40 protein-coding genes, 5 tRNA genes, 2 pseudogenes and 1 riboswitch (1 of these 48 cut by a window edge) are annotated in these 48,861 nt (G+C 63.5%); of the genes and pseudogenes, 25 read left to right on the forward strand and 22 right to left on the reverse strand.

Going from position 1 to position 48,861, the window contains the following annotated elements; translation table 11 throughout:
• Positions 1–1,821: the 5' portion of a DUF748 domain-containing protein gene (locus tag ACK4FZ_RS11655; protein WP_409821073.1), read on the reverse strand. 1,464 nt of this gene lie to the left of the window's left edge; 1,821 of the gene's 3,285 nt are visible here — the first part of the coding sequence; it begins with the start codon at positions 1,819–1,821; its stop codon lies off the left edge, out of view.
• A 187-nt stretch (positions 1,822–2,008) separates the two neighbouring features.
• Here ACK4FZ_RS11655 and ACK4FZ_RS11660 point away from each other — a divergent pair, with 187 nt between their 5' ends.
• On the forward strand, positions 2,009–3,349 hold the full coding sequence (locus ACK4FZ_RS11660; protein ID WP_409821075.1) for a glutamine synthetase family protein: 1,341 nt from the start codon (positions 2,009–2,011) through the stop codon (positions 3,347–3,349).
• 65 nt (positions 3,350–3,414) lie between these two features.
• On the opposite strand, the gene ACK4FZ_RS11665 is transcribed toward ACK4FZ_RS11660, so the two are convergent.
• Genes ACK4FZ_RS11665 through ACK4FZ_RS11680 form a run of 4 tightly spaced genes read right to left on the reverse strand, consistent with a single transcriptional unit; the run spans position 3,415 to position 6,746 of the window.
• The gene (locus ACK4FZ_RS11665) at positions 3,415–5,229 is read right to left on the reverse strand and encodes a hypothetical protein (protein ID WP_409821078.1); all 1,815 of its coding nucleotides are present in this window, start codon (positions 5,227–5,229) and stop codon (positions 3,415–3,417) included.
• A gap of 11 nt (positions 5,230–5,240) precedes the next feature.
• Positions 5,241–5,675: a hypothetical protein gene (locus tag ACK4FZ_RS11670; RefSeq protein WP_409821080.1), complete on the reverse strand. Its 435-nt coding sequence runs from the start codon at positions 5,673–5,675 to the stop codon at positions 5,241–5,243.
• Between the two features lie 19 nt (positions 5,676–5,694).
• A complete protein-coding gene (locus ACK4FZ_RS11675; protein ID WP_409821083.1) occupies positions 5,695–6,477 on the reverse strand; it encodes a hypothetical protein in 783 nt (260 codons plus the stop codon).
• A complete protein-coding gene (locus ACK4FZ_RS11680) occupies positions 6,474–6,746 on the reverse strand; it encodes a hypothetical protein (RefSeq protein ID WP_409821086.1) in 273 nt (90 codons plus the stop codon). The genes ACK4FZ_RS11675 and ACK4FZ_RS11680 overlap by 4 nt, the downstream gene beginning before the upstream one ends.
• A gap of 89 nt (positions 6,747–6,835) precedes the next feature.
• On the opposite strand from ACK4FZ_RS11680, the gene ACK4FZ_RS11685 reads away from it, so the two are divergent.
• Both ACK4FZ_RS11685 and ACK4FZ_RS11690 read left to right on the forward strand, forming a co-directional pair.
• The gene (locus ACK4FZ_RS11685) at positions 6,836–8,434 is read left to right on the forward strand and encodes a sensor histidine kinase (protein ID WP_409821088.1); all 1,599 of its coding nucleotides are present in this window, start codon (positions 6,836–6,838) and stop codon (positions 8,432–8,434) included.
• On the forward strand, positions 8,422–9,069 hold the full coding sequence (locus ACK4FZ_RS11690; RefSeq protein WP_409821090.1) for a response regulator: 648 nt from the start codon (positions 8,422–8,424) through the stop codon (positions 9,067–9,069). Before ACK4FZ_RS11685 ends, ACK4FZ_RS11690 begins: the two co-directional genes overlap by 13 nt.
• A 229-nt stretch (positions 9,070–9,298) precedes the next feature.
• Here ACK4FZ_RS11690 and ACK4FZ_RS11695 read toward each other — a convergent pair whose 3' ends face one another.
• Entirely contained in the window at positions 9,299–10,234 is a 936-nt protein-coding gene (locus ACK4FZ_RS11695; RefSeq protein ID WP_409821093.1) for a transporter, read from the reverse strand.
• Between the two features lie 235 nt (positions 10,235–10,469).
• Here ACK4FZ_RS11695 and earP point away from each other — a divergent pair, with 235 nt between their 5' ends.
• The 3 genes from earP to ACK4FZ_RS11710 all read left to right on the forward strand — a co-directional run bounded on the left by earP (position 10,470) and on the right by ACK4FZ_RS11710 (position 13,048).
• The gene (gene earP / locus ACK4FZ_RS11700; protein WP_409821096.1) at positions 10,470–11,612 is read left to right on the forward strand and encodes an elongation factor P maturation arginine rhamnosyltransferase EarP; all 1,143 of its coding nucleotides are present in this window, start codon (positions 10,470–10,472) and stop codon (positions 11,610–11,612) included.
• 56 nt (positions 11,613–11,668) lie between these two features.
• Positions 11,669–12,232 (forward strand): elongation factor P, encoded by a 564-nt coding sequence (gene efp / locus ACK4FZ_RS11705; RefSeq protein WP_144372431.1) that lies wholly within the window; start codon positions 11,669–11,671, stop codon positions 12,230–12,232.
• A gap of 85 nt (positions 12,233–12,317) precedes the next feature.
• Positions 12,318–12,483, forward strand: a riboswitch (yybP-ykoY riboswitch).
• A gap of 4 nt (positions 12,484–12,487) precedes the next feature.
• Complete coding sequence (locus tag ACK4FZ_RS11710; RefSeq protein WP_409821099.1) at positions 12,488–13,048, forward strand: TMEM165/GDT1 family protein; 561 nt, start codon at positions 12,488–12,490, stop codon at positions 13,046–13,048.
• Positions 13,049–13,115: 67 nt separating this feature from the next.
• Here ACK4FZ_RS11710 and rnr read toward each other — a convergent pair whose 3' ends face one another.
• Entirely contained in the window at positions 13,116–15,998 is a 2,883-nt protein-coding gene (gene rnr / locus ACK4FZ_RS11715) for a ribonuclease R (protein ID WP_409821102.1), read from the reverse strand.
• A gap of 89 nt (positions 15,999–16,087) precedes the next feature.
• Between rnr and ACK4FZ_RS11720 the strand changes: the two genes are divergently transcribed.
• From ACK4FZ_RS11720 to ACK4FZ_RS11740, 5 genes are all read left to right on the forward strand, one after another.
• Positions 16,088–16,174: transfer RNA gene (locus ACK4FZ_RS11720), tRNA-Leu, on the forward strand.
• A 40-nt stretch (positions 16,175–16,214) separates the two neighbouring features.
• Positions 16,215–16,301 (forward strand) — tRNA-Leu (locus ACK4FZ_RS11725).
• A gap of 39 nt (positions 16,302–16,340) precedes the next feature.
• A tRNA-Leu gene (locus tag ACK4FZ_RS11730) sits at positions 16,341–16,427 on the forward strand.
• 46 nt (positions 16,428–16,473) lie between these two features.
• Positions 16,474–16,560, forward strand: a tRNA-Leu gene (locus ACK4FZ_RS11735).
• A gap of 45 nt (positions 16,561–16,605) precedes the next feature.
• Positions 16,606–16,692, forward strand: a tRNA-Leu gene (locus ACK4FZ_RS11740).
• 124 nt (positions 16,693–16,816) lie between these two features.
• Here ACK4FZ_RS11740 and dtd read toward each other — a convergent pair.
• Complete coding sequence (gene dtd, locus ACK4FZ_RS11745) at positions 16,817–17,269, reverse strand: D-aminoacyl-tRNA deacylase (protein WP_144372436.1); 453 nt, start codon at positions 17,267–17,269, stop codon at positions 16,817–16,819.
• A gap of 82 nt (positions 17,270–17,351) precedes the next feature.
• Between dtd and yaaA the strand changes: the two genes are divergently transcribed.
• Positions 17,352–18,131, forward strand: coding sequence for a peroxide stress protein YaaA (yaaA, locus tag ACK4FZ_RS11750; protein WP_409821105.1), 780 nt, complete (start codon positions 17,352–17,354; stop codon positions 18,129–18,131).
• Between the two features lie 230 nt (positions 18,132–18,361).
• On the opposite strand, the gene ACK4FZ_RS11755 is transcribed toward yaaA, so the two are convergent.
• Positions 18,362–19,360: a 2-hydroxyacid dehydrogenase gene (locus ACK4FZ_RS11755; protein ID WP_409821107.1), complete on the reverse strand. Its 999-nt coding sequence runs from the start codon at positions 19,358–19,360 to the stop codon at positions 18,362–18,364.
• A gap of 280 nt (positions 19,361–19,640) precedes the next feature.
• On the opposite strand from ACK4FZ_RS11755, the gene ACK4FZ_RS11760 reads away from it, so the two are divergent.
• The 4 genes from ACK4FZ_RS11760 (at position 19,641) to ACK4FZ_RS11775 (ending at position 23,937) form a co-directional block, all read left to right on the forward strand.
• A complete protein-coding gene (locus tag ACK4FZ_RS11760) occupies positions 19,641–20,159 on the forward strand; it encodes a hypothetical protein (RefSeq protein ID WP_409821109.1) in 519 nt (172 codons plus the stop codon).
• A 160-nt stretch (positions 20,160–20,319) separates the two neighbouring features.
• Complete coding sequence (locus ACK4FZ_RS11765) at positions 20,320–21,204, forward strand: MurR/RpiR family transcriptional regulator (protein ID WP_409821111.1); 885 nt, start codon at positions 20,320–20,322, stop codon at positions 21,202–21,204.
• 198 nt (positions 21,205–21,402) lie between these two features.
• Positions 21,403–23,160, forward strand: coding sequence for a cyanophycinase (locus ACK4FZ_RS11770; RefSeq protein ID WP_409821114.1), 1,758 nt, complete (start codon positions 21,403–21,405; stop codon positions 23,158–23,160).
• Positions 23,161–23,442: 282 nt separating this feature from the next.
• Positions 23,443–23,937, forward strand: coding sequence for a Dps family protein (locus ACK4FZ_RS11775; RefSeq protein WP_409821116.1), 495 nt, complete (start codon positions 23,443–23,445; stop codon positions 23,935–23,937).
• A gap of 449 nt (positions 23,938–24,386) precedes the next feature.
• Here ACK4FZ_RS11775 and ACK4FZ_RS11780 read toward each other — a convergent pair whose 3' ends face one another.
• Positions 24,387–24,905, reverse strand: a complete 519-nt coding sequence (locus ACK4FZ_RS11780) for a lipocalin family protein (protein ID WP_409821118.1) — start codon at positions 24,903–24,905, stop codon at positions 24,387–24,389.
• 354 nt (positions 24,906–25,259) lie between these two features.
• Between ACK4FZ_RS11780 and ACK4FZ_RS11785 the strand changes: the two genes are divergently transcribed.
• The 5 genes from ACK4FZ_RS11785 (at position 25,260) to ACK4FZ_RS11805 (ending at position 29,914) form a co-directional block, all read left to right on the forward strand.
• Positions 25,260–26,093, forward strand: a complete 834-nt coding sequence (locus ACK4FZ_RS11785) for an HDOD domain-containing protein (protein ID WP_409821121.1) — start codon at positions 25,260–25,262, stop codon at positions 26,091–26,093.
• 263 nt (positions 26,094–26,356) lie between these two features.
• On the forward strand, positions 26,357–27,043 hold the full coding sequence (locus ACK4FZ_RS11790; protein WP_409821124.1) for a class I SAM-dependent methyltransferase: 687 nt from the start codon (positions 26,357–26,359) through the stop codon (positions 27,041–27,043).
• Positions 27,044–27,193: 150 nt separating this feature from the next.
• On the forward strand, positions 27,194–27,457 hold the full coding sequence (gene infA, locus ACK4FZ_RS11795; RefSeq protein ID WP_409821126.1) for a translation initiation factor IF-1: 264 nt from the start codon (positions 27,194–27,196) through the stop codon (positions 27,455–27,457).
• An 866-nt stretch (positions 27,458–28,323) separates the two neighbouring features.
• Positions 28,324–28,575, forward strand: a complete 252-nt coding sequence (locus ACK4FZ_RS11800; RefSeq protein WP_409821128.1) for a helix-turn-helix domain-containing protein — start codon at positions 28,324–28,326, stop codon at positions 28,573–28,575.
• A gap of 1 nt (position 28,576) precedes the next feature.
• The gene (locus ACK4FZ_RS11805; RefSeq protein ID WP_409821131.1) at positions 28,577–29,914 is read left to right on the forward strand and encodes a type II toxin-antitoxin system HipA family toxin; all 1,338 of its coding nucleotides are present in this window, start codon (positions 28,577–28,579) and stop codon (positions 29,912–29,914) included.
• A gap of 114 nt (positions 29,915–30,028) precedes the next feature.
• Here ACK4FZ_RS11805 and ACK4FZ_RS11810 read toward each other — a convergent pair whose 3' ends face one another.
• From ACK4FZ_RS11810 to ACK4FZ_RS11850, 9 genes are all read right to left on the reverse strand, one after another.
• Positions 30,029–31,579, reverse strand: a complete 1,551-nt coding sequence (locus ACK4FZ_RS11810; RefSeq protein ID WP_409821133.1) for a subtype B tannase — start codon at positions 31,577–31,579, stop codon at positions 30,029–30,031.
• 46 nt (positions 31,580–31,625) lie between these two features.
• On the reverse strand, positions 31,626–33,059 hold the full coding sequence (locus ACK4FZ_RS11815; protein WP_409821135.1) for an efflux transporter outer membrane subunit: 1,434 nt from the start codon (positions 33,057–33,059) through the stop codon (positions 31,626–31,628).
• Positions 33,056–36,193 carry an efflux RND transporter permease subunit gene (locus ACK4FZ_RS11820; RefSeq protein ID WP_409821137.1) on the reverse strand — a complete coding sequence of 1,046 codons (3,138 nt, stop codon included), beginning with the start codon at positions 36,191–36,193 and terminating at the stop codon, positions 33,056–33,058. Before ACK4FZ_RS11820 ends, ACK4FZ_RS11815 begins: the two co-directional genes overlap by 4 nt.
• Before the next feature lie 9 nt (positions 36,194–36,202).
• Positions 36,203–37,375 (reverse strand): efflux RND transporter periplasmic adaptor subunit, encoded by a 1,173-nt coding sequence (locus ACK4FZ_RS11825; protein WP_409821139.1) that lies wholly within the window; start codon positions 37,373–37,375, stop codon positions 36,203–36,205.
• A 308-nt stretch (positions 37,376–37,683) separates the two neighbouring features.
• The gene (ligK, locus tag ACK4FZ_RS11830) at positions 37,684–38,376 is read right to left on the reverse strand and encodes a 4-carboxy-4-hydroxy-2-oxoadipate aldolase/oxaloacetate decarboxylase (protein WP_409821141.1); all 693 of its coding nucleotides are present in this window, start codon (positions 38,374–38,376) and stop codon (positions 37,684–37,686) included.
• A 10-nt stretch (positions 38,377–38,386) separates the two neighbouring features.
• A complete protein-coding gene (locus ACK4FZ_RS11835; protein ID WP_409821143.1) occupies positions 38,387–39,412 on the reverse strand; it encodes an amidohydrolase family protein in 1,026 nt (341 codons plus the stop codon).
• A gap of 16 nt (positions 39,413–39,428) precedes the next feature.
• Positions 39,429–40,721, reverse strand: a complete 1,293-nt coding sequence (locus ACK4FZ_RS11840) for a gallate dioxygenase (protein ID WP_409821145.1) — start codon at positions 40,719–40,721, stop codon at positions 39,429–39,431.
• Between the two features lie 60 nt (positions 40,722–40,781).
• A complete protein-coding gene (locus ACK4FZ_RS11845) occupies positions 40,782–42,104 on the reverse strand; it encodes an MFS transporter (RefSeq protein WP_409821147.1) in 1,323 nt (440 codons plus the stop codon).
• An 87-nt stretch (positions 42,105–42,191) separates the two neighbouring features.
• Positions 42,192–43,265, reverse strand: a complete 1,074-nt coding sequence (locus ACK4FZ_RS11850) for a 4-oxalomesaconate tautomerase (RefSeq protein ID WP_409821149.1) — start codon at positions 43,263–43,265, stop codon at positions 42,192–42,194.
• A gap of 176 nt (positions 43,266–43,441) precedes the next feature.
• Here ACK4FZ_RS11850 and ACK4FZ_RS11855 point away from each other — a divergent pair, with 176 nt between their 5' ends.
• Positions 43,442–44,704: a LysR family transcriptional regulator gene (locus ACK4FZ_RS11855; RefSeq protein ID WP_409821152.1), complete on the forward strand. Its 1,263-nt coding sequence runs from the start codon at positions 43,442–43,444 to the stop codon at positions 44,702–44,704.
• A 93-nt stretch (positions 44,705–44,797) separates the two neighbouring features.
• Here the strand turns inward: ACK4FZ_RS11855 and ACK4FZ_RS11860 are convergent, their stop codons facing one another.
• Together ACK4FZ_RS11860 and ACK4FZ_RS11865 are read right to left on the reverse strand one after the other, a co-directional pair.
• Complete coding sequence (locus ACK4FZ_RS11860; protein ID WP_409821153.1) at positions 44,798–45,664, reverse strand: NAD(P)-dependent oxidoreductase; 867 nt, start codon at positions 45,662–45,664, stop codon at positions 44,798–44,800.
• Positions 45,665–45,675: 11 nt separating this feature from the next.
• Positions 45,676–46,197 (reverse strand): SRPBCC domain-containing protein, encoded by a 522-nt coding sequence (locus ACK4FZ_RS11865; protein WP_409821155.1) that lies wholly within the window; start codon positions 46,195–46,197, stop codon positions 45,676–45,678.
• A gap of 111 nt (positions 46,198–46,308) precedes the next feature.
• Between ACK4FZ_RS11865 and ACK4FZ_RS11870 the strand changes: the two genes are divergently transcribed.
• Positions 46,309–47,223, forward strand: a complete 915-nt coding sequence (locus ACK4FZ_RS11870; RefSeq protein ID WP_409821158.1) for a LysR family transcriptional regulator — start codon at positions 46,309–46,311, stop codon at positions 47,221–47,223.
• A 131-nt stretch (positions 47,224–47,354) separates the two neighbouring features.
• On the opposite strand, the gene ACK4FZ_RS11875 is transcribed toward ACK4FZ_RS11870, so the two are convergent.
• Positions 47,355–47,534 carry an SIP domain-containing protein gene (locus ACK4FZ_RS11875; protein ID WP_409821161.1) on the reverse strand — a complete coding sequence of 60 codons (180 nt, stop codon included), beginning with the start codon at positions 47,532–47,534 and terminating at the stop codon, positions 47,355–47,357.
• 71 nt (positions 47,535–47,605) lie between these two features.
• On the opposite strand from ACK4FZ_RS11875, the pseudogene ACK4FZ_RS11880 reads away from it, so the two are divergent.
• Positions 47,606–48,717 (forward strand): annotated as a pseudogene (locus tag ACK4FZ_RS11880) (IS3 family transposase).
• A gap of 23 nt (positions 48,718–48,740) precedes the next feature.
• Positions 48,741–48,861: pseudogene (locus tag ACK4FZ_RS11885) on the forward strand (DDE-type integrase/transposase/recombinase); the annotation flags it as partial.

Genomic DNA, 48,861 nt, shown 5'->3' on the forward strand with positions numbered 1-48,861 from the left:
CACTTTTGCCGACAGCTCGCCGCCGCCAAAGCGCAGCGTGGTGGCGTCCAGCGCGTACGGTGCCACGCCTTGTAGCGGCAGGTTGCGGGCGTCCAGCGTGGCGGTGACGTCTTGCAGGTTGGCCGCCAGCCGCGCCTGCAGCGCCAGTTGGCCGCGGCCCAGCCGCGACTGCCAGTCCAGCGCAAAACCCTGCTGCGGGTTGCCTTGCAGCGTGGCCTGGTCGATTGCCAGTTGCAGCGCCACCGGCTGCGCGGTGGTGGCGTCGCGCCAGCGCAGCTGGCTGTCACTCAGCGTCAGTTGCGGGTACTGCAGTTGCCAGGCCGGTGCCGGCGCACTATCCGCGCTGCCGGTTACGGCCACGGCTGCCGGCTGCGGGTGGCGACGTAGCAGGCGTTGCCAGTCCAGCTCGCCCTGCTTGTTACGCGCGGCGGCCAGCTGCAAGCCGCGCAGCTGGATGTCGCCGACGACCAACTGGCGCCGGGCCACATCGGCACTGCTGGCGGCCACGTCCAGCGCTGCCAGGCGGGCCTGGGCCGGTTGGCGGCCGCTGGCCAGCGCCAGATCGCGCAGCGCCAGCGTGGCTTTATCCAGTTTGACGCCGCCAGCGGCGTCGATAGCCAGCGATGCCTGCAAGCGTTGCAACGTCAGGCTGGCGCTAAGCGGGCTGACAAAGCGTTGGTCGGTAGCTTTCAATTGCCAGTTCTGCAGGGTGATGGCCGGCAGCTGCAGCTGCCAGCCGGGGCCGGCGGCAGGCTTGACGGCCGGCTTGGCAGCAGCGCTGGCCGGGGCGGCGGGCGGCAAGGCGGCCAGCCAATCGGCGCGACCGTGGCGGTCCAGCACCGTGGCCAGCTCGGCACCGCTGAGCGTCAGCTGGCGAAGGGCCAGCCGGCGCGAAGCCAGGTCGAACTGGCCGCCGTCCAGCGTCAGGCTGGCCAGTTTCAGCGGGCTGCCGCTACCCGGCGCCTGTAGCGCCAGCCCTTGCAGCTTTGCCGCAAAACCGTGGCTGGCCAGTTGCAGCGTCTTGCCCTTGAGGTCAAAGCGGTACGGCACGCGCAGGCCCAGCCTGCCGGCCGGCGCGGCCAACTTCAGGTGCGGCTGCACATACGGCCACAGGCCGGCCAGCGTCAGGTCGCGCACGGTCAGCACGCCGTCGGACTGCAGCGGTTGCAGTTGCAGGCTGCCCTGCCAGTCCAGCTGCGTGCCGTCGTCCAGCGCGGCCGCCAGCCGGTAACGGCCGTCGCTGCCGGGCAAGGTGGACAGGTCTTTCAGCTGCAGATCCAGCGGCAGTACCTGGCGGTGCAGGCCGCCGGCCAGCGCGTCCTGCAACTGCACCTGGCCACGCAGGATGGCCAGGCGGGCGATCAGCAGCTTCACTGGCTCGCTGTCTTTGGGCTCGGCCTTGGCCGGGCCGGCAGCGTCGGCGGAAAAGCGCGCCCAGTTCCACAGCCCGGCTGCATCGCGACGGGCCAGCAGCTGCGGCGCCTCCAGTGTCAGTTCGGCCAGCGACACCCGCCCCAGCAACAGCGGCAGCGCATCGGCGTCTACCACCAGCCGTTTGGCGGCCAGCAAGACGCTGCCGTCGCGGTCGGCCAGGCGGATGTCGCGCAGTGTCAGCCGCAGCGCCCACGGCTCGAAGCGCACCTCGCCCAGCGTAAGCTGGCGGCCGATACCCTGCGCCCACTGGGCAGCGTAGTGCTGCACCAGTTTAGGGACGGCGGCCCAGCTGGCCACAGCCAGCACGGCAACGCTGGCGGTGCTCCACAGCAGGCGGCGCGGCCAGGGCGAGGAAGGGGCAGAGGTGGGCGGCGTGGTTTCGGTCATCGGGTAGCAGGCAGAAAAAAAGCGGATGGGGCGTCATAAGGCATGGCCCCGATCTTGCTGAAAGGGCAATGCGTACAAGCGTTTGCCTCATTCTATAACTTTTCCCGGCTGGAATTGTGTCGGAAGCGTAAGCCCAAACCATAAAGGCTTGCCTCGACGCGGTCCGTCCCCTTGCAGGAGCCCGCCCATGAATGATGCCCAAACCATCCAGCGCTGGCTGGACGAACACCACATCACCGAAGTGGAATGCCTGATACCGGACATGACCGGCCTGGCGCGCGGCAAGATCGTGCCACGCCACAAGTACAACGCCGCCGAAGGCCTGCGCCTGCCGGAGGCGGTACTGATGATGACGGTCACCGGTGACTACCCGGAGCAGGACTTTACCGCCCCCGCCGACCCCGACATGCGGCTGATCCCCGACGCCAGCACGCTGCGCCCGGTGCCGTGGGCCAAGGAACCCACCGCCCAGATCATCCACGACTGCGTCAATTTCGACGGCACGCCGGCAGCGCTGTCGCCGCGGAACGTGCTCAAACGCATTCTCAAGCTGTACGAACAACAAGGCTGGAAGCCGATTGTGGCGCCGGAAATGGAGTTTTACCTGGTGCAGCTGGAGCCGGACGAGGACATGCCGCTCAAGCCGCCGGTGGGCCGCACGCGCCGCACCGAAGCCGGCATGCAGAGCTTCAGCATCGACGCGGTGAACGAATACGACGACATCTTCGACGTGATGTACGACTGGTGCCAGGCGCAGGGGCTGGCGCTGGACACGCTGATCCACGAGATGGGCACCGCGCAGATGGAAATCAACCTGGACCACGGCGACCCGCTGGCGCTGGCCGACCAGGTGTTCCTGTTCAAGCGCACCGTACGCGAGGTGGCCATCCGCAACAATATGTACGCCACCTTCATGGCCAAGCCGATGCAGGGCCAGCCCGGCAGCGCCATGCACATCCACCAGAGCGTGGTAGCGCTGGACGGCGGCCACAATATCTTCAGCCAGCCCGACGGCAACCCGTCGCCGGCGTTTTTCCACTTCATCGGCGGGCTGCAAACCTATCTGCCGGCGGCCATGCCGTTCTTCGCCCCCTACGTCAACAGCTACCGCCGGCTGTCGCGCTTTACCTCGGCGCCGATCAACCTGAGCTGGGGCTACGACAACCGCACCTGCAGCCTGCGCGTGCCGCACAGCGGCCCGGAAGCACGGCGCGTGGAAAACCGCCTGGCCGGCGTGGACGTCAACCCCTACCTGGCACTGGCCGCCAGCCTGGCCTGCGGCTATCTGGGCATGACGCAAGGTCTGCAGCCGGACGCGCCGCTGGCCGGCAGCGCCTACGACCAGCCGCACCAGCTGCCGCGTCACCTCGACGACGCCATCGACCTGCTGATGAACTGCCAGCCGCTGGCCGAGCTGTTCGGCGAGCATTTCATCCAGGCTTACAGCGCCATCAAGGAAGCCGAGTACGGCGAGTACTTCAACGTGATCAGCCCGTGGGAGCGGCGCTTTTTGCTGCTGCACGTGTAGCACGGGCAACGACCCTGCGGCCAACCTTGCTGCAAGGTTGGCCGCAGGGCTTGACCTATCACGCGTCAGGCCGGGCACTGCAAGCTGGCAGTGGTCTGTCCGGACAAGTCCAACACGGCCGGCGTCAGTATGTCGCCTTGTACATTCACCGTCTGCAGCGGGTAGTACTGCAAGTGCTGCTGGCCGCCCACCATCTCTTCGGACTGCAGCAGGAACAGTAACTGGCTACCCGTGGCCTTGGGCAACAGGATGTTGCCGTTGACGATCTGGGCTTCCTCGCTGCTGTGCACCAGCGTGGCACAATCTGGCGTACTACCCGCAGGCAGGCGGAATACGCTCACCAGGTTGCCGCCACGATACGCCAAGGGCAGCGTGGTATCTGCCACAAAGCCGCGCAGCGTACCCGCCAGTTGCTGGCGATAGACGGCATACGCCACGCCGCCGAACAGCTCGCTGGCAACCGCATGGCGGAAGGTGTCCGGCTGCTCGGCCAGCGGCTTGCCTGACACTGCCTGCAGCACCTTGCGCACCTTCTGCTCGAAGTTAACCGGCCCGCCATTGGCATGCTGCAGCTGCCTCATGATCATGCGGTACATCGGGTAGTACCCCATGTCGCTACCCAAGCGGCCATTGACCATGCCCTGGGTGCTGACGTCCATCGGGTGCAGCGGGTGGCCTTGGGTGTCAGCAAACCAGTTGTCACTGTCCAGCAGCCAGCCGTCCTGGCCAGCAAAGTGCAGCGCTAGCCCTTCGTTAAACCAGGTCTCCACCATGCGCGGACCGCCAGCGTAGAGCGCCGACGTATTACCAGTGGCAGCGTTTACAACGGCATGGATGATCTCGTGCTGCAGCGTACGGCGCCATTCGGCGGGGCCGTCGCTACCGACACCGCTGACGTACACATAGTGACCGGCCCATGCCAGGCCATTGCCGCTGGTACCTGCCTGCTTGCTGCTGTCCACACATACCTGCATGCGCGGCTGGCTGGCCGCCTCCAACCCGAAACGCGCCAGCTCTTTGGCACGGTAGGCTGCTGCCAGCATGGCCGTTTCGCGCAGCAGTGCTTCACTACTGGCCTGGCCGTAAACATCCACATCACCGGCACGGTATACCTTGCTGCTGAGAGCACCCTTGCAATAGGTGGCAAAACTGACATCAGGCTGAAACAAGGCCGGTGCATCAGCCAGATTGAGTGTGGTAAGCGGTGCCTGCAGCAGCTGACCCGCGCTGCTGATGCCCTGAGTATTCACCGCCAGCGTGGTGTAAGGGTGCGCGTCCAGCACCGCGTCCCAGCCGGTGCCATCGGCACGAAAAGCCAGGTCGGTGCGCAGCGTGCTGCTGTTACTGCCTACACCGGCAGCCAGCCCCAACAAACGCATGTCTTCATCAAAGCTGGCCGCAGTCAGCACGGCCAAGCTCACCTGCCCTGCGGATAGCGGGATACCCAACGGCTGGGTCTGTACCGCACTGCGGCAAGCGTCGCTACCACACTGTTGCTGCAACAGCTGTCGCAGCTGGGCGCTGGTGAGCTGGTTGGCGTTGACATGGCTATCACCGGCAAACACAGGTGCATACACGCGGATATCATTACTGACGGCCTCCAGCAGCATCGGCGGCTGCAAGCCCTGACGGTCCAGACTGAAGTGACCGTCGGCATCGGTACCGCCACTGCGCTCCACCCCGACCGCGTCACGCAGCGTAACGCGGGCGCCGGCCAGCGGTTTGCCAATGGCTACCACGCCAGTCAGCCACTGCGGCGCTACCGTGCTGCCCCCCCCTTCCGCTGTGGCTGCAGCCCCCGAGCCGCCGCCGGAGCAGGCCGCCAATATAGTGGCCAGACACAACGACAATGCCCATCTTACGCTATGAAACGTCTTCATCAGGCCGCTCCTCAATGCTGGCCGTATTGGTAAATGCAGCCGCAACGGTGACACAACCAGCTGGCCTGCCACTGTCGATAAAGAGGTGGAAACACGTCGCGGTTGTAGGTAGCAGCCCGTTGCAGCAGCTGGAAACCACCGGCCAGCGCTACGCCCCCCAGCAGCAACAGCCAGCCGCTGTTACCGACGCCCATCCAGCCAAGCAAGATGCCCAGCAGCAGCAGACACACGCCTCCCACCTTCGACTTGCGTTGCGGCGGGGCTGCGCGGCTGGCCAGCTTGGTTTGCTGGATACCGCTGGTGGTCGTGGTAGCCGTGCCCGCACCAAAGTTGCCGTTACCCGCCGCGCCTACCGAGGTGCTCTGGGTGCGGATGGTGGTGGTGCCCTGTTCGTAGATCACTTCCAGACGCTGGGTCTGTTCCGACCCGCATTGTGTGCACTGCATGTTTGTCTCCCTGGGTTTATCAATCTTTGCGGTAGCAGCCGTCGGTACCGATCTGGCTCAACACGCAAGGCGGCATCGGGGTGGGTAATACGTACGCAGGCTGCTGCCATTGCTGGCGGTCCGGGATGGACACCACCCAGAAACGGTGTTCGTCCGGGTGCTTCTCGATATCCAGCCCCACGCTGGACATAAATGCATTGAGCAGCTGCATGATCAGCATGTCGTCGATCACCACCACGTTTTTGCCTTGCGGGTAGTTGTGCTGCGGAGGCGTGGGGCCGTTGGTACGCTGCAGGCCACTGTGGCGCAGGTCCAGCGTGCTCATCGTGCGCCAGCGCATGTACTGGTAATTGGCGCGGATCGCCTTGCCGTCCTGAGCGTCGCTAAAGCAATACACCAGGTCGGGGTAGCGCTTGCTGCGCTTATCGTCCTGCCACAGCACGGCATCCATACGCATGCAGTAGTGCGGCGATACCGTAACTTGCCCGCGCACGTACCAGTAATAGGCCTCTTGCGGTAGCGCCTTGATGGTAATCGCCAGCCGCGGCCACTGCGGCCGGCTGGCCATATCGGTGGCATCGAACACGCCACGCAAGCCGCTTTGCTGGAAAGTGGACACCGGGTACCGGCTGTCGCTACTGACTGCCGGTGCCCCCGGCAGCGTACCCACCGTGCCGGCCACCACCTTGCCGAGCGCCTCGCGCCAGGCGGTATCTACCTCCTGTAACAGCGGCTGCTGGCTGGCACAGCCACTCAGCAGGGCCACCATGCTCAGCAGCATCGTGCTGCGTCGGCTACTCATCGTGCACTTTCCACAAACGACGCTTGGTAGCTGGCCGCATCCAGCAGCCAGCCGTCGGCCTTGGCCGCACGCCAGCGCTGCAGAAAGGCGTGGTACTGCGCATGGCCATTCACCACGTGCTGTCGGCGCTGGTAGTCGCGCAAGAACGCCGCCTCGCTAGGCGGCTCTATGGCCGGGTTAGCTGCCAGACGGCGCGCAGCTGGCGGATCGGCCCAAGCTGCGGTGCTGGCCAGCGCCAGCAACAGGGTAAGGAGGTGGCAAGTTTTCATGTCAGGCTCCGCTTCATATCAAACGCATGAACATGACGAAAGTTTATGCAGCATGAAATAATGACGGTATCACTTACCGGTTGATCCCCATGCCCCGCCCTCACTCACGCTTTCGTCTGGCCGACTGGCTGATCCTGACCACTGTTACGCTGCTGGCCCTGCTGACGATACTGGTGCAAACGTGGTCGGAGTGGAACGCGGTGGTGATGGAAAGCAGCCGCCGCTTCCGCGACCACAAAGACCTGTTCTACCGCAGCTTCGAGCAGCAACTCACCCAGGCGCGTAGCGACGCCGGCCAGCTGCGCTGGGCGCTGGACGAGGCGGGCCGGCTGCAAACGGCACAATGGCAGGCTATTTGCCGCCAGCTCGACGACGGCCGCTGGCAACAGCTGACCCTGGTGCTGCCGCAAGGGCCGCAAGCGGGTCGCTATACCTGCGGCCAAGCTGCTAGGCCACTGGACGCCGCCAGCATCGCGCTGGCCGGTCAACTGCAAGCACACCACGCTCCGGTACTGGGCGACGACAGCAGCCGCAAAGCGGTAACGGGGCAGCCACCGGTGCTGTCGTGGCTGTACCCGCTGCACCACGATAGCCGCCTGGCCGGCTACATCCACGCCCGTTACCTGCTGCAAGCAGCGCTGGACGCCAGCGTCCGTGCCCAGCCGGACCACGCGGCCTACGCGCTTGACGAAGGCAACCCGCTGGATGACCCGGAAAACGGTAGCTACCCGCCAGCACCGATGCTGCAAAGCAAAGACTGGCAGCCGGGGCAATTTTTCTATGGCCGCCCGATCTACGATGACCCCACTATTCCGCAGTGGCTTACCCACTGGGACAACCTGGACTGGCAAACCCTCAGCGGCCAACCCTACCGGCTAACGCTGTTCGACCGCAGCCCGTTCCGTAAGTGGTACGAGTTCTACTGGGAAGACCAGCTCACCATCGCGCTGACATCCCTGTTGGCCCTGCTGATCATCGTCACTACGGTGGCAGTGCTGCGCACCCGCCAGCGCCTGCGCCGTGCTGCCGACAGCCGACGCCGCCGGCTGGCACGCCGTGCACGTGAGCTGAAGCAAGCCCAAGAAGAACAGCAGCTGCTGGAAGCCGCGCTGCTGGACACCAGCGAACGCGAAAGGCAGCGCCTGGGCAGCGAGCTGCACGACGGCGCCGGCCAGTCGCTGACCGCAGCGCGCCTGCTGGCAGACAGCCTGGCCAGCAGCTTGCAGCCGCTACCACCGGCACTGGGCGCGCTGCAAAGCTGCCTGCAGCAAGCGGTAAACGAAGTGCGGCTGGGCGCACGCGGCCTGACGCCGGCACCATTACTGGAAGAAGGGCTGGAGCCGGCACTGCAGGCGCTGGCTAGCCAGCACGACGGTAGCGGCGTCAGCGTGGCGCTACAGGTGCACGACACGCCGCCCCGGCTCGACCCCGAAGCGCGGCTGCACGTGTACCGCATCGCACAAGAGGCGCTCAGTAACGCCATCCGCCACGGCCGGGCCAGTCAGGTCATACTCGCGCTGGGCAATGCACCATTGCTGACAGTGCAGGACAACGGCTGCGGCTTCGATACGGCCACCGTCAGCCACGGCATCGGCCTGCGCTCGCAGCAACTGCGTGCCGGCCTGCTGGGCCGCAGCCTGCAGCTGCAGACCGACCCCGGAAGAGGCACCACCGTATGTCTGGCCTGACACTGCAACACGCGCTATTGGTGGACGACCACCCTATCGTGCGGCTGGGCTTGGCGGCGCTGCTGGGCAGCCATTGCCCCGGCATCAGCATTGCCGAGGCCGGTAGCGTCACCGAAGCGCGCGCCGCGCTGGCCGCCAGGGTGCCGCAACTGACACTGCTGGACATCAACCTTGGCCGCGGCAACGGCCTGCAGCTGTTGCCCGAGTTACTGACCGCCGGTAGCCGCGTGCTGGTGCTGTCGATCCGCGACGAGGCCAGCGTCATCGAACAGGCGCTGACAGCCGGCGCCCACGGCTACCTGATCAAGGACGCAGCCGGCAAAGAGCTGGCGCAGGCATTGGCCGCGCTGGCACAAGGCCAGCGCTACCTGCCGCCCAATGTGGCGGTACGGCTGGCTGGCCGTCAGGGGCAGCAAGCACCACAAGGCGTGGACAGCCTGAGCGCGCGCGAGCTGGAAGTGTTCTTGCTAGTGGCGCAAGGGCTGGGTAAGGGCGAGATGGCGGCACGGCTTGGCATCAGCGCCAATACGGTGGAAACCCACCGCCAGAAGCTGAAGCAGAAGCTGGGCGCCGACAGCCAGCACGCGCTACTCAAGCTGGCGCTGGCGCACACCGGCCGCGCACTGCCGGAGTAGCATCGCGCCAGTGCCCAGTCATGCGCCGGGTAGCGCCAGGCGGCGACGGGCGCTTGCCGCTTCATATTTTGACGCTATGGCACGGGCGCGCACCCCAGAAGGTAATCAGATCGGCAACGTGGGCCGGATTGGCTGCCAGCAGCACGCTGAGCTGCACAGGCGAAGGGGAAGGCCATCGTTTGCTACGCAAGGCCAGATAGCAACATTACAGCGCAGCGTCAGGCGAATGTCAGAACCGCTCGCGCCAGCGCAGAGCCCAGCGCACGGCCAGCAGGGTGACAGCCGCCACCAGTAACAACAATAGCCAGAAGCCGTGCGGGTTGGCCGCAAACGGAATACCGCCGACGTTCATACCAAAAAAGCCTGCGATCATATTGATGGGCAGTGCCAGTACGGTCACCAGCGTCAGGGTGAACAGCGTGCGACTGGTCTGTTCGTTCAGCATGGCGGCCAACTCTTCTTGCAGCAGTTTGATGCGTTCCACCAGCGATACCAGATCGCCCACTACGGCAGAAAAGGCTTCGGTCGCTTCACGCAGATCTTGCAAATCGCCGTCGCGCACCCATGGCGGCGGCTTGTTCAGCAAGCGGAACAAAGCGCCCGGTTCTGGCGCCAGCAGGCGCTGCAGTCGCACCAGCGTGCGGCGCATGGCGGCCAGCTCGGCGCGGCGGTCGCCTAAACGATGGGCCAGTAACTGGTCTTCCAGTTCATCCACATTCGCAGCGGTGTCACGCACGATACGCGCCAGGATATCAGCCTGATCCTGCAGCAAATGCACCAGCAGGCCCAGCGGCGAGGCAAACACTGCGCCACGCTTGACCGAAGCGCGCAGCTGGTCAATGGCACGCAAGGGCTTGAGACGGACGGTCACCAGTACCTGCGGCGTAGCACAGGCCCAAAGCGAGGCCACATCGTGAACGCCGCCATCAAACTCGAAGGTGACATCATTGATCACCGCCAACAGCGACTCGTCAACGTGCTCCAAGCGGGTAGCGCCACTGGCCAACCCCAGCTGCTCGTGAAATGCCGGCGACAGCGCGGGCAAGCAGGCGCGCAGCCAACGCTGACAGCCACTATGCGACAAATTGAGGTGCAGCCAGATAAAGTGGCCGGGTGGCAGGCCGGCAGCCAACTGCTGCTGTATACCGGCAACGTCCATAGCCATACCCGGCTGCTGCGGCGCAAAGCAGTAGCCGCAAATAAGGCCAACCTGTTCCGTGTCGAAACGTGTTGCTGCACTGAACTCACGCATACCGCAGGCCCTCACATGGCTGGCACCGCGACGGCCGCGGCTGGCTTTAGCCTATCAGCTGGCTGTGACAGCGCGGTGACGCCGCCCTTGCGCACGCCAAGCGCGCCGCCCGCTATACTGGCGCCCTGTCATCCCGCCGGTATCTGCCATGCATTGCTCCCTGTTCTGTCGCGTCATCGATAACTACGGCGATATCGGCGTCTGCTGGCGGCTGGCGCGCCAGCTGGTGCACGAACACGGCTGGCAGCTGACGCTGTGGGTGGACGACCTGACCAGCTTTGCCCGCATTGCGCCGGCGCTGGACGTAGCGCGGGCCCGCCAGTGGCTGGACGGCATCGAGGTGCGGCACTGGGCGGACACCCTGCCGCCAGACGCCGCTGTCGGCGAGGTGGTGATCGAAGCCTTTGCCTGCGAGCTGCCGGACGGTTATCAGCACGCGATGGCGGCACAGGCCAAGCCGCCGCTATGGCTGAACCTGGAATACCTGTCGGCCGAAGACTGGGTGGAAGGCTGCCACGGCCTGCCGTCGCCGCACCCGCGCCTGCCGCTGCAAAAGTACTTTTTCTTCCCCGGCTTTACCCCGCGCACCGGCGGCCTGCTGTGCGAGCAAGCCTTGCTGGCCGAGCGCGACGCGTGGCAGGCCGACATCGCGGCACAGCACGCCTACTGGCAAGCGCACGGCGTACCGCCCTGCCCGCCCGGCGGCGTGCGCTACAGCCTGTTTGCCTACGACAGCCCGGCGGCGGCGCAGTGGGTGCAGCAGTTGGCCGCCGGCAGCCAGCCGGTGCAGCTGCTGCTGCCGATGGGCAAGGTGGTGCCGGACGTGCTGCAGGCGCTGGGCCTGCCAGCAGACGCCGCCGCCGGCCAGCACTATCAGTGCGGCCAACTGGCGCTCTACCTGCAGCCGATGAGCGACCAGCGCGGCTACGACAGCCTGCTGTGGAGCTGCGATTTCAACGTAGTACGCGGCGAAGACAGCTTCCTGCGCGCGCAATGGGCCGGCCGGCCATTTGCCTGGCACATCTACCGCCAGGACGACGACGCCCACCTGGACAAGTTGGCCGCCTTCCTGCAGCACTATTGCCGCGCCATGCCGCCTGCGCTGAGCGAGGCGGTGCAGGCCTTCATGCAGCAATGGAACCGCAACCGGCTGGCCATCGACGCCTGGCCTGCCTTGCAGGCGCAGTGGCCGGCATGGCAGCAGCATGCCAGGGCCTGGCCAGGGCAAATTCTGACCGGCGGCAGCCTGGCGCAGCGGCTGGTGCAATTTGCCGAATTCAGGCTACAATAGCGGGTTTTCTGGAAATCCGTTTCCATTCCAATTCAAGACATTAGGACTTTATAAGCATGAAAACCGCACAGGAACTCCGCGCTGGTAACGTATTCATGGTTGGCAACGACCCGATGGTGGTGCAGAAAGCCGAATTCTCCAAATCCGGCCGTAACGCTTCCGTTGTGAAGATGAAAATGAAGAACCTGCTGACCGGCGCCGGTACCGAAACCGTCTACAAAGCCGACGACAAGTTCGACGTTGTAGTTCTGGAAAAACGCGAGTGTACCTACTCCTACTTCGCTGACCCGATGTACGTGTTCATGGACACCGAGTTCAACCAGTACGAAGTTGAAGCGGAAAACATGGAAGACGTGATTCCGTTCATCATCGACGGCATGGAAGACCAGTGCGAAGTGACCTTCTACAACGGCAAGGCCATCTCCGTTGAGCTGCCGACCACCGTGGTACGCGAAGTGGAATACACCGAGCCGGCCGTTCGTGGCGACACCTCCGGCAAGGTACTGAAACCGGCCCGCATCAAAGGCACCACCCTGGAAATCCCGGTACCGGCCTTCGTTGAAATCGGCGACCTGATCGAAATCGACACCCGCACCAACGAATTCAAGAAGCGCGCCTAAGCATTCGCGCCTTCCCGCAAACGGCAGCCCTCGGGCTGCCGTTTTTGCTTGTCGGCGCCGTGCGCTGCCGGTATCATGCCGGCTTCCTGAGGGAGTAGCCGCCCTGCGAGACAGCAGGGGCTTGCGTCAACACACTTGGCCGTTCGGCCATGGCGCCAGCGACATTCGGTTTGGCAAGACTCATGATTCGCCATGCACAGCGGGGGCTGCGCCATGGTGGGTCATGACGTATGCGCAGCCCCCTTGGAGTCTTTGATGGAAGCCTTCTTCCTGTCCACCGGCATTGTTTCCCTGGCCGAAATCGGCGATAAAACCCAGCTTCTGGCCCTGCTGCTGGCCGCCCGCTTCAAGAAACCCGTTCCCATCATCCTGGGCATCTTTGTCGCCACCGTGCTGAACCATGCTGCTGCCGCCTGGCTGGGCCACATTGCCACCGGTTTTATCGACATGACCATCCTGCGCTGGGTACTGGGCGTGTCGTTCATCGCCATGGCGGTGTGGATGCTGATTCCCGACAAGCTGGACGACGAAACCAACCTGTTCGAACACTTTGGTGTGTTCGGCGCCACCTGTATCGCCTTTTTCCTGGCCGAGATGGGCGACAAGACCCAGATCGCCACCGTGGCGCTGTCGGCACGCTACATGGACGCCACCATTGGTGTGGTGATGGGTACCACGCTGGGCATGATGATCGCTAACGTACCGGCGGTATTGCTGGGCGAAGTGGCGGCGCGCAAGCTGCCGGTAGCACTGGTACACAAGATCGCCGCCGGCATTTTTGCCGTGGTGGGCGTACTGACGCTGGTGAGCTTCTAGTCTCCGATTCGCCAAATGAAAAACCGCAGCACCAGGCTGCGGTTTTGTTTTGCGTGCTACGCCGGGCTTAACGGCGCGGGCTGCGGCGGCTACGCGGCTTGGGCGCAGCGCCATCGGCCGCTGGCGCGGCAGGTGCCGCACTGGCCGGCGCCTCACTGGCTGGCGCAGGGTTGGCCACAGCAGTGGCCGCCGGCTTGCGACGGCGCGGCGCTTTGGCGGGGGCGGCATCAGCTGCCGGAGCGGCAGTTTGCGGTGCCGGCTGGCTAGCAGCCTGTTGAGGCTGGGCTGGCTCGGCCTGGCTAGCCGGCGCCTTGGCGGCGGCGGCTTTGCGCGGTGCACGCGGCGGCTTGGCCGTGACCGGCGCCTCAGCCACGGCCGGCTTGGTCTCGACCTGCTTTGGTGCGACCGGCTTGGTTTCAACCTGCTTCAGCTCAACCGGCTTGGTTTCGACCTGCTTAGGCGCTACCGGCTTGGCTGCAACCGGCTTGGTCTCCACAGGTTTGGCAGCCGCTGCCTCTACCGGCTTGTTGGCCGCATTGCCCTTGCCACGGTGACGCTTGCGCGACGACGGCTTGGCTGCCGGCGCCGGCTCGCTGGCAACTGGCAATACGGCCGGCACCAGTTTGACGCTGACCTCGGCTGCCGGCTTGGCCGGGGCCTTCTGCGGCGGCTCGAAACCACCCTGACGACGCTTGTCGCGACGGTTTTTCTGATGACGCGAGCCGCGATCGTGGTCGCGACCGCCATCCCTGCCACCGTCACGCCCGCCATCGCCCTTGCTGCGGCCAACATCAACCAGCGCAAAGTCTACCTGCGCGGTTTCCAGGTCGGCGCGCATCACCTTGACGGTAACGGCATCGCCCAGCTGGTAACGCAGGCCGCTCTTTTCGCCGATGATGGCTTGCAGGTCCTTGTGGAAGTGAAAGTAGTCCTTGCCCAGCTCGGAAATGTGGATCAGGCCTTCTACGTACAGCTCGTCCAGCAGCACGAAAATGCCGAAACCGGCCACCGCGCTGATCTTGCCGGTGTAGACCTCACCGACTTTGTCGCGCATGTAGTAGGTTTTGAGCCAGGACTGCACATCGCGGCTGGCGTCGTCGGCGCGGCGCTCGGCCATCGAGCAGTGCTCGCCGATGGCTTCCCATTTGCCCGGCTTGTACTTTTTGTCAGCCAGGATGGCCTTGATGGTACGGTGTACCAGCAGGTCGGGGTAGCGACGGATCGGCGAGGTAAAGTGGGTGTACGCCTCGTACGACAGGCCGAAATGGCCCAGGTTTTCCGGCTGGTACACCGCCTGCTGCATGGAGCGCAGCAGCATGGTCTGGATCATGCTGGCGTCCGGGCGCTCGCGCACGCGTTCGGCCAGCTCGGCGTAGTCTTTGGTGGTGGGCTTGTCGCCACCGCCCAGCGTGAGGCCGCTGACGTTCAGGAAACGGCGCAGGTTTTCCAGCTTCTCGGGCGTGGGGCCTTCGTGCACTCGGAACAGGCACTTGTGCGCGTGCTTCTGGATAAACTCGGCCGCGCAAACGTTGGCCGCCAGCATGCATTCCTCGATCAGGCGGTGGGCGTCGTTGCGCACCACCGGCACGATCTTGTCGATCTTGCCCTGCTCGTTGAACAGCATCTGTGTTTCGATGGTGTCGAAATCCACCGCGCCGCGCTTGTGGCGTTGCGCCAGCAGCTGCTGGTACAGCGCGTATAGCGTTTCCAACTGCGGGCGCAGCTTGTGCTCGCCGCCTTCGGACAGCAGCTGCCATACCTGGGTATAGGTAAAGCGGTTCTGCGAGCGCATCACGGCCGGGTAGAACTGGTATTTCTTCACTTTGCCGCGCGCCGATACCTGCATGTCGCACACCATGCACAGGCGGTCGACGTCGGGGTTCAGCGAGCAGATACCGTTGGACAGCTCTTCCGGCAGCATGGGGATGACGCGGCGCGGGAAGTACACCGAGGTGCTGCGGGTGCGCGCATCCACGTCCAGCGCGTCGCCGGGGCGTACGTAGTGGCTGACGTCGGCAATGGCCACGATCAGACGGAAGCCTTTACCGCTCTTCTCGGCATAAACCGCATCGTCAAAGTCGCGGGCGGTTTCGCCGTCGATGGTCACCAGCGGCAGGTCGCGCAGGTCAACGCGGCCCTTGATGTCTTTCTTGCCCACCTTCTGCGAGGTGGCCACGGCCTGGGCCACGGCCTCGTCGCTGAACACGTGCGGCAGGTCGTGCTTGCGCAGCGCGATTTCGATTTCCATGCCCGGATCGGCGTAGTCGCCCAGCACTTCGCTGACCTTCACGATGGCCTGACGGTGCGCGTCGGGGTAATCGACGATATCCACCATCACCACCTGGCCGTGCTTGGCGCCGCCGTCACCGCCGGCTTCCACCAGCATTTCCTGGCGCACGCGGCGGTCTTCGGATACCGCGTACCACACGCCGCGCTCGCTATAGATGCGGGCGATCAGGCGGGTGGTGGCGCGTTCCAGCACCTCGACGATGCGGCCTTCGGTACGGCCACGGCGGTCGGTTCCGCCCGGACGCACCATGACACGGTCGCCGTGCATCACCTTGTGCATTTCGCGTTCGGACAGGTAAATGTCGTCGCCTTCGCCGCTCTCGCGCACGGCGAAACCGTAACCGTCACGGTGGCCGGAGATGCGGCAGGCAACCAGGTCGAGTTTCTCTGCCACGCAGAGCTCGCCCTTGCGGTTGATCAGGATCTGGCCGGCACGCTCCATCGCGCGCAGGCGTCGCTCGAACAGGTCCAGTTCGTGCTCGTAAATCGGGAAAGCGGCCGCCAGCTCCTCTGCGTGCATCGGCACGCCATTTTTTTCGAGGAGTTCAAGGATGAATTCGCGGCTAGGTAAGGGATTGTCGTACTTGGTTTTTTCGCGACTGAGGAACGGGTCCTGCAGACGCAACGCGGTTTTATTGCTGTTTTTTCTATTGGAGGCCATTGACACTTCCAGAATCGTCATTATAATGCGTGCTTCTTCGATGCACTGATCGAAACAAGTCAGCGTCATCGATGATACAGCAAAGCAGCGCCCAGGTGGCGGAATTGGTAGACGCACTAGGTTCAGGTCCTAGCGCCCGCAAGGGTGTGGAAGTTCGAGTCTTCTCTTGGGCACCAAGCATCATGCTCGTTGTTTTGTTGTAGCAAAATCCGGTTGGCCCAGGTGGCGGAATTGGTAGACGCACTAGGTTCAGGTCCTAGCGCCCGCAAGGGTGTGGAAGTTCGAGTCTTCTCTTGGGCACCAGCAGTAATGCTGATGTTCAACCGGTAAAAAATTTGTCGTGCCCAGGTGGCGGAATTGGTAGACGCACTAGGTTCAGGTCCTAGCGCCCGCAAGGGTGTGGAAGTTCGAGTCTTCTCTTGGGCACCAGCAAGTTTCCTTGCTGTTGACACGACAACTGACAATCAAGGTTTTGGCCCAGGTGGCGGAATTGGTAGACGCACTAGGTTCAGGTCCTAGCGCCCGCAAGGGTGTGGAAGTTCGAGTCTTCTCTTGGGCACCATCACTTTTCGTCAGATAGCAGTCAGCAGTACACAATCAGGTTTAAGCCCAGGTGGCGGAATTGGTAGACGCACTAGGTTCAGGTCCTAGCGCCCGCAAGGGTGTGGAAGTTCGAGTCTTCTCTTGGGCACCAGTTAAAAAAGCCGTTGACACAGTCAACGGCTTTTTTGCTTTGCAGCGCTGGTTTGGCGCAACCCCTCCCCGCCTCGCCACCCGCACAAGGCCGGCCGCCGTGCGGCCAACCCTGTACTACCGGCTTATTCCGGCGCCTTGCTGTCCAGCCAGATGGTGACCGGGCCATCGTTCACCAGCGCCACCTGCATGTCGGCACCAAACACGCCGGTAGGCACCGGCTTGCCCAGCGCGGTTGCCATTGCCTGCACAAAGCGATCGAACATCGGCTGCGAGATTTCGCCACGCGCGGCGCGGCTGTAGCCGGGTCGGTTGCCCTTCTTGCAGCTGGCAAACAACGTGAACTGGCTGACAGCCAGCACCTCGCCCCCCGCGTCCAGCACCGAGCGGTTCATCACCCCCGCGTCGTCATTGAAAATGCGCAGCTGGCTTACCTTGCGCACCAGCCAGTCGATATCGGCGGCGCCATCCGCCTCTTCCACCCCCACCAGCAGCAGCAAGCCGGCGCCGATCTGCCCCGTGATGCTGCCGTCTACCGTTACCGACGCCTGGGTAACGCGCTGTACCAATACCCGCATGCCTGCCTTTCCTGCCCGCCCCGTTCACCGCGGGCGGCGCCATGCATTAGAATGGCCGCCGCCTACCGCCAAAGGACGTGACATGTTGATGGTTATTTCGCCAGCCAAAACGCTGGACTACGACACCCCTGCCCACACCGCCCGCCATACGCAGCCCGACTTCCTGTCCCACAGCGCCGAGCTGATCGCCACGCTGCGCCAGCTTAGCCCGGCCGACATCGGCCAGCTGATGAGCATCAGCGATGCCCTGGCCACGCTAAACGCCGGACGGTTTCACGACTGGGGCGGTGAATTTACACCAGAAAACGCCAAGCAGGCAGTGCTGGCCTTCATGGGCGATGTCTACGAAGGGCTGGACGCCGCCAGCCTGAGCGAGCCGCAACTGGACTGGCTGCAACAGCACCTGCGCATTTTGTCCGGCCTGTACGGCCTGCTGCGCCCGCTGGACCTGATGCAGGCCTACCGCCTGGAAATGGGCACCCGCCTGACCAACCCGCGCGGCGCCAACCTGTACCAGTTCTGGGGCGATATCATCACCGACGCGCTGAACGCCGAACTGGCCAAACAGCCGCTGCCGCAACTGGTGAACTTGGCCTCGGACGAGTACTTCAAATCGGTGAAGCCGAAAAAACTACAGGCCACCGTGATCACGCCGGTGTTCCAGGACCTGAAAAACGGCCACTACAAGATCATCAGCTTTTACGCCAAACGCGCTCGCGGCCTGATGGCGCGCTGGGCAGTGCAACACGCAGTAAGCGATGCCGAGGCACTGAAGGGCTTTAACAGCGAGGGCTACGCTTTCGATGCCAACGCCTCGGACGCCACGCACTGGGTATTCCGTCGCGACCCGCTGGCGCAATAAACCCGTCAGTCGCAAACAAAAAGGTTGGCCGCGGCCAACCTTGCAGGCTGCGGGCCAGTTACCGACTCAGGCACTACCGGGCCTGGCAAAGCCGGGCCGCTCCACACAAGCACCGGCTCCCGCAGCCCTCCCATTGACAAGACACCCCTTGTTTGCCCAGCAAACAGGGGGTGTCTGCAAGAAAAAAAGGTTGGCCGCGGCCAACCTTTTTTCGTGCGCAACGCCAAGCGCTACTGCGGCAATACCTCGTTGGCCAGCGCTTCGCCGGCGGCAAAGGCCGTGGCGTTGCCCAGCGTGGTATCGGCGATATTGGCCAGCGCCTCGCGCGTCAAAAAACCCTGATGCGAGGTGACCAGCACATTGGGGAAGGTCAGCAGCCGCGCCAGCTGGTCGTCCTGCAGGCCGGTATCGGACAAGTCTTCGAAGAACACGCCCTCCTCCATTTCGTACACGTCCAGCCCCACCCCCGCCAGTTGACCGCGCTTTAGCGCGTCGATGACGGCTGGCGTATCCACCAGCGCACCACGGCTGGTATTGATCAGGATGGCGCCGGGTTTCATCGCCGCTAACGCCGCCGCGTCGATGATGTGACGCGTGGCCGGCAGCAGCGGCACGTGCAGGCTCAGCACGTCGCTGTGCGCCAGCACCTCGGCCAGCGGCGCGTAGTCGAAGCCCAGCTGCGCCGCCAGCGCCGCATCCTGCTGCGGGTCGCAGGCCAGCACGCGCATGCCGAAACCGCGGGCAATGCCGATGGCCGCCTCGCCGATGCGGCCGGTACCGATCACGCCGAAGGTCTTGCCATAGAGGTCAAACCCCACCAGCCCGTCCAGCGAAAAGTCCATCTCGCGCACGCGCACATAAGCCTTGTGGATGCGGCGGTTCACCGCCAGCAGCAGCGCAAACGCGTGCTCGGCCACCGCGTGCGGCGAGTAAGCCGGCACCCGCGCCACGCGGATGCCGTGCTGGCGGCAGGCGGCCAGGTCCACCCCGTTAAAGCCGGCGCAGCGCAATACCACCAGCTTGACGCCCAACGCGGCCAACCTGGCCACCACGGCGGCGTCCAGCCGGTCGTTGACGAAGGGGCAAACGGCGTCAAAGCCCGCCGCCAGCTCTACGGTATCGGCGTTCAGCCGCGGCTCGAAAAAGGCCAGCTCGTGGCCGAAGCGGGCATTCGCCAGCGTCAGCGCCTGGCGGTCGTAGTGTTTGGTGTCGAATACGGCAATGTTCATGCAGGCTCCCGCGTGTCATCCGGCAAAGTGGCATCATGCCGCAGCGGCTGGCCGCTGGCTAGCCGCCAACCCTTGCTGCAAGGCCATGTGTCACGCGGCATCGGTCACGCCATCGCCGTCCGGCTCTCAGTCACGGCTGATCCGCGTGTAAAGAGTAAGTGGCCACCCCGCGCCTGGTTACCGTTGGTACTGTGTACCGCCACCGATACAGCCACGACAAGCTGCCGACAAGCGCACGCCGCATGATGGCACCATTGTCACACCCGATGAGGTCCACATCATGCGTTTCGCCCTGATCGCTGCCAGCTGCGCAGCCCTGCTCTCCAGCCTGGCCATGGCCAGCGGCCCGGCCCTGAACGATAACGATGGCCAGCAGCCCCCGCCGCCGCCGCCGGGTGCCGAAAAACCGCTGCCGCCGTCGCTGGGCATGCTGCTCAAACGCGTACTGCCGGCGCTGAAGCTGGATAGCAAGCAAGACGCGCTGTGGGTGAAAGCCGAACAAGCCGACGCCAGCAACCAGATCGAAGCCGGCCATGCCATGATGCGCGCGCAGATGACGCTGCGCGACAAGCTGGCCGACGGCAAAACCAGCCTGTCCGACGCCTTCCGCAGCCTGGAAAGCGCCCGCAAGTTGCCGCCGCAGCCGTCCCCGGCCTGGCTGGCTTTCTTTGACAGCCTGAACGCCGAGCAAGGCAAGCTGGTACGCCAGGCGCTGCTGACGCCGCCGCCGGGCAAACCGCACGGCCACCCGGGCGACGCGCCGCAAGGCGAAGAACGCCCGCCGCAACCGCCGCGCTAAGCCTGTCGCCTGCGCCCAAACCCACACCCGCCACCATGGCCGGTGTGGGTTTGTCACGACAGCCCCCCGCCATTGCGGACAGCGCCGGCAAGCAATGCTTGCCGGCCATCGATTTGATATGTAAATTTTCACAAACAAATTTTTGAAAATTTACATATCAATGCCAAATCCGCCCGCTTCCCCCGTGCTGGACCGCCTCAACGAGGCAATGCCCACGCTGACCCCGGCCCTGCGCAAGGTGGCCGGCTACCTGCTGCGCCACCCGCTGCTGGCCGCCACCCAGGGCATGGAGGCCTTGGCCGAGGCCGCCGACAGCTCGCCCGCCGCCGTCAACCGCCTGGCCAACGTGCTGGGCTACCAGGGTTTTACCGCGCTGCGCGCCGAGCTCACCGCCACCTTGCAGGCCGCGGTTTCACCGGTAGCCAAACTGCGCCAGCAGCTGGAGCAGGACGAGGCCGGCCAGGCCGCTCCCGGCCTGTTTGCCTTTGCCAGCGACAACCTGCGCGCCGTGTCGCAGCAGATCAGCGCCACCGCCCTGAACGGCCTGGCCAGCCGCCTGTTGGCCGCACGCCGCGTCTACGTGCTGGGCTTTGGCAACAGCAGCTACCTGGCCGGGCTGGCCGCGGCCAACCTGTCGCCGTACTGTGACGCCATCCTGGCCAGCGCAGAAGGCGGCGCCGAGAACGCCGCCTACAAGCTGGCCAGTGCACAGCCGGGCGACGTGTTACTGGCGCTCAGCCTGCCGCGCTACTCGCGCGATACCGTGCAGCTGGCCGCCTTTGCCGCCGAACGCGGCGCCCAAGTGGTGGCGCTGACCGATTCGCCGGCGTCACCGCTGGCCGCAGTGTCCTCGCTGCAGTTCTACGTACCGTCCGAACACCCGGTGCTGTCCTCCTCGTCCACCGCCATGCTGGCGCTAATCGAGTGCCTGCTGGCACAAGTGATGCTGCGCCACGGCACCGCGCTCAGCCTGAGCACCGCGCTGACCGAAGGCATGCTGGACTACCTCTACACCGACCTCGGCCCCGGCAACGGCCGCAGGTAAGCGTTCGCCGGTACGCCCGCGCGTGCCGGCAACCCGGGCCCCGCCCGGCGTTTCACCCAGCCACCGGCTGGCATAAAGCACGTGAACAATCACGGCAATGACTCATTGACTCGCAACAAGGTGTCCGCAACACGCCAGCTTGCGCCCCGGCCAACACGCCGGGGCGCCGGGCCGGTGCGCGCGGACGAGGAGAACGCATTGAAAGCAAACAGACTCACCGTGGCGCTGCTGCTGGCGCTGGCGGGCGCTGGCCTCGGCAACCAGGCGCTGGCAGAAGGCCACCTGCTGGCCGTGGGCGGCATGCTGCGCGCCAGCAACGTGCCGGTATACGCCAAATTCGTGGAACTGGCCGGCGGCGCCCAGCAGGCTCGCATCGCCATCATGCCCACCGCCAGCGGCAGCCTGGGCTCCAGCCGCCGCTTCCGCGCCGAACTGGTGGCGATGGGGGTGCCGGAGGCGCGCATCAGCATCATCGACATCGACCGCAAGAACTACCAGAAAAACATGAACGACCCGGCGGTGCTGCAGCCGCTGGCCGACGCTACCGCGGTGTGGTTTGTCGGTGGCGACCAGTCGCGCATCGCCCGCGCGCTGTTCAATGCCGACGGCAGCCCGTCGCAAGCCTGGCACGCCATTCACGCCGTGAAGCAGCGTGGCGGCGTGATCGGTGGCACCAGCGCCGGCGCCAGCATCCAGGGCAAGCAAATGCCCACCGCCTACGGCGTGGTGATGGATACGCTGGACTTTGGCCTGGGCCAGCGCGCCGACATGCGCGGCGTCAGCATCCTGCCGGGCGCCGGCTTTTTCGACGGCATCATCGACCAGCACCTGGACAAGCTGGAAGAAACCAGCAGCGGCCGGGTTGGCCGCATGGCCGCCTACCTCAGCGCGCGCGGCCTGGCCCGCGGCTACGGGCTGGACACCAATACCGCAATGTGGGTGAAGCCGGACGGTACGCTGGAAGTGCTGGGCGAAGGCTACCTGACGGTGATGGACGCCAGCGCGGCCAGCTACCAGAAAACGCTGTACGGCAGCCGCATCGGCAATGTGCGCCTCAGCATGTTGGGCAGCGGCGACCGCTACGACCCGGCCAGCGGCACGCTGCAGCCGCGCGACGGCAAGGCCGCCATCACGGCTGGCGACGCCTACCTCAACGGCAACAGCCTGATTGCCGACCTGTCGGCAGTCAACGCCGTCGGCCGCGCCGTGCTGTACGGCCTGGCCGACAATACCGCCCAGCGCCAGCAAGGGCTGATGGTGCGCTACAACCCGGCCAACGGTTACCACTACGGCTACCGCTTCAGTTTCAGCAAGGGCGAGCGCTTTGCCGCCTGGAGCAGCTTTGTCGATTCGCAGACCAACTACACCGTACGCGACATCCGGCTGGATATCGAACCGGTAGACGCCCGCCTGGGCGACCCGGCACGCACTACCCCTACCGACATCGCCCGCAGCCGTCAGCCGCAAGCGGTGAAGGCCGTGGTGTTCCGCGGCCTGATGACGAGTGACGAGCAAGGCCGTTTCTGGCCGCAGCGGCCGGTAACGCGCGCCGAACTGGCCAATACGCTGCAGATGTTGCTGGGCGGCGAGCTGAACGCGAAGGAAGTGCCGGCCTTGAACGACCTCGCCGCCGACCACCCGCTGCGCGAGCAGATCGCCATCGTGGTGAGCCAAGGCTGGATGAGCGGCAGCGACCGCTTCTGGCCGGACGCGGCCATCACCCGTCAGGAGCTGGCGATAGCAGCCCGCGCCATGTACGAAGGCTTCCAGCGCCAGAAACTGAGTGAACGCGCCACGCTGCAAGACGCCGGCGAACTGCAGGCCGGCTACGACGCCGCCGCCGCGCAGGTAGTGGCAGCCGGGCTGCTGACGGCACCGGGCGGCCGCTTCAACGGCATGGGCAAGGTGACGCGGGACGAACTGGCGCAGCTGGTAGCGCGCATCGCCGGTCTGTAAACCGCCAACGGGCAACAAGGCAGCCGGCGGATAAACCGCCTGGCTGCTACTGCGCTTATCTCTTGACGCTGGCTCGCAGCCTGGTTGACCGCACCTTCGCCCGCTGGCGGCAAAGCAGCTTGCGCCAGATCATCCCGGCCTGCCCCGGCGCCCCTCAGCATAAATGCTTATGTTAAGGTAACGCTGCATGCACGCACTGCCCGTTAGGGCAAACGGGCAAACTTCTGGCCCAAGCTGCGGTCACCTTTTTGACAATGACCTTTACCCCGATAAGGAGCTGGCATGAAAGAGAAAAAAGTGAAAGCCAAAGATATCGACATCGGTATCGACCTTGATGCACGCAAACAGATTGCCGAGGGCTTGTCGGCACTTCTGGCAGACAGCTACACCCTGTACCTGATGACGCACAACTTCCACTGGAACGTAACCGGCCCGCAATTCAACAGCCTGCACAATATGTTCATGGCGCAGTACACCGAGCAATGGACAGCACTGGACACTATTGCCGAACGCATTCGCGCACTGGGCTTCCCGGCACCGGGCACCTACAAGGAATTCGTGAAACTGGCGTCAATCAAGGAAGTGGAAGGCGTACCCAAAGCCACCGACATGATCCGCCATCTGGTGGCGGCACAAGAGGCCACCGCCCGTACCGCACGCAAGCTGTTCCCCGTTGTGGACAGTGCCAACGACCAGCCGACTGCCGACGTACTGACCCAGCGCCTGGATGTGCACGAGAAAACCGCCTGGATGCTACGCAGCCTGCTGGAAGAATAAAGCGGGCACCTGGCGATTACGGCATGACAACCGCCCCGGCCAATCAAGCCCGGGCGTTTGTCATTCCCCTTAATACAACCGGCCAGGGTCAATTACCTGCCAAGGGCAATACGCCCCTCACCATCCACACCATCCCGGCAGCGACTGCCCATAACAGCAGTGCACTACAGCGGTGCAGCAGGCCTAGCTGACGCTTAAACGCAGCCAGCAAGGTTGGCCGCGCCAGCGCCCAGCACACCAGCGCATCCCAGCCAATTGCAGCAGAGAAGCACCAGCGTCCACCGCGCCAATGGACAGCGTTGGGTGGCTGTGAGAGCGGTAGCAGGCCCGGCTTTGCTGAGCGCGCCGACTCTAGACATACGGCATGGCATCGTCACGCCAAAACCGCTGATTTAGCATGGTCATCAGGTAACGCCTCGGGTAGGGCATGCGCGATAGCGCCTGCCAAGCTAGGGCTTGGCCGCGGCATCGTCCAGGCGCTGCTGGCTCACCCAAATCAGCTTGCTGGTATCAAAACCCAGCGCCTGTGCTTGTTGTAACAAACGTGCTGTCACCTCTTGCGGCAGACTACGCTCGCGCGCAAGCAGCCACAAATAGTCGCGATCATTTCCAGCCACCATGGCCCAGCGGTAAGCCGGGTCAAGTGCCACTACGTGGTAACCACCGTAGAACGGACCAAAGAAAGACACCTTCAGCGAGGCCGTGCCCGGGTCGGCATTGAATCGTGCGCGCCCAAGCGCTTCTTTCCAGCGCCCGGCGGCAGTATCGAACCCGCGATTGCGCACGGTCACGCTCCCATCCGGCTGTGGGGAATAGTACGCCTGCACATCGCTCATGCCACGTTCAAAGCGGTGATCCAGACGGGCAATCTCGTACCACTGCCCGCTGTAGCGCTGTAAGTCAAAACCTGTCACTGGCTGAATGCCTGCGGGTGGCAGGGTGCTGCACGCTGCCAGCGACAACAACATGGCGGCAGCGAAGCCAAACGAATGCCAACGGGAAAGCAACATAAAGATCTCCTCTGATAACTGTACCGGAGCGATAGCATGGCGCCGATCACGCAGCAGATCACTCCCGCCATGCAGGTACCAGCAAGGAAATTCACCCTGCACTGACAGATAGTGTCACAATGATATCGATAAAAGCGGGTGATAAGAATGCCGTGACACGCCACTGGCAAAGCCATAGCCCGCCACAATAACGCACCTTGGCAGGCACGGCGCAAGCTGCACGGCAAACTTTCCAGCCCCGGCAGACGCCCCTGCCGCGACAGAACAAACCGGTACGGCCGTGATGCAAAGCGACAAGGAAGAGATGACATCATGAACAATGAAAAAAAACATGTAGAGCAAGTCGTCTCCCATATCCCCTTACCGGCGTGCCCGGAAATACTGATCAAGATTGACGAGTTGATCGCCAGCACCAGCTTTGACTTTGGCGAGCTGAGCGCCTTGATCAAAAAGGACGTGGCCCTCAGTGCCGGTTTGATCAAGCTCTCCAACAGCCCCTTGTACTGCTTGCAGAAAAACGCCTCCATCCCGGTAGCACTGCAAATGATCGGCGCGCAACAGGTGGCGTACTATGCACGCGCATTCTTGCTGCAATCAGCCGTAAGCCAAGGAGCCAGCATTACCCGGTTCTGGGATTCGTCTTGGCGCGTGGCAGAAATGTCAGCCAACATTGCCCGCTTGCTGTACAGGCAAAAAGCCGACGAAATCTTTACTTTCGGCTTGTTCAGGGATGTCGGCATCGCCGTGCTGATGAACCACTACTCGAACTACAAGGAAATCCTGGGTCTGGCCAACAACGATCCGGACAATGCGTTCACCGAACACGAAAACCGGGAGTACAGCGTCAATCACGCGCAAATTGGTGCTTTTATTGCCGAAGACTGGCATTTGCCGGATTACTTTGTCGCCGCCATCCAGTGCCATCACACGCCAGACGACGTGACCAAGCTGCCCTTGTCGATACCGGACAGTGATCGAGCCAGGGAACTGATTGCGGTAGCACAGCTTGCCGAGCATGCCGTTCAGCTCAGCACCGGCCTGAGCCAAACCCATGAATGGTCAAAACTGAAAGGTTTTTGCATGGATAGCCTGCAGTTGTCCGAGCAGGAAACCACGGCGCTGATCAGCGCAGGCATTGCTGCATAAGCCAATGGTTTCTCGCTCTTTCAAGCGGCACCATGCCCGGCAATAACAAGCTTGGTCAGAATATTTGACATGCCATAACTGCCAGAGCATGTTACCGTGAGCGCCAATCGTACGTTCCGACTTCCTGATGGACGTATCGTCTGACTGCCTTTTCGTTCCCTGCATGCACCTTCTCGCCTGACTGTATTTGTGAAGCGCTTGCCCGTTCGATCAGAACGTTTCCTCGTGCAAAGCATGCTTCACTTCCATAAAGGCTCCCGGTCATGCCCGGCTACTTCACCATGCAGCAAACCGTGTCCATTGGTGGCACCGATTACCAGATCCGGTCGCTTCTGGATACGCAACAGTATGCCGACCCGCATGGCGAGGCAGAACGCCGCGGTATCTCGCCTGCAAGCTGGCCGCTGTTTGGCCAGCTGTGGCCATCGTCAAAAGTACTGGCGCTGCTGATGGATAGCGAACCGCTAACCGGTTTGAGAGTGCTGGAAATCGGTGCCGGCCTCGCCTTGGCCAGTATCGTGGTTCATCGCCGGGATGGCGATGTCACCGTGAGCGACTGGCACCCTTGCAGCCCCGATTTTCTTAGCGAAAACCTGTTTCTGAACAGCTTGCCACCACTTGAATACCAGGCCGGCGACTGGGGCGGTACCAACCCGGCGCTAGGCAGGTTCGACCTGATTATTGGTAGCGATGTGCTGTACGAACGTCAGCACGCAGTTCAACTGGCCAGTTTTATTGATACTCATGCTGCACCCACGGCTGAAATCATCATCGTTGACCCAGACCGGGGAAACCGGCCAGGTTTCTGTCGCGCCATGGCAACGCTTGGCTATGGTTTCGAGTCGCAACGGGCACCAAGCAAAATGGAAAGCGGCGAACCTTACAAAGGCTGTATCTTGCGGCTTTCGCGTGATCGCGCTGGCGTTGCAAGCAACACGGTGACGCATTAAGCGAGCGCCGCAGATTCAGACACGCCTTCTTCAGCCTGATAACTGCCTGAAATGCAGCTGCGCTACGCTGCTTTTTTGCTTGGGTCGACGAAGCCACTTACCTGTCACAACCAGTTTGATGGTTGTGCATCAATCTTATGGGGGACCCCCATGTCAAAAGAAGACATGATCGAACTAGAAGGTGTTGTCACCGAGATGTTGCCAGAGTCGCGCTTTCGCGTACGGCTGGACAACGGCCTGGAAATCCTTGCCTACGGCTCTGGCAAAATGAAGATTCACCGCATCAGGGTGATACAAGGCGACAGGGTCACCGTGGAAATGTCGCCATACGACCTCACCAAAGGCCGCATCAATTTCAGGCACCCTACTGCCAAATCGGGCCATCAGCCGCCACCCCGGCCAAGGCATGCTTGACGCCAGTTCAGCCGCACAGCCAAGGTAATCTTTACGCGGCATGGCGGCCATGAAGTCATAAATGGTTGGCCGCACTTGGCAAAATCTTGCCCTTCATCGCCTGATAAACGATGAAAGCGTGGTCATGCAGCCGGCCGCCATGCAACAGGCAAAGTCGGGCAGCCCGAACCTATCAGACAAGGCTTGCTGATGGGTACCTGGATGCCGTCGTCTGCCCGTCCCCGCCCAGCAGAGACTGCAGCACAGGTTTAGGCACGGAAATGGACACAGACGCCTGCCTGTGCCCAGAACAGTGGGGAGAAAATGCAAAACCCCTGATCCAATTTCTCAATTGGATCAGGGGTTTGTATTTGGTTGCGGGAGCAGGATTCGAACCTACGACCTTCGGGTTATGAGGGCAAATTTTCACCATCATCCGCATCACCACAGAATCACCCGCCACTAGAATCACTTTTCAAGACAGACACTTACCTAAAGCCATCGCGAACCTGCCCGAGAAAAGCGACGCGAAACAAGCACCGGAAAAGTGTCACACTTTTTTTCTGGGATTTGCAGGTTTTTTGACCGTCGGGCTGCCGGTTTTGCTGCGAGATGTCACTCTCCGCGCTCATCAACAGCTTACTTACGACATACCAGCGGCTAACGTGCTCAACATCGCCAACTCGCACAGCCAACCCCTCCGTTACGACTGCCGGCCACCGCAAGCTTCACGCTACATAACCTTCCTTCTCCACCGTGATTAGCTGTCGGCCGCGACCAGATGTTCCACACCCTTTACGTTGTAAAATTACTTAACAACCTAAAGGTTGTATTTTGTATTTACAACACATAGCATGTAATGCGTACCCTATATGGAGCCGGATACCATGCACTATCCCATCATCACCCCGGACCAATTGCCCGCCATGCTGCGCAGCCTGCGCCAGCGCGCCGGGCTCACCCAGACACAGCTGGCCGAACGACTGGGCATCAGCCAGCAAAGCTATGCCCGGCTGGAAGCCCGCCCGGCCGCAGCCAGCGTGGAGCGGCTAAGCAAACTGCTGCGGGCGCTGGATGCCGAGCTGGTAATCCACACCCGGGATGACAAACAGGCCACCGTCAGCGACGAGGCGTGGTGAGATGGGCCGCAAGCGTCACCGGCAACAGCTGAATGTATGGATGAATGGCTTATTGGTTGGCGAATGGGCGCTCACCCGTAGCGGCGAAACCTTCACTTACCACGATAGCTGGCTGCATCACCCGCAAGCACGGCCACTGTCGCTGTCACTGCCGTTTTTACCCGGCAATGCCGCGTATCGCGGTGCCGTGGTCAATGCCTATTTCGATAACCTGCTACCCGATAGCGACAGCATCCGCCGCCGCCTGGCGCAACGCTACCGGCTGAGTGACAGCGCTGCGTTTACCCTGCTGGCCGCACTAGGGCGCGACTGCGTCGGCGCGCTGCAACTGCTATCACCCGACGAAACGCCGCAAGACTTGCACAGTATTCACGGGGAAGCGCTGACAGAGGCGGACATCGCCAGCTTGTTGCAACAAACAGTGCATGCTGGGGCACCAGGGCAACAGAAATATGAGACCGATCTGCGCTTATCCATTGCCGGCGCGCAGGAGAAAACCGCCTTGCTGTACCACGCTGGGCGCTGGCAGCGCCCGCTGGGCAGTACACCCACTACCCATATCCTGAAACTGCCCATGGGGCTGGTAGGTGGCATGCAAGCCGATATGCGCAGCTCGGTAGAAAACGAATGGCTCTGCGCGCAGCTGGTCGCCGCATTCGGCCTGCCGGTAGCGCGCTGCAACATTGCCCGCTTTGACGCGCAGAAAGTGCTGGTGGTGGAACGCTTTGACCGCCGGCTAGCCGCAGACGGCAGTTGGCTGATGCGCCTGCCGCAAGAAGACTTCTGCCAGGCTACCGGCACCCCGCCCCACCTCAAGTACCAGAGCGATGGCGGCCCGGGCATGGCGCGCATCCTCGATATTCTAGCCGGCTCCGAAAACAGCGAAGCTGACCGCCAGCAGTTCTTCAAGGCCCAAGTGGTGTTCTGGCTGCTGGCCGCCACCGACGGCCACGCCAAAAACTTCAGCCTGTTTCATCTGCCGGGTGGCCGTTATCGGGCCACACCGCTATACGACATCTTGTCAGCCCACCCCGTCATCGGCCAGGGTGCAGGCCAGTTGGCGCCACAAAAGGCCAAGCTGGCCATGGCGGTACGCGGGCAAAGCAATCACTACCTGATCGACCGCATCCAGCCACGCCACTGGCTGGCACAAGCACGCAGCAGCGGCCTGACCGAAGCATGGGCCAAGACACTGCTAAACGAGCTAGTAGATTGCACGAGCAAGGTACTGCAAGACGTTGAGCAAACACTGCCAGCAGATTTCCCTGTAGAAGTGGCTCAGGCCATTTTTACCGGCATACGACGGCAACGAGACAGGCTAGTCGCCGGACTGAGCTGATCCCCATAGCGACGCTAGAAAAGCTCATGAGACGTCTGGCAAAGCTAGGGGTGAGTCACCAACAAAAGGCCTGTGTCATACGGCACAGGCCTTTTGCGCTTTACCCCAACACGTTCAGTGCTGGCGGCTGATGACTGCCGCCCAGTCAAATAGCGCCGGCAGGTCGTAGTCGCCGCTGTGCGGCACGTCCCACGGCAGCGCCAGATCTACCTGGTAGCCGTGGTTGCGCAGCGCCGTGGCCAGGATCACCGGCACCGCCAGCGAGGTATCGCTATCCTTGCTGCCGTGGCGGATACGCCAGTGCGCGGCCGGCTGACCGCCGCCCTGCCCGATATACGACAGCGGCTCCATCATGCGTACCACCGCCGCCTCGGCCTGGCCGAGGCTCGCCACCGTGCCGTGCTGTTGGCCGAACGCGGTGAAATGGCGCTTGTCTTCGCTAGCGCTGCCGAACAGCTGGTTCTCGCCGGACGAGCCATCCAGCGCGTCGAACGCCGGCGGCGTTTTCATGCGCCCCAGATACGCCAGATACTGTGGCCAACGTACGGCTACCGGCTGGCTGCCCTGCCATTGCAGCCAGTCCAGCGCCGACAGGTCGCGCCCTTGCGCCAGCGCCGTGCGCGCCGACTGCAACAGCAGGCTGGCCACGTAGTCGCGGAAGCTGCCCTGCCCGTCGGCGGCCAACTGCAACGCGTTGCCGTCGGGGGCACGGAGATTCAGGCTGTTGACGTAGGCGGGGAAGCTGGCCGCCAGCGCCGCCGACACCTCGCGCTGGCGCTCGTCCAGCGTGCCGCTGACCGTTTTGCGCTGCACCTGGTAGTCCAGCATGCTGATGTCGATCTTGCGGTAGCTGTCCACGCCGGCAAACTGCCACTCGTAGGCGGCATCGGCGTGCGCCAGGTTGGTAATCGGGCAGTAGGCCGATACTGCAAAGATATCGTCGCGGGCGTCGGCGGCACCCAGCGCCGCCAGATACGGCGCGTAATCGGCCTGCCCACCACTGGCGCCCAGCAAGGCCGACAGCGCGCCGCCGGCGCTGGTGCCGTTACTGATGATGCGCTCGGTATTGCCCGGCAAGCGTTCGCGATTGGCACGCAGGTAGCGCACCGCCGCTTTCAGGTCGACGATGGCGGCCGGTGCCTTGCCGGTGTATTCGCCACTGGCAGCCTGCAGCGTGCGGCCACGGGCACCCGGCGCGGCCACCACGAAACCGCGCGACAAGGCGTACTGGATGGCGTTGGGCAGGGCGGCCGCCGGTGCTTGGCCGCCGCCCGGTGGCGGGCCGAAGGCGCGACCGTCCAGCTTACCCGGCAAGGCCGGCATATAGCCACCCACCTGGTTGGGCAAGAAGATCGGCGCCGTGGCGGCGGTAAAGCCGCCCACCTCGCCGCCGTCGAAATACGCGGCGGGGATGTACAGGTTCAGGCACTGGTAGGCCGGCTCTACCGGCCGCGCCACGTAGGCCAGGCCTTCGTAAGCACGGATGGCCAGCGTGGTGCCGTCTACCGTGACGCTGCGCGGCGTAAACGCCGCCGGGTCAAAACGCAAGCCGGGGGCCGGCGGCACTACCGGCTGGCGGGGTGCGGCGGGCAGGCTGCTGCACGCGGCCAACACACCACTGCTGCCCAGCAGGGCCAGCACACGGCGTCGGGTGGGGTCGATCATGGTGTCCTCGTTTCGTCAAAACCGGGCCGCCAAGGCGGCCCGGTGTCTAGCTGCCAGTAGCCGCGTCCGGCTGCCAGCCGCCGCCCAGCACCTTGTACAGCGTGATGCGGTTATTGGCGTCGCTCAGTTGCAGGCTAATCAATGCCTGCTCGGCGGCGTACAGGCTGCGCTGCGCGGTGAGCACGGTCAGGTAGCTGTCGGCACCGGCTTTGAAGCGCGCCTCGACCTGGGCAAAGGTCTGCCGGCTGCTGTCTACCAGCGCCTGCTGCGCCGCCAGCTGGCTGCGCATAGTGCCGCGCACCGCCAGCGCGTCGGCCACCTCGCGGAAGGCGGTCTGTACCGTTTTATCGTAGCTGGCCACAGCCGACTGGTACGCCACGCGTGCGCTATCCACGCCGGCCTGCAGGCTGCCACCGTCCAGCAGGGGCAGGCTCACCGACGGGCTGAACTGCCAGGCGCCAGCCCCGGCCTTGAACAAGCCGGACAGGTTGCTGCTGGCCAGCCCGGCGTTGGCGGTGAGCGAAATGCTGGGGAAGAACTTGGCACGAGCGGCGCCGATATTGGCGTTAGCCGCCTGCAGCGCGTGTTCGCTGGCCACGATGTCGGGTCGGCGCTGCAGCAGCGCCGACGGCAGGCCGGCCGGTACCTCGGCCAGCGGCGTCATGTCGGCCAAGGCCTGCGGCTGCAAGGCTTCTTCCGGCAGTTGGCCGCCCAGCAGCAGAGCCAGCGCGTTACGGTCCTGCGCCACCTGCGCGGTATACGACGCCACGTCGATGTTGGCGCTCTGCACCGCGCTGCTGGCGGCGTACAGGTCCTGCCGCGTGGCGGCACCGGCGGCCAGCATGCGTTCGGTCAGCTGGTAGCTGGCCTGCTGCGTAGCCAGCGTTTTCTCGGCCAGCGCCAGCCGTTGCTGGTCGGCCTGCAGCGTCAGGTAGGCACTGGCCACCTCGGCCACCAGCGTCAGCCGTGCGCTGTGCTGGGTGGCTTCCTCGGCAAGGTAGCTTTGCAGCGCCTGCTCCTTCAGGCTGGCGACGCGGCCGAACAGGTCCAGCTCGTAACTGCTGATGCCGACGCTGAGGCTATCGCTGTGGCTGATCACCGCCTTGCCGTTACCGGCGTTGGCTGACGTGCGTTTGGCGGTGCCGCTGCCGGCCAGCGCCAGCGTGGGCCACTGTGCCGACGACTGGATCTGGTACTGCGCACGTGCCGCTTCCACATTCAGCGTGGCCACGCGCAGGTCGCGGTTTTCGGCCAGCGCCACGCGGATCAGCTGTTGCAGGCGGGCGTCGGTAAAGAACTGCGGCCAACCTGGCAGCTCGCCTTCGCTGCGGGTGGCAGCCGGCAGCTGCTGGTAGGCCGGGCCGGCGGGCCACTGGGCCGCTACCGGGCTGGCCGGGGTCTGGTAGGCCGGCATCAGCGAGCAGCCGGCCAGCAAGGCCAGCAGCACGCTGGCGGCAACGGGGGTCATGCGGCGCATCATGCCTGCTCCTCCGCGTGGGGGTTGACGGATGCCGGGGCCGGCGGGAAGCGGCGACGCATCACCACAAAGAACACCGGCACCAAGAAGATGGCCAGTACGGTGGCCGAGATCATGCCGCCCATCACGCCGGTACCCAGCGCGTTCTGGCTGCCGGAGCCGGCACCGCTGCTGGTCACCAGCGGCAGGATGCCGAGGATGAAGGCCAGCGAGGTCATCAGGATGGGACGCAAGCGCATGCGCACCGCCTCCAGCGTGGCGGCTACCAGCTCCATGCCCTGCTCTTGCAGCTCTTTGGCAAATTCCACGATCAGGATGGCGTTCTTGGCCGACAAACCGATGGTGGCCAGCAGGCCCACCTGGAAGTACACGTCGTTGGACAGCCCGCGCATGCCGGCGGCCAGCAAGGCGCCGATCACGCCCAGCGGCACCACCATCATCACGGCAAACGGTACCGACCAGCTTTCGTACAGCGCCGCCAGCGACAGGAACACGATCAGCAGCGAGATGGCGTACAGCATCGGCGCCTGCGAGCCGGACAAGCGCTCTTCGTACGACAAGCCGGTCCACTCGTATCCGATACCGGCAGGCAGGCGCGCCGCCAGGCGTTCCATCTCGGCCATCGCCTGGCCGGTACTCACCCCGGCGGCGGGCGACCCCTGGATTTCCAGCGACGACTGGCCGTTGTAGCGCTCCAGCTTGGGCGAGCCGTAGGTCCAGTGCGAAGTGGCAAAAGCGGAGAACGGCACCATGCTGCCGCTGCTGTTGCGCACGAACCATTTGTTCAGGTCTTCCGGTGCCATGCGGTACGGGGCATCGGCTTGCAGGTACACCTTCTTGATGCGGCCACGGTCGACAAAGTCGTTGACGTAGCGCGAGCCCCACGCGGTGCTGAGCGTGTTGTTGATATCGCTGTCGGCAATGCCCAGCGCGTTGGCTTTTTCATGGTCGATGTCCAGCTGGTACTGCGGCGCATCGCTCTGGCCGTTGGGGCGCACGCCGCTCAACAGCTTGCTTTGCGCTGCCATGCCCAGCAGTTGGCCGCGCGCCGCCACCAGCGCCTCGTGGCCCACGCCGCTGCGGTCTACCAGCTGCAGGTTGAAACCGCTAGCGTTGCCCAGCTCCATCACCGCCGGCGGGGCAAAGGCAAACACGCTGGCCTCGCGCCACTGGCCGAAGGTCTTCATCGCACGGCCCAGCACCGCTTTGACGCCGAGGTCGCCACGCGTGCGCTCGCTCCACGGTTTCAGCTGCACAAAGCCGATACCCATGTTCTGGCCGCTACCGGCAAAGCTGAAGCCGGACACGGTAAACAGCGACTTCACCGCCGGGTCTTTCAGGTAATGCTCGCGCACCTTGTCCAGCACCGCGTCGGTGCGTTCCTTGGTAGCGCCGGACGGCAGCTGGATGGAGGTAAACAGCACGCCCTGGTCTTCATCCGGCAGGAAGGCGGTAGGCAAGCGCAGGAACAGCACGCTCATGGCGGCAATAATGGCCAGGTACACCACCATGGCACGGCCGCTACGGCGCAGGATGCGGCCAACCATGCCCTGATAGCGCTCGCTGCTGCGGTCGAAGCTGCGGTTGAACCAGCCAAAGAAGCCGGTGTACTCGTGGCCGTGACCGTGGCCCTTGCTCACCGGTTTGAGCAGCGTGGCGCACAGCGCCGGGGTGAGGATCATCGCCACCAGCACCGACAGCACCATCGACGACACCACGGTCACCGAGAACTGGCGGTAGATCACGCCGGTAGAGCCGCCAAAGAAGGCCATCGGCACAAAGACCGCCGCCAGTACCAGCGCAATGCCGATCAGCGCGCCGGTGATCTGGCCCATCGATTTGCGGGTGGCCTCGCGCGGCGGCAGGCCCTCCTCGTTCATCACCCGCTCCACGTTTTCCACCACCACGATGGCGTCGTCCACCAGCAAGCCGATGGCCAGCACCATGCCGAACATGGTGAGCGTGTTGATGCTGAAGCCCAGCGCCGCCATCACGCCAAAGGTGCCCAGCAGCACCACCGGTACCGCGATGGTGGGGATCAGCGTGGCGCGGAAGTTCTGCAGGAACACGTACATCACCACAAACACCAGCACCACCGCCTCGGCCAACGTTTTCACCACTTCTTCGATCGAAATCTTCACGAAGGGCGTGGTGTCGTACGGGTACACCACCTTCAGGCCTTTGGGGAAAAAGCCCGACATCTCGGCCACCTTGGCGCGCACCGCCTCGGCGGTGTCCAGCGCGTTGGCGCCGCTGGCCAGCTTGATGGCGATACCGGCCGACGGCTTGCCGTTGAAGCTGGACTGCGTGCGGTAGCTTTCGGCACCCAGCTCGATACGGGCCACGTCGCGCAGCAGCACGCGCGAACCGTCGGCGTTCACCTTCAGCAGGATCTTGCCAAACGCTTCCGGCGACGACAGCCGCGTCTGCGCCACGATGGTGGCGTTCAGTTGCTGGCCCGGCGCCGCAGGCAAGCCGCCCAGCTGGCCGGCCGACACCTGGGTGTTCTGGTCCGAAATGGCGCTGCTGACGTCCGACGTGGTGAGCTGGTAGCTATTGAGCTTGTTCGGGTCCAGCCAGATGCGCATCGCGTACTTGGAGCCGAACAGCGTGACCTCGCCCACGCCGCTGACACGGCTGAGCGTGTCCTGCAGGTTGGTGGACACGTAGTCGCTGATGTCGGTGGCGTTCATGCTGCCATCTTCCGACACGAAGCCCACCACCATCAGGAAGTTGCGCGCCGACTTGGTGACCGTGACGCCCTGCTCCTGCACCGCCGAAGGCAGCGACGACAGCGCCGATTGCAGCTTGTTCTGCACCTGCACCTGGGCGATATCCGGGTTGGTGCCGGCGTTGAAAGTCAGCGTGATGGTGGCCCCGCCGTTGTCGTCGCTGCTGGACGACATATAGGTGAGGTTATCGATACCCTGCATCTTCTGCTCGATGATCTGCGTCACCGAGTCTTCCACCGTCTTGGCAGACGCCCCCGGGTAGGTGGCGTTGATCGCCACTTGCGGCGGCGCAATGGTGGGGTACTGCGCCACCGGCAGACGCAGGATGGACAACACCCCGGCCAGCATGATCACGATGGCGATCACCCAGGCAAAAATGGGCCGGTCAATAAAGAATTTCGACATGCTGCCCCCTTAACCTGCCGCCGACGCGGCCGGCTTGCCGGCGGCCAACGGCACCGCTTTCACCGGTTTGCCGTCCTGCGCTTTTTGCAGGCCTTCCACGATCACGCGGTCGCCGATCTTCAGGCCGTCGTCCACCAGCCAGTTGGCGCCAACGGTCTGGCTGGTACGGATCACCCGCAGCTGCGCCTTGCCGTCCTGCCCCACCAGCAACACGGTGGGCTCGCCCTTCTGGTTGCGCGATACCGCCGCCTGCGGCACCAGGATCGCGTTGCGCCGCACGCCCTGGCTCAGCCGGGCGCGCACGAACATGCCCGGCAACAGCTCGCCCTGCGGGTTGGCCACGGTGGCACGCAGCAACACCATGCCGGTGCTGCTATCCACCGTCACGTCGGAAAACGCCAGCTTGCCCGGCTGCGGGTACACGCTGCCGTCTTCCAGCACCAGCTGCACGCTGGCCGTGCTGTCCTGCAGCTTGCCGCTGGCAAAGTCGCGGCGCAGACGCAGCAGTTCGGTACTGCTTTGCGTCATGTCCACGTACACGGTGGACAGCTGCTGCACGGTGGCCAGCGCCGTGGTCTGGTTGGCGGTGACCAGCGCGCCCTCGGTCACCAGCGATTTGCCGATGCGGCCGCTAACCGGTGCGGTAATGCGGGTATGCGCCAGGTTGATGCGCGCGGTGTTGAGGTCGGCGCGCGCGGCCTGGGTGGTGGCGCGGGCTTGCTGCAGCGTGGCGCGGGCGTCTTCTTCGTCCTGCTCGCTCACCGCCTTGATCTTCACCAGCTCGGCGTAGCGGCGGGCCTTCTGCTCGGCGGCCACCTGGGCAGCCTCGGCCTTGGCCAGCGCGGCGGCGGCGGTGTCGTACGCCGCCTGGTAGCTATCGGGGTTGATCTGGTACAGCAGCTGGCCGGCCTGCACCTGGCTGCCTTCGGCAAACAGGCGTTTCTGGATCAGGCCGGTCACCTGCGGGCGGATATCGGCTACCGTCAGCGCACTAACGCGGGCCGGCAGCTCTTTGCTCAGCGTGGTGTCCTGGCCTTGCAGGGTCAGGTAGGCCACGTTAGCGGGCAGATTGGCGGGGGCGCCGCCCTGGGCAGCGTCGGGTTGGCCGCAACTGCTGAGTGCGGCCGCCACGGTCAGGGCGAGTACGGCACGGCGGGCCGTGTGTCGGGAGGAAATGGGCATGGCAAGCTTCCGGTATGAATGCGGCGTTTCTGGCGTTGTTTACTTACAGATGAAAAAGTCACGTAGGTAACAATTTATCGAAAAAATAACCAGACCGCAGCGTTCAATTATTAACATTTGCGAATTCTTCGCATTGGCTGCTACGTAGCCGATACACGGCGTACCGCGCCACGCATCAGCAAAAAAAGACACAAGCTCACGCCTGTGTCGAATGGGAGGGAATAACAAAAGGTGGCTAGGGGCCGGGTCGGGTTAGCGGACACATGCCTGCTCGCCAAGCCGACCCGGCCGCCAGCCGGTAACAACACTCAGTCGATGTAGCGCAGGCCGGCGGCGGCCAACGGTTCGCGCATCTTGTACATGTCCAGCCCCAGCACCCCGGCGGCCAGCTGCGCACGCTTGGCGGTTTCGTTGTCCTCGCGCGCCTGGGCGGCGTCGGCCACCTGCTGCGCGATGGCGGCCGGCACCACCACCACGCCGTCGGTATCGGCAATCACCACGTCACCGGGGTTGACCAGCGCGCCGGCGCAGATCACCGGAATGTTCACCGAACCCGGCGTGGCCTTGATGGTGCCCTTGGCGCTGATGGCCTTGCTGAACACCGGGAAGCCCATTTTTTCCAGCTCGTCCACGTCGCGCACGCCGCCATCGATGATCAGGCCCTGCGCGCCGCGCGCCTGGAAGCTGGTGGCCAGCAGGTCGCCGAAGAAGCCGTCGCTGTTGTCGGCGGTGCACGCGGCCACCACCACGTCGCCCGGCTGCAGCTGTTCGGCGGCGACGTGCATCATCCAGTTGTCGCCGGGTTGCAGCAGCACGGTGACGGCGGTGCCGCAGCAACGGGCGCCCTTGTACACCGGGCGGATATGGGGCTGCAGCAGCCCTACCCGGCCCATCGCTTCGTGAATGGTGGCCACGCCAAAGCGCGACAGGTGCGCCACGGCGGCCGGGTCGGCGCGTTCGATACGGCGTTTGACGACGCCCAGCTGGTTCAATGTGCTCATGGTGTGCTCCTTACTTGCCCTTGGCCTTCAGCGCCGCATCCAGACGCGGGTAGACGCGGCGGGCGTTGCCTTCGTAAATCAGGTGGCGTTCTTCGGCGCTGAGGTTGGCCGCATCGATATAACGCTTGGTGTCGTCGTAGTAGTGGCCGGTCTCCGGGTCGATACCGCGCACGGCGCCGATCATCTCGGAAGCAAACAGCACGTTTTCTACCGGGATGACACGGGTCAGCAGGTCGATGCCGGGCTGGTGGTAAACGCAGGTGTCAAAGAAAATGTTGTTCAGCAGGTGCTCGCCCAGCAGCGGTTTCTTCAGCTCCTGCGCCAGGCCACGGAAGCGGCCCCAGTGGTACGGCACCGCGCCGCCACCGTGCGGGATGACGAACTTCAGCGTCGGGAAGTCGCGGAACAGGTCGGAGGTGAGGCACTGCATGAAGGCGGTGGTATCCGCGTTCAGGTAGTGGGCGCCGGTGGTGTGGAAAGCGCAGTTGCAGCTGGTGGACACGTGGATCATGGCCGGAATGTCCAGCTCCACCATCTTTTCGTAAACCGGGTACCAGTGGCGGTCGGACAGCGGCGGGCTGGTCCAGTGGCCGCCGGACGGGTCGGGGTTCAGGTTGATGCCGACAAAGCCGTACTCTTTCACGCACTGCTCGATCTCGCGCAGGCAGGTTGCCGGGTCAACGCCCGGGCTTTGCGGCAGCATGGCCGCGCCGACAAAGTGGTCGGGAAACAGCTGGCTGACGCGGTAGCACAGCTCGTTGCAGATGGCCGCCCAGGTGGCACTGGTGTTGTAGTCGCCAATGTGATGCGCCATGAAGCTGGCACGCGGGCTGAAGATGGTCAGGTCGGCACCGCGCTGCTTCATCAGGCGCAGCTGGTTCTGCTCGATACTGTCGCGCAGTTCGTCGTCGCTGATTTTCAGCTCGCTGGGCTTGGGGCCCAGCACCGGGGTGGCCAGATTGTCGATCTGGCGCTTGCGCCAGTCTTCCAGCGCTTTGGGGGCCGTGGTGTAGTGGCCGTGAATGTCGATGATCATGGTGCTTGCCTGTGGCTCAGTTTTGTTGCTTGTCCCAGCCCTCGCCGCCGCCCTGCTTGCCGGTCACCGAGTACAGGGCATTGGGGGCGTTGCGGGTGGCCTGGAAGGCTTCCAGGGTCTGGCCGCGCATGGCGGCGTAGATGTGCAGGTTGGATACGCCCACCACGGCGCCCAGTTTTTCCAGGCCGAAGAAGATGCAGCCGTAGCGGATCAAACCGTCCCAGTCGCGCTGGCGCAGCAGCGTGCGTTCTTCCTCGCTGAGGCCGGCGGCGTCGAACGACGCTTCCGGCTCGGCCAGGAAGTGCTCGCGGTGCGCCGGGTAAATCATGTCATGCAGGTAGCGGTTGAGGCGGTAGGCACGGTGGCTGACCGCCAGCGTGAACGGGTGGGTGCCGGCCAGGTTTTCGGCACCGGCCAGCTCGCGTTCCATGGCGTGGCGCAGGTCGGCCGTGCGCGCCTTGGGCAGCGCCACGTCGGCGTTTTCGTAGATGGCGGTGGCGATGCCGGTCATCGACGGCAGGTAGTAAGTCTGGTGGATCTTCTTCACCTGGGCAGACAGCGCGCCGCGCATGATCAGCCACATGATCACCTCGGCGCCTTCCATGCCGCCCAGCTCGGCGTAATCGGCCAGCGTCAGACGGGTGAGCGCCTGAGGGTCTTTCTCGAACAGCTCGAGGAACTGCAGGTCCCACTCGGTGTTGTTGAAGCCGCAGCGTGCGCCGTGCACCTGGTGCGACAGGCCGCCAGTGGCCACAATCGCCACTTTCAGGTCGGCCGGGTAGCTCTCGATAGCGTCACGCAGCGCCTTGCCCAGCTTGTAGCAGCGCGCGGCCGACGGCACCGGGAACTGCAGCACGCCCACTGCCAGCGGCACGATAGGGGTATCCCAGGCGTTGTCGCTGCGGTTGAGCATGGACAGCGGCGACAGGCAGCCGTGGTCCAGCGCCTTGTCCTGGAAGAACGACATGTCGAACTCGGCAGCCATCAGGCTGGCGCCCACGTGCTGCGCCAATGCGGCATGGCCGGTGACAGGCGGCAAGTTGCGCGGGCCGCCGCCCTCATCCGCCACCGCGTACTGGCTGTCTACGCCGAGGGTAAACGCCGAGTAATGGTCGAAGAAGAACGAGGTAACGTGATCGTTGTAGATCATGAACAGCACGTCGGGCTTTTTCTCCGCCAGCCAGGTTTTTACCGGGCCAAAGGCTTCAAAGATCGGCGCCCAGACCGGGTCGTCCTGTTTGTTGCGGTCGACTGCGAAGCCGATGGTGGGGGTATGCGAGCAGGCGATACCGCCAATGATGGTTGCCATGATGCAAGGGTCTCCGTAGAGGCGGCCGGCGGCCGCCGTAGCCAGGGGATGGCAGGTGGTTCAGTGTGCGGCGTCTCGGCTGCGGCTACCCAGGATGGCCAGGGCTGCGATGGCGGCCGGAATCGCCAGTGTCAGGAAAATGGCCTGGAAGCCCCAGCCGGTGCTGAGCAGGAAGCCGCCGATGGACGAACCCAGAATGCTGCCCAGGCGGCCAACCCCCAGCATCCAGCTCACGCCGGTAGCACGCGCCATGGTGGGGTAGCAGCCCGGGGCATACGCGTTAAGGCCGGTCTGGGCGCCGCTGAGGCAGAAGCCGGTAAGCAGGATCACCAGCACGATCCATTCCGACGTCAGGCCGCTGATGGCCAGTACCACCAGTGCAACGGCCCCCATCAGATAAGACAAGCTGATGGCGCGGCCCGCGCCGATGCGGTCCATGGCCAGGCCGACCAGCAGGCCACCCACGGTGCCCCCCAGCTGGAACATGGCGGTCAGCATGGAAGCACGGTCAATGCTGAGGCCGGCGTCTTTCATCATGGTGGGCAACCAGCTGGTGGACAGGTAAATCACCAGCAGGCCCATGAAATAGGTGAGCCACAGGCTGACGGTACGCAGGCTGTACCCTTTGGAAAACAGCACACCAAGCGGTTGCTTGGCGGCGACCGGGCCTTCATTGAGTACAAAGCGCTGCCAGCGGTCCAGGTTCTCGCGGCAAACGCGGGCCAGTACGCTGCGGATACGCTCGGCCGGCGCCTGGCGCACTACCAGGTAACGCGCCGATTCGGGCAGGTAAAAATAGAGCAACGGCAGCAAGAGCAGCGGCATCACGCCACCAAAGGTCAGTACCGCCTGCCAGCCGTAGCGCGGCGTGATGTAGGCCGCGGCAAAACCGATCGCCGCCGAGCCCAGATTGAAGCCGGTGAACATGGCGGCAATCACGCTGGAGCGGATGCGTTCCGGCACATATTCGGACATCAGGGTACTGGCGTTGGGCATGGCAGCCCCCAGCGCCAGGCCGGTGACAAAGCGCAGGATGGCCATGCTGTGCAGACTATTGGCGTGCGCGGTCGCCAGCGTAGCCAGACCGAACGCGGTTACCGAGGCCAGCAGCACTTTGCGGCGGCCGAACCAGTCCGACGATGACCCCGCCAGCAAGGCACCGATCGCCAAGCCGATCGGTGCCGCCCCCATCACCATGCCGAAGGCCGGTTTGGAAATGCCCCACTCGGCAATGATGCTGGGTGCCACAAAGCCCATGATGGCCACGTCCATGCCATCTGCCGCCACGATGAGGAAACACAGCAATACCAGCCACCATTGGTAGCCGGACATCTTGCGCTCGTTGATGAATTCCCGGACATCCAGGACGCCTGTCTGGCTCATGTTGATTCTCCACTCTCTTTATGTGTTGTGACCGGTTTTGACCGGTTCGCAAGGCGCACCCTTATTGTGGGTGCATTGAAAAATGTGTCAGGGGATCAGCACCTCGCCGCGAAACAGCGCCCGGGCGGTGCGCAGCAAGGCCACCGCCGGGACGCCATCATCCCCAGGGGTAAGCTGGATGGTGAACTCGCCGGTGGGGTGTTCTACCGAGATGGCACCGTCTGCCGCCGGCGCGGCCAACCCGTCACACACCGAGCCGGGCTGCGCGCAGACGGTGGCGACCGAGGCCGCACCCAGCACGCCGATAGCGTCGTGGCAGCGGTGCGGGATGAAAGTACGGGTGTGGATGGCGCCGCCGTCACGCGGTGCCGACACCAGCGTCATCTTGGGCACCACCTTGCGTTGCACGTCGCCCAGTCCCATGCGCGGGCCGGCGGCCAACCTGATGGCTTCCAAGCGCTGGCGGAACGCCAGGTTGGCGTCCAGCTCGGCCGGGCTTTCATCGCCACGGATGCCCAGGTCGGCCGCACGCAGCACCACCACCGGCATGCCGTTATCCACGCAGCTGACCTCGACACCCTCGATGACGTCACGTACCGCGCCGGTGGGGTACAAGGCACCGCAGCTGCTGCCGGCAATACCGGTAAAGTGCAGTGCCAACGGCGCCGCCGTGCCCGGCACCCCGCTGATGCGCTGCGTACCGTGGTACACCGCCCCCGCGTTGCTGCTGGGCACGCTGGCGGTACACAGGCCACCGGTATTCACCATGCGGATGCGTACCGGCGTTATGCCAGGCAGGCTGGGAAGCAGGCCGGCATCCAGCGCAAACGGGCCGACAGCGGCCAGGATGTTGCCGCACGTGGGGGCGTAGTCGATGCGGTTTTCGCCGGCCACCACCTGGCCGAACAGGTAGTCCACGTCCACACCCTCAACACTGCCGGGCGAGATGATGGCCAGCTTGGTCGTCAGCGGCGTGCCGCCACCGATGCCATCGATCTGGCGATGGTCTTCCCCGCCCATCGCCAGCAGCAACACACGGTCGCGCTCGGCCGGGTCGGCCGGCAGGTCGGCCGCGTGAAAGAAGGCCGCTTTGGACGTCCCACCGCGCATCCAGACGCAGGGGATGGCACGCAAATCGGAGGCAGAACGGGAAGGTGTCATGGCACACGGAAACCAGAAAACGAATGACCCCCACTATAAAAACTGCCCGCGCCCCCCGCGTTGCCCTATCGTGACTTTGCCTTCCAATTTTGTGTCACCATGAACAACAGCGACAGCATTCCGATATAAACTGCTTTCCAATCAAGCCACTAGCTCACCACAACACAGGAAATGTGATGCCAAATACACGCCAGCTGCCGTTGGACGAGGTGTTGCGCTATCTGCGCGACTTCATTGCTGTTGCCCACCAGGGCAGCATTGCACGGGCCGCCGAGCAGCTGTACAAGGCACCATCGGCAGTAACGCGCTCCATCCTGCAACTGGAAGGCACCCTGGGTTGCACGCTGTTTGAACGCCAGCCACGCGGCATGCTGCTGAACCGCTACGGCGACACGGTACTGACGCGGGCGCTGCGTATCCAGCAAGAGCTGGAGCGGGCGGCGGCCAACCTTGGGCCGGCCACCGCACACAAGCTGGCACCGCTCACCCAGTTGCTGATGGGGGGGCACAAATTGCAGTTGTTCGTGGTGCTGGCCGAATGCCGCCAGATCAGCGTGGCCGCGCAGCAGCTGGGCTTATCGCGCTCGGCCATCGGCATGTCGCTGAACCGGCTGGAAGAGTCACTGGGCGTGACACTGTTTCAGCGCATGGGGCAAGGTTTGCTGGTGAATGATCAAGGTGCGCGCCTGCTGCGTCACGCCAAGCTGGCGCTGGCCGAGGTACGGCATATTCATGCCGATCTGTCTGCGCTGGATGGCATGCTGCGTGGCACGTTGACCATTGGCGCACTGCCACTGTGCAGAACCCGACTGTTGCCACTGGCCATTGCCAAGCTGCTGGCGCGCCACCCGCAGCTGGACATCCGTACGCGGGAAAGCCCATACGACGAGCTGGCGCGCGGCCTGCGCTACGGCGATATCGACATGATCGTAGGCGCCATACGCCGCGACGGGCCGGATGACCTGAGCAGCGAGGTGTTGTTCAGCGACCATGTCGGGGTATTTTGCCGGCGCGGCCACCCGCTGGCCCATGGCCAGCAGCCGCTGCACATGGCTACGCTGGCCAGCGCCGCGTGGATACTGCCGCGCCACGACTCCCCTACCCGCCAGGTACTGGACCACGCGTTTACCCAAGCCGGGCTACCGCCGCTGAAACCCTCGGTAGAGACCGGAGACCTGGCGATCATGCGGCACCTGCTGGGCACCACAGACCTGATCACCGCGTGCTCCCCCTATCAGCTGCACTACGAGCTGGAGGCCGGCGAAGTCACCGCGCTGGCCGTAGCGCTGGGCGGTACGGAGCGCGAGATAGGCATCAGCCAGCGCCGGGGCAGCCTGCCATCGCCAGCCATACGCGCCCTGCAACAGGCCCTGAATGAAGTGGTAAGCAGTAACTTCTTGCTACCCTATGGACCATTACGGCACAGTACCGCTGGCTAAACTCTCGAGCCTGACTGCAAAAGGCTAAACACCCGCTGTCTGCCACGCAGACGGCGGGTGTCGATGTCTTGAATCAGTCCATGGTAGCGAACGTTATGGCTTAGCAGACAGTTTTACGACACTGGTCAGATGCTGGTCGGCGTAGCCTTGCTCGATGGCCGCCCAAAACACACTATGCGCAGCAGCCAAGGTGGGCGCAGCATCGGCTGATGCCGCGCAGGCAAGCACATAAGCAAAGTCTTTTTCCACCAGATCTACGGGAAACTGCGGGCTAAAGTCCTCGGCCAGCATACTGTCTGCAGCCCGTTTGGCAAATGGGCTGCAGACCACGGTAGCAGCTACCGCATCCAGTACCGATGCCGGTGCCAGGCCGGCATGCTTGAGCATGTTAACAAGCTCGGCCATAGCAGTGACCTGCACCCCCAGCAACGCGTTGGTAGCCAACTTGGTAAATGCGGCTACGCCCACCGGGCCTAACGCATGAATGGCCTGCCCCATTTCTGCCAACACGGGTCTGGCCAGCTCGACCGTAGTTGCATCACCACCCACAAAGTAGATCAGCTGCCCTGCTTCGGCCTGCGGACGCGAACCAGACACAGGGGCTTCCAGGAACTGCATGCCCGACTGTTCCATCTTTGCAGCAAGCTCCATGGAGCACTGCGGTGACAACGTCGAACTATCTATAGCCACCGTACCGGGTGCCATCCCTGCCAGGGCACCAGTTTGGGGGTGTAGCCAAACATCCCTCGCCGCATCGTCATCACGTACCATGGCGATAACGAAACGAGCATGACGAGCTGCCTCAGCGGGCGTAGCCGCCACCTGAGCGCCTAGCTTCGTCAGTGGCAGGGCCGCAGCGGGCGAGCGGTTCCACACCGTTACCTGATGTCCAGCCTTGAGAAGACGAACAGCCATACGGCTACCCATCGCACCAAGCCCCAGAAAAGCGATATCCGTCATGCCATTTCCTTTTACTGATGCGCCAGAATGGCCTGACGTGCTGCGGCGACCATCCCATCCAGCCAGTCTTGATGGCCGTTGATCATCGGGTTCGGCTTAGCTTGCGCCAGCGCCTGGGCAGGTTTACCCACTTGGGTTTCTTGAGTAAGGATGCGAACACGACCAGCAGACAGCTCTTCAATGAGCCAGGCATGATGTACATCCAGACGGTCTTCCGCAGTGGAGCCGGCCCAGCCATGCCAAGCAATACGAGCAGGCTGGCCAGTTACTGGCGGTACATGCTCTACCACCTCGGCTTCTACCGGGAAACCAAACGTTTCAAAATAGAAACGATCGCCCAGCGCCAGTTCCGGGCCTTTGTCATTGTAAAAACGGGGGTTGGCAGAGTTGGCATAGTAGCTGGGCCACAGCTGAGGGGTATTGAGCAAGGGCCACAGGTCTTGCACGGTCAGACCTGTAACGATCACTTCGTTGGAACAATAGTTGTCAGTAAAACCCGGTACGTAGCCTGCAGGCCAAAGAATATCGCTCATGGTGGTTTCCTCGAAAAGTCACAGCTCAAATGCTGAAGGCTGCACTGTACGTGGCTCATACCATGTAATAAATTAACGCAATATCACATTATTTGTTACACCATAAAACAAATGCGTGCCATTGATACCACCCAAATCGGTAGCATCGAGCTCTTCTGCAAGGCCGCCGAGCTATCCAGTTTCTCAGCCGCCGCCGAGGCGCTTGGTCTGACACCAGCAGCGGTGAGCAGGTCTATCAAAAGACTAGAAACCCGGCTGGGAGTGCGCTTGTTTTCTCGCACAACCCGCCAAGTCAAGCTAACGCAGGAAGGTGCACTGTATTGGCAGGAGTGCCGCCAAGCGCTGCAGCAGATCGCCCGCGCCGAGAGCATCATCACCAATAGCCAAAGCGTGCCAAGTGGCCTGCTGCGCATCAGCGTAGGTACGCTATACGCACATTACAGGTTGCTGCCGGTACTACAACGCTTCACCAGCGCTTATCCCCAGCTGGAACTTGAAATAAGCTTGTCGAACCGCGTAGTAGACATTATCGAAGAAGGTTATGACCTAGCCATTCGCATCGGTACACCGCAAGACTCGCGGCTGATCTCGCATAAACTGGAGAATGCAACCGTAGGCATATTCGCTACCCCAGACTACTTGGCTAGGCGTGGTGTTCCACAAACGCTGGAAGACTTGACGGAGCACGATTGCCTGCAGTTCATCCTGCCCACCACTGGCCGGGCCATGCCATGGATCTTGAACGGCACCGATGGACAGGCAATGGACTACACGGTGAAAAGCCGCCTGCGCCTGCTGGAAGACGCCGCAGCCTGCGTTAGTTGGGGAAAGGGTGGCGGCGGCCTGTTTCAGACCTATCACTTCATTGCCAGCGAGGCCATCGCCAAGGGCGAGCTGGTAGAAGTCCTTCCCGCCTACCGTGGCCGCTCGCGGCAATTCTCGCTGACTTACCCGCAAAACAGACATTTATCGGTGCGAGTGCGTGCATTTGTTGACTTCATTCTCGGCGAGCTGCGCTTGGCATAAATTTCTCGGGCATGCATGGCGAAGTAAAGGGATGCCGTGCGGTGGTGATGTAACAAAACTTGGGCTGCAAGCACGAAATGAAATGGCGTATATATGATACGCGACTGTTGCAGTTGGCCGCAGCCCTGCATTCAGTCGTCTAGACGCTCATGAAAATCACTGCTGCCCTGTTTCCAGTATGCAGCGACACGCATCTGGTGCTTTGACAGCTGCTTCTCCTCAAACAACAGAGTACGAAGCGCCCGCATACTACTCGCCTCACCTGCCGCCCAGACAAATCCCTCGCCAACGGGCAGCGTTAAACCCGCCACGATGCGACGTCCACCCCATCTTGAGTAGCACGTGACTTTAGCGTCCAATCCACCATGACAAGGAGTTGGACATGAAGAAACGATTCACCGAAGAGCAGATCATCGGCTTCCTGCGTGAAGCAGAAGCCGGCATGCCCGTCGCCGAGCTGTGCCGCAAGCATGCCTTCTCGGAAGCCAGCTACTACCTCTGGCGCAGCAAGTTTGGCGGCATGAATGTCTCGGAGGCCAAGCGTCTCAAAGAGCTGGAAGCCGAGAACGCTCGGCTGAAGAAGCGCCTGGCCGAAACCATGCTCGAGAACGAGATCACCAAGGAAGCCCTCCGAAAGAAGTGGTGAGCGCACCGTCACGGCGGGAGCTGGTGCGCCACCTGATGGGCAAGGGGCTGAGTGAACGCCGCTCGTTGCGGGTGGCGGGCATGAGCCCCAGCGCTTTCCGCTACCAGCCGCGCTCAGACCGTAATGCCTCGCTCAAGGAAAAAATCATCACCCTGGCGCAGCGCCACCGGCGCTACAGTGCCGGCATGATTTACCTGAAACTGCGGCAGGAAGGTATGCAGGTCAATCACAAGCGCGTGGACCGGCTCTATGCCGAGGCGGGTCTGCAAATTCGTCGGCGTAAGCGCAAGAAAGTGCCGGTGGCAGACCGTCATCCGCTGGTGCGGCCAATGGCGGCCAACCAGGTTTGGTCGATGGACTTCGTGTTCGACCGGACAGCAGAGGGGCGTGTCATCAAGAGCCTGACTATCGTTGATGACGCCACGCACGAAGCGGTGGCCATTGTGCCGGAACGGGCGATGAGTGGCGTGCACCTGACGCGCGTTCTCGACCAGTTGGCGCAGACACGGGGCTTGCCCAAAGCGATCAGGACGGATAACGGCAAGGAGTTCTGCAGCCGGGCGATGTTGGATTAGGCGCACGCTCGGGGTGTTCAGCTGTTCCTCATTGAGCCGGGCAAGCCGAATCAGAACGCTTACATCGAATCGTTTAACGGGCGCTTCCGGGACGAATGCCTGAACGAAGACTGGTTCACCAGTCTGCGCCATGCCCAGGTTGTCATCGAAGCCTGGCGAAGAGAGTACAACAACGAAAGGCCGAAGAAAGCGCTGGGCGGTTTGACGCCAGCGGCCTACGCCAAATTTCTGGCGGAGAAGTCCGGTAAATTAGCCTTGGACGCTAAAGCGTAGTGCTACTGAGATTGGGGGGACGTCGCCAGTTCACTGTGGATGCGCCGAATAAGGTCTGGGTGACGGATATCACGTACATCCGCACGCATGAGGGATGGTTGTACCTGGCGGTGGTGCTCGACCTGTTCTCGCGACAGGTCATTG

It is taken from the genome of Vogesella sp. (assembly GCF_046297735.1).
Classification (GTDB): Bacteria; Pseudomonadota; Gammaproteobacteria; order Burkholderiales; family Chromobacteriaceae; genus Vogesella; species Vogesella urethralis.

What these genes read in the sequence shown, in the direction of transcription:
- ACK4FZ_RS11855 (WP_409821152.1), top strand. Translation starts at nt 43,442, where the DNA reads ATGCCAAATACACGCCAGCTGCCGTTGGACGAGGTGTTGCGCTATCTG.
- ACK4FZ_RS11865 (WP_409821155.1), bottom strand. Translation starts at nt 46,197, where the DNA reads ATGAGCGATATTCTTTGGCCTGCAGGCTACGTACCGGGTTTTACTGAC.
- ACK4FZ_RS11820 (WP_409821137.1), bottom strand. Translation starts at nt 36,193, where the DNA reads ATGTCGAAATTCTTTATTGACCGGCCCATTTTTGCCTGGGTGATCGCC.
- ACK4FZ_RS11860 (WP_409821153.1), bottom strand. Translation starts at nt 45,664, where the DNA reads ATGACGGATATCGCTTTTCTGGGGCTTGGTGCGATGGGTAGCCGTATG.
- ACK4FZ_RS11670 (WP_409821080.1), bottom strand. Translation starts at nt 5,675, where the DNA reads ATGCAGTGCACACAATGCGGGTCGGAACAGACCCAGCGTCTGGAAGTG.
- ACK4FZ_RS11785 (WP_409821121.1), top strand. Translation starts at nt 25,260, where the DNA reads ATGAACAATGAAAAAAAACATGTAGAGCAAGTCGTCTCCCATATCCCC.
- ACK4FZ_RS11800 (WP_409821128.1), top strand. Translation starts at nt 28,324, where the DNA reads ATGCACTATCCCATCATCACCCCGGACCAATTGCCCGCCATGCTGCGC.
- ACK4FZ_RS11760 (WP_409821109.1), top strand. Translation starts at nt 19,641, where the DNA reads ATGCGTTTCGCCCTGATCGCTGCCAGCTGCGCAGCCCTGCTCTCCAGC.
- ACK4FZ_RS11660 (WP_409821075.1), top strand. Translation starts at nt 2,009, where the DNA reads ATGAATGATGCCCAAACCATCCAGCGCTGGCTGGACGAACACCACATC.
- dtd (WP_144372436.1), bottom strand. Translation starts at nt 17,269, where the DNA reads ATGCGGGTATTGGTACAGCGCGTTACCCAGGCGTCGGTAACGGTAGAC.
- ACK4FZ_RS11815 (WP_409821135.1), bottom strand. Translation starts at nt 33,059, where the DNA reads ATGATGCGCCGCATGACCCCCGTTGCCGCCAGCGTGCTGCTGGCCTTG.
- ACK4FZ_RS11805 (WP_409821131.1), top strand. Translation starts at nt 28,577, where the DNA reads ATGGGCCGCAAGCGTCACCGGCAACAGCTGAATGTATGGATGAATGGC.
- ACK4FZ_RS11710 (WP_409821099.1), top strand. Translation starts at nt 12,488, where the DNA reads ATGGAAGCCTTCTTCCTGTCCACCGGCATTGTTTCCCTGGCCGAAATC.
- earP (WP_409821096.1), top strand. Translation starts at nt 10,470, where the DNA reads ATGCATTGCTCCCTGTTCTGTCGCGTCATCGATAACTACGGCGATATC.
- ACK4FZ_RS11825 (WP_409821139.1), bottom strand. Translation starts at nt 37,375, where the DNA reads ATGCCCATTTCCTCCCGACACACGGCCCGCCGTGCCGTACTCGCCCTG.
- ACK4FZ_RS11690 (WP_409821090.1), top strand. Translation starts at nt 8,422, where the DNA reads ATGTCTGGCCTGACACTGCAACACGCGCTATTGGTGGACGACCACCCT.
- ACK4FZ_RS11775 (WP_409821116.1), top strand. Translation starts at nt 23,443, where the DNA reads ATGAAAGAGAAAAAAGTGAAAGCCAAAGATATCGACATCGGTATCGAC.
- ACK4FZ_RS11835 (WP_409821143.1), bottom strand. Translation starts at nt 39,412, where the DNA reads ATGATCATCGACATTCACGGCCACTACACCACGGCCCCCAAAGCGCTG.
- yaaA (WP_409821105.1), top strand. Translation starts at nt 17,352, where the DNA reads ATGTTGATGGTTATTTCGCCAGCCAAAACGCTGGACTACGACACCCCT.
- ACK4FZ_RS11695 (WP_409821093.1), bottom strand. Translation starts at nt 10,234, where the DNA reads ATGGCTATGGACGTTGCCGGTATACAGCAGCAGTTGGCTGCCGGCCTG.
- ACK4FZ_RS11810 (WP_409821133.1), bottom strand. Translation starts at nt 31,579, where the DNA reads ATGATCGACCCCACCCGACGCCGTGTGCTGGCCCTGCTGGGCAGCAGT.
- ACK4FZ_RS11845 (WP_409821147.1), bottom strand. Translation starts at nt 42,104, where the DNA reads ATGAGCCAGACAGGCGTCCTGGATGTCCGGGAATTCATCAACGAGCGC.
- efp (WP_144372431.1), top strand. Translation starts at nt 11,669, where the DNA reads ATGAAAACCGCACAGGAACTCCGCGCTGGTAACGTATTCATGGTTGGC.
- ACK4FZ_RS11870 (WP_409821158.1), top strand. Translation starts at nt 46,309, where the DNA reads ATGCGTGCCATTGATACCACCCAAATCGGTAGCATCGAGCTCTTCTGC.
- ACK4FZ_RS11765 (WP_409821111.1), top strand. Translation starts at nt 20,320, where the DNA reads ATGCCAAATCCGCCCGCTTCCCCCGTGCTGGACCGCCTCAACGAGGCA.
- ACK4FZ_RS11665 (WP_409821078.1), bottom strand. Translation starts at nt 5,229, where the DNA reads ATGAAGACGTTTCATAGCGTAAGATGGGCATTGTCGTTGTGTCTGGCC.
- ligK (WP_409821141.1), bottom strand. Translation starts at nt 38,376, where the DNA reads ATGAGCACATTGAACCAGCTGGGCGTCGTCAAACGCCGTATCGAACGC.
- ACK4FZ_RS11790 (WP_409821124.1), top strand. Translation starts at nt 26,357, where the DNA reads ATGCCCGGCTACTTCACCATGCAGCAAACCGTGTCCATTGGTGGCACC.
- ACK4FZ_RS11780 (WP_409821118.1), bottom strand. Translation starts at nt 24,905, where the DNA reads ATGTTGTTGTCGCTGGCAGCGTGCAGCACCCTGCCACCCGCAGGCATT.
- ACK4FZ_RS11685 (WP_409821088.1), top strand. Translation starts at nt 6,836, where the DNA reads ATGCCCCGCCCTCACTCACGCTTTCGTCTGGCCGACTGGCTGATCCTG.
- ACK4FZ_RS11680 (WP_409821086.1), bottom strand. Translation starts at nt 6,746, where the DNA reads ATGAAAACTTGCCACCTCCTTACCCTGTTGCTGGCGCTGGCCAGCACC.
- ACK4FZ_RS11840 (WP_409821145.1), bottom strand. Translation starts at nt 40,721, where the DNA reads ATGGCAACCATCATTGGCGGTATCGCCTGCTCGCATACCCCCACCATC.
- rnr (WP_409821102.1), bottom strand. Translation starts at nt 15,998, where the DNA reads ATGGCCTCCAATAGAAAAAACAGCAATAAAACCGCGTTGCGTCTGCAG.
- ACK4FZ_RS11850 (WP_409821149.1), bottom strand. Translation starts at nt 43,265, where the DNA reads ATGACACCTTCCCGTTCTGCCTCCGATTTGCGTGCCATCCCCTGCGTC.
- ACK4FZ_RS11755 (WP_409821107.1), bottom strand. Translation starts at nt 19,360, where the DNA reads ATGAACATTGCCGTATTCGACACCAAACACTACGACCGCCAGGCGCTG.
- ACK4FZ_RS11675 (WP_409821083.1), bottom strand. Translation starts at nt 6,477, where the DNA reads ATGAGTAGCCGACGCAGCACGATGCTGCTGAGCATGGTGGCCCTGCTG.
- infA (WP_409821126.1), top strand. Translation starts at nt 27,194, where the DNA reads ATGTCAAAAGAAGACATGATCGAACTAGAAGGTGTTGTCACCGAGATG.